This window comes from Plantactinospora sp. B5E13, assembly GCF_039871775.1.
Lineage (GTDB): Bacteria > Actinomycetota > Actinomycetes > Mycobacteriales > Micromonosporaceae > Plantactinospora.
Genome location: NZ_JBDPLT010000043.1, coordinates 1 through 57523 on the forward strand (window position 1 = coordinate 1; position 57523 = coordinate 57523).

Annotated in this window: 52 protein-coding genes; 29 read left to right on the forward strand and 23 right to left on the reverse strand. The window is 72.4% G+C overall.

Features of this window, described 5'->3' with window-relative positions; all coding sequences use genetic code 11:
• Nucleotides 1-2250: 2250 nt before the first annotated feature.
• Genes ABGB05_RS28485 through ABGB05_RS28495 form a run of 3 tightly spaced genes read left to right on the forward strand, consistent with a single transcriptional unit; the run spans nt 2251 to nt 4920 of the window.
• Entirely contained in the window at nt 2251-3105 is an 855-nt protein-coding gene (locus ABGB05_RS28485; RefSeq protein ID WP_347656998.1) for an ABC-2 family transporter protein, read from the forward strand.
• Nucleotides 3098-3910, forward strand: a complete 813-nt coding sequence (locus ABGB05_RS28490; RefSeq protein WP_347656999.1) for an ABC-2 family transporter protein — start codon at nt 3098-3100, stop codon at nt 3908-3910. The genes ABGB05_RS28485 and ABGB05_RS28490 overlap by 8 nt, the downstream gene beginning before the upstream one ends.
• Nucleotides 3907-4920: an ATP-binding cassette domain-containing protein gene (locus ABGB05_RS28495; RefSeq protein ID WP_347657000.1), complete on the forward strand. Its 1014-nt coding sequence runs from the start codon at nt 3907-3909 to the stop codon at nt 4918-4920. The genes ABGB05_RS28490 and ABGB05_RS28495 overlap by 4 nt, the downstream gene beginning before the upstream one ends.
• Nucleotides 4921-4959: 39 nt before the next feature.
• On the opposite strand, the gene ABGB05_RS28500 is transcribed toward ABGB05_RS28495, so the two are convergent.
• The 3 genes from ABGB05_RS28500 to nadA all read right to left on the reverse strand — a co-directional run bounded on the left by ABGB05_RS28500 (nt 4960) and on the right by nadA (nt 8462).
• Complete coding sequence (locus ABGB05_RS28500; RefSeq protein WP_347657001.1) at nt 4960-5562, reverse strand: DUF3043 domain-containing protein; 603 nt, start codon at nt 5560-5562, stop codon at nt 4960-4962.
• 124 nt (nt 5563-5686) lie between these two features.
• The gene (gene murA, locus ABGB05_RS28505; protein ID WP_347657002.1) at nt 5687-7042 is read right to left on the reverse strand and encodes a UDP-N-acetylglucosamine 1-carboxyvinyltransferase; all 1356 of its coding nucleotides are present in this window, start codon (nt 7040-7042) and stop codon (nt 5687-5689) included.
• 250 nt (nt 7043-7292) lie between these two features.
• On the reverse strand, nt 7293-8462 hold the full coding sequence (gene nadA / locus ABGB05_RS28510; RefSeq protein WP_347657003.1) for a quinolinate synthase NadA: 1170 nt from the start codon (nt 8460-8462) through the stop codon (nt 7293-7295).
• Nucleotides 8463-8531: 69 nt separating this feature from the next.
• On the opposite strand from nadA, the gene ABGB05_RS28515 reads away from it, so the two are divergent.
• On the forward strand, nt 8532-9674 hold the full coding sequence (locus ABGB05_RS28515) for a glycerate kinase (protein ID WP_347657004.1): 1143 nt from the start codon (nt 8532-8534) through the stop codon (nt 9672-9674).
• An 85-nt stretch (nt 9675-9759) separates the two neighbouring features.
• Here ABGB05_RS28515 and ABGB05_RS28520 read toward each other — a convergent pair whose 3' ends face one another.
• On the reverse strand, nt 9760-11220 hold the full coding sequence (locus ABGB05_RS28520; RefSeq protein ID WP_347657005.1) for an MFS transporter: 1461 nt from the start codon (nt 11218-11220) through the stop codon (nt 9760-9762).
• Between the two features lie 88 nt (nt 11221-11308).
• Here ABGB05_RS28520 and ABGB05_RS28525 point away from each other — a divergent pair, with 88 nt between their 5' ends.
• From ABGB05_RS28525 to ABGB05_RS28535, 3 genes are all read left to right on the forward strand, one after another.
• Nucleotides 11309-11704, forward strand: a complete 396-nt coding sequence (locus ABGB05_RS28525) for a MarR family transcriptional regulator (RefSeq protein WP_347657006.1) — start codon at nt 11309-11311, stop codon at nt 11702-11704.
• 130 nt (nt 11705-11834) lie between these two features.
• The gene (gene erpA / locus ABGB05_RS28530) at nt 11835-12203 is read left to right on the forward strand and encodes an iron-sulfur cluster insertion protein ErpA (RefSeq protein WP_347657007.1); all 369 of its coding nucleotides are present in this window, start codon (nt 11835-11837) and stop codon (nt 12201-12203) included.
• 293 nt (nt 12204-12496) lie between these two features.
• A complete protein-coding gene (locus tag ABGB05_RS28535; RefSeq protein ID WP_347657008.1) occupies nt 12497-13471 on the forward strand; it encodes a carbohydrate kinase family protein in 975 nt (324 codons plus the stop codon).
• Between the two features lie 31 nt (nt 13472-13502).
• Here the strand turns inward: ABGB05_RS28535 and ABGB05_RS28540 are convergent, their stop codons facing one another.
• Nucleotides 13503-13754, reverse strand: a complete 252-nt coding sequence (locus tag ABGB05_RS28540; protein ID WP_347657009.1) for a sulfurtransferase TusA family protein — start codon at nt 13752-13754, stop codon at nt 13503-13505.
• A 123-nt stretch (nt 13755-13877) separates the two neighbouring features.
• Nucleotides 13878-15029, reverse strand: coding sequence for an aminotransferase class V-fold PLP-dependent enzyme (locus tag ABGB05_RS28545; protein ID WP_347657010.1), 1152 nt, complete (start codon nt 15027-15029; stop codon nt 13878-13880).
• Nucleotides 15030-15203: 174 nt separating this feature from the next.
• On the opposite strand from ABGB05_RS28545, the gene coxB reads away from it, so the two are divergent.
• On the forward strand, nt 15204-16175 hold the full coding sequence (gene coxB, locus ABGB05_RS28550; RefSeq protein WP_347657011.1) for a cytochrome c oxidase subunit II: 972 nt from the start codon (nt 15204-15206) through the stop codon (nt 16173-16175).
• 11 nt (nt 16176-16186) lie between these two features.
• Complete coding sequence (locus ABGB05_RS28555; protein WP_347657012.1) at nt 16187-16612, forward strand: cytochrome c oxidase subunit 4; 426 nt, start codon at nt 16187-16189, stop codon at nt 16610-16612.
• A 69-nt stretch (nt 16613-16681) separates the two neighbouring features.
• On the opposite strand, the gene ABGB05_RS28560 is transcribed toward ABGB05_RS28555, so the two are convergent.
• A complete protein-coding gene (locus ABGB05_RS28560) occupies nt 16682-17317 on the reverse strand; it encodes a TetR family transcriptional regulator (RefSeq protein WP_347657013.1) in 636 nt (211 codons plus the stop codon).
• A 117-nt stretch (nt 17318-17434) separates the two neighbouring features.
• Here ABGB05_RS28560 and ABGB05_RS28565 point away from each other — a divergent pair, with 117 nt between their 5' ends.
• Complete coding sequence (locus ABGB05_RS28565; protein WP_347657014.1) at nt 17435-18091, forward strand: alpha/beta hydrolase; 657 nt, start codon at nt 17435-17437, stop codon at nt 18089-18091.
• 73 nt (nt 18092-18164) lie between these two features.
• Here the strand turns inward: ABGB05_RS28565 and ABGB05_RS28570 are convergent, their stop codons facing one another.
• From ABGB05_RS28570 to ABGB05_RS28585, 4 genes are all read right to left on the reverse strand, one after another.
• Nucleotides 18165-19784 carry a ubiquinol-cytochrome c reductase cytochrome b subunit gene (locus ABGB05_RS28570; RefSeq protein ID WP_347657015.1) on the reverse strand — a complete coding sequence of 540 codons (1620 nt, stop codon included), beginning with the start codon at nt 19782-19784 and terminating at the stop codon, nt 18165-18167.
• On the reverse strand, nt 19781-20881 hold the full coding sequence (locus tag ABGB05_RS28575; RefSeq protein WP_347657016.1) for a Rieske 2Fe-2S domain-containing protein: 1101 nt from the start codon (nt 20879-20881) through the stop codon (nt 19781-19783). The genes ABGB05_RS28570 and ABGB05_RS28575 overlap by 4 nt, the downstream gene beginning before the upstream one ends.
• On the reverse strand, nt 20878-21726 hold the full coding sequence (locus ABGB05_RS28580; RefSeq protein WP_347657017.1) for a c-type cytochrome: 849 nt from the start codon (nt 21724-21726) through the stop codon (nt 20878-20880). Before ABGB05_RS28580 ends, ABGB05_RS28575 begins: the two co-directional genes overlap by 4 nt.
• A gap of 75 nt (nt 21727-21801) precedes the next feature.
• Complete coding sequence (locus ABGB05_RS28585) at nt 21802-22401, reverse strand: heme-copper oxidase subunit III (RefSeq protein ID WP_347657018.1); 600 nt, start codon at nt 22399-22401, stop codon at nt 21802-21804.
• A 154-nt stretch (nt 22402-22555) separates the two neighbouring features.
• Here ABGB05_RS28585 and ABGB05_RS28590 point away from each other — a divergent pair, with 154 nt between their 5' ends.
• The 4 genes from ABGB05_RS28590 (at nt 22556) to ABGB05_RS28605 (ending at nt 26034) form a co-directional block, all read left to right on the forward strand.
• Nucleotides 22556-23485: a cytochrome c oxidase assembly protein gene (locus tag ABGB05_RS28590; RefSeq protein WP_347657055.1), complete on the forward strand. Its 930-nt coding sequence runs from the start codon at nt 22556-22558 to the stop codon at nt 23483-23485.
• A 124-nt stretch (nt 23486-23609) separates the two neighbouring features.
• Nucleotides 23610-24020, forward strand: a complete 411-nt coding sequence (locus ABGB05_RS28595) for a hypothetical protein (RefSeq protein WP_347657019.1) — start codon at nt 23610-23612, stop codon at nt 24018-24020.
• Between the two features lie 116 nt (nt 24021-24136).
• The gene (gene trpD, locus ABGB05_RS28600) at nt 24137-25195 is read left to right on the forward strand and encodes an anthranilate phosphoribosyltransferase (protein WP_347657020.1); all 1059 of its coding nucleotides are present in this window, start codon (nt 24137-24139) and stop codon (nt 25193-25195) included.
• A 176-nt stretch (nt 25196-25371) separates the two neighbouring features.
• Nucleotides 25372-26034, forward strand: coding sequence for a DUF4142 domain-containing protein (locus tag ABGB05_RS28605; RefSeq protein WP_347657021.1), 663 nt, complete (start codon nt 25372-25374; stop codon nt 26032-26034).
• Nucleotides 26035-26175: 141 nt separating this feature from the next.
• On the opposite strand, the gene ABGB05_RS28610 is transcribed toward ABGB05_RS28605, so the two are convergent.
• From ABGB05_RS28610 to ABGB05_RS28635, 6 genes are all read right to left on the reverse strand, one after another.
• Entirely contained in the window at nt 26176-27042 is an 867-nt protein-coding gene (locus tag ABGB05_RS28610) for an alpha/beta fold hydrolase (RefSeq protein WP_347657022.1), read from the reverse strand.
• Between the two features lie 70 nt (nt 27043-27112).
• On the reverse strand, nt 27113-27400 hold the full coding sequence (locus ABGB05_RS28615; protein WP_347657023.1) for an Lrp/AsnC ligand binding domain-containing protein: 288 nt from the start codon (nt 27398-27400) through the stop codon (nt 27113-27115).
• Nucleotides 27401-27556: 156 nt separating this feature from the next.
• On the reverse strand, nt 27557-28459 hold the full coding sequence (locus ABGB05_RS28620; protein ID WP_347657024.1) for an NTP transferase domain-containing protein: 903 nt from the start codon (nt 28457-28459) through the stop codon (nt 27557-27559).
• The gene (locus ABGB05_RS28625) at nt 28456-28992 is read right to left on the reverse strand and encodes an NUDIX domain-containing protein (RefSeq protein WP_347657056.1); all 537 of its coding nucleotides are present in this window, start codon (nt 28990-28992) and stop codon (nt 28456-28458) included. Before ABGB05_RS28625 ends, ABGB05_RS28620 begins: the two co-directional genes overlap by 4 nt.
• A gap of 58 nt (nt 28993-29050) precedes the next feature.
• Nucleotides 29051-30832, reverse strand: a complete 1782-nt coding sequence (locus tag ABGB05_RS28630; protein ID WP_347657025.1) for a RelA/SpoT family protein — start codon at nt 30830-30832, stop codon at nt 29051-29053.
• Nucleotides 30833-30985: 153 nt separating this feature from the next.
• The gene (locus tag ABGB05_RS28635) at nt 30986-32752 is read right to left on the reverse strand and encodes a DEDD exonuclease domain-containing protein (protein ID WP_347657026.1); all 1767 of its coding nucleotides are present in this window, start codon (nt 32750-32752) and stop codon (nt 30986-30988) included.
• A gap of 126 nt (nt 32753-32878) precedes the next feature.
• Here ABGB05_RS28635 and ABGB05_RS28640 point away from each other — a divergent pair, with 126 nt between their 5' ends.
• The 6 genes from ABGB05_RS28640 to ABGB05_RS28665 all read left to right on the forward strand — a co-directional run bounded on the left by ABGB05_RS28640 (nt 32879) and on the right by ABGB05_RS28665 (nt 38623).
• Nucleotides 32879-34432 carry an NYN domain-containing protein gene (locus ABGB05_RS28640; RefSeq protein ID WP_347657027.1) on the forward strand — a complete coding sequence of 518 codons (1554 nt, stop codon included), beginning with the start codon at nt 32879-32881 and terminating at the stop codon, nt 34430-34432.
• Nucleotides 34433-34597: 165 nt separating this feature from the next.
• Nucleotides 34598-34819, forward strand: coding sequence for a hypothetical protein (locus tag ABGB05_RS28645; protein ID WP_347657028.1), 222 nt, complete (start codon nt 34598-34600; stop codon nt 34817-34819).
• Nucleotides 34820-35039: 220 nt separating this feature from the next.
• Nucleotides 35040-36299: a M48 family metallopeptidase gene (locus ABGB05_RS28650; protein ID WP_347657029.1), complete on the forward strand. Its 1260-nt coding sequence runs from the start codon at nt 35040-35042 to the stop codon at nt 36297-36299.
• Entirely contained in the window at nt 36296-37420 is a 1125-nt protein-coding gene (locus ABGB05_RS28655; protein ID WP_347657030.1) for a glycosyltransferase family 4 protein, read from the forward strand. The genes ABGB05_RS28650 and ABGB05_RS28655 overlap by 4 nt, the downstream gene beginning before the upstream one ends.
• 142 nt (nt 37421-37562) lie before the next feature.
• Entirely contained in the window at nt 37563-38132 is a 570-nt protein-coding gene (locus tag ABGB05_RS28660; protein ID WP_347657031.1) for a thioredoxin family protein, read from the forward strand.
• A 50-nt stretch (nt 38133-38182) separates the two neighbouring features.
• Nucleotides 38183-38623: a DUF4395 domain-containing protein gene (locus ABGB05_RS28665; RefSeq protein ID WP_347657032.1), complete on the forward strand. Its 441-nt coding sequence runs from the start codon at nt 38183-38185 to the stop codon at nt 38621-38623.
• A 79-nt stretch (nt 38624-38702) separates the two neighbouring features.
• On the opposite strand, the gene ABGB05_RS28670 is transcribed toward ABGB05_RS28665, so the two are convergent.
• From ABGB05_RS28670 to ABGB05_RS28680, 3 genes are read right to left on the reverse strand one after another with little or no spacing between them, the layout of a single operon-like run.
• A complete protein-coding gene (locus tag ABGB05_RS28670) occupies nt 38703-39371 on the reverse strand; it encodes a response regulator transcription factor (RefSeq protein WP_130460771.1) in 669 nt (222 codons plus the stop codon).
• Between the two features lie 7 nt (nt 39372-39378).
• Complete coding sequence (locus ABGB05_RS28675; RefSeq protein ID WP_347657033.1) at nt 39379-41073, reverse strand: GAF domain-containing sensor histidine kinase; 1695 nt, start codon at nt 41071-41073, stop codon at nt 39379-39381.
• Between the two features lie 14 nt (nt 41074-41087).
• Nucleotides 41088-42956, reverse strand: a complete 1869-nt coding sequence (locus ABGB05_RS28680) for a long-chain fatty acid--CoA ligase (RefSeq protein WP_347657034.1) — start codon at nt 42954-42956, stop codon at nt 41088-41090.
• A gap of 218 nt (nt 42957-43174) precedes the next feature.
• On the opposite strand from ABGB05_RS28680, the gene ABGB05_RS28685 reads away from it, so the two are divergent.
• The 7 genes from ABGB05_RS28685 (at nt 43175) to ABGB05_RS28715 (ending at nt 49779) form a co-directional block, all read left to right on the forward strand.
• Nucleotides 43175-43630 (forward strand): SRPBCC family protein, encoded by a 456-nt coding sequence (locus ABGB05_RS28685; RefSeq protein ID WP_347657035.1) that lies wholly within the window; start codon nt 43175-43177, stop codon nt 43628-43630.
• A 39-nt stretch (nt 43631-43669) separates the two neighbouring features.
• The gene (locus tag ABGB05_RS28690; protein WP_347657036.1) at nt 43670-44605 is read left to right on the forward strand and encodes a hypothetical protein; all 936 of its coding nucleotides are present in this window, start codon (nt 43670-43672) and stop codon (nt 44603-44605) included.
• Nucleotides 44606-44721: 116 nt separating this feature from the next.
• A complete protein-coding gene (locus tag ABGB05_RS28695; RefSeq protein WP_347657037.1) occupies nt 44722-45669 on the forward strand; it encodes an ROK family glucokinase in 948 nt (315 codons plus the stop codon).
• 46 nt (nt 45670-45715) lie between these two features.
• A complete protein-coding gene (locus ABGB05_RS28700; RefSeq protein ID WP_347657038.1) occupies nt 45716-46429 on the forward strand; it encodes an endonuclease/exonuclease/phosphatase family protein in 714 nt (237 codons plus the stop codon).
• Between the two features lie 175 nt (nt 46430-46604).
• Entirely contained in the window at nt 46605-48005 is a 1401-nt protein-coding gene (locus tag ABGB05_RS28705) for an NAD(P)-binding domain-containing protein (protein ID WP_347657039.1), read from the forward strand.
• 17 nt (nt 48006-48022) lie between these two features.
• The gene (locus ABGB05_RS28710) at nt 48023-48823 is read left to right on the forward strand and encodes an alpha/beta fold hydrolase (protein ID WP_347657057.1); all 801 of its coding nucleotides are present in this window, start codon (nt 48023-48025) and stop codon (nt 48821-48823) included.
• A 59-nt stretch (nt 48824-48882) separates the two neighbouring features.
• Nucleotides 48883-49779, forward strand: coding sequence for a GNAT family N-acetyltransferase (locus tag ABGB05_RS28715; RefSeq protein ID WP_347657040.1), 897 nt, complete (start codon nt 48883-48885; stop codon nt 49777-49779).
• Nucleotides 49780-49876: 97 nt separating this feature from the next.
• On the opposite strand, the gene ABGB05_RS28720 is transcribed toward ABGB05_RS28715, so the two are convergent.
• Both ABGB05_RS28720 and ABGB05_RS28725 read right to left on the reverse strand, forming a co-directional pair.
• Entirely contained in the window at nt 49877-51289 is a 1413-nt protein-coding gene (locus ABGB05_RS28720; protein ID WP_347657041.1) for a trehalose-6-phosphate synthase, read from the reverse strand.
• Between the two features lie 210 nt (nt 51290-51499).
• Nucleotides 51500-52366 (reverse strand): DUF308 domain-containing protein, encoded by an 867-nt coding sequence (locus ABGB05_RS28725; protein WP_347657042.1) that lies wholly within the window; start codon nt 52364-52366, stop codon nt 51500-51502.
• 253 nt (nt 52367-52619) lie between these two features.
• On the opposite strand from ABGB05_RS28725, the gene ABGB05_RS28730 reads away from it, so the two are divergent.
• Nucleotides 52620-53351 (forward strand): lysophospholipid acyltransferase family protein, encoded by a 732-nt coding sequence (locus ABGB05_RS28730; protein WP_347657043.1) that lies wholly within the window; start codon nt 52620-52622, stop codon nt 53349-53351.
• A gap of 94 nt (nt 53352-53445) precedes the next feature.
• On the opposite strand, the gene ABGB05_RS28735 is transcribed toward ABGB05_RS28730, so the two are convergent.
• Nucleotides 53446-56973, reverse strand: coding sequence for an adenylate/guanylate cyclase domain-containing protein (locus ABGB05_RS28735; protein WP_347657058.1), 3528 nt, complete (start codon nt 56971-56973; stop codon nt 53446-53448).
• 251 nt (nt 56974-57224) lie between these two features.
• Between ABGB05_RS28735 and ABGB05_RS28740 the strand changes: the two genes are divergently transcribed.
• Nucleotides 57225-57416 (forward strand): hypothetical protein, encoded by a 192-nt coding sequence (locus ABGB05_RS28740; protein WP_347657044.1) that lies wholly within the window; start codon nt 57225-57227, stop codon nt 57414-57416.
• Nucleotides 57417-57523: the final 107 nt, after the last annotated feature.

Here is a 57523-nt window from a genome sequence, read left to right on the forward strand (position 1 = left end):
GGGGGGGGGGGGGGGGGGGGGGGGGGGGGGGGGGGGGGGGGGGGGGGGGGGGGGGGGGGGGGGGGGGGGGGGGGGCGTGCTCTCGGGCGGCGACGCCGGGGTCAACCAGCCGGTCGGCCGGTCGCGCGGCTGTTCGCCGGTACCGGTGTCCGCCCCGGCAGCCGCCGGTGAGACCGGACGGGCCGGGCCGGTGGGTTCGGTCGGGTAGGCCGGTGCCGGGCGCGGTGGTTCGGCCGGACGTGGTGGTTCGGCTGGCCGGGCGGGACCGGTGGCGGTCGGGCGGGCCGGGTCGGCCGGCGGGACCGACCAGGTCGGTTCCAGCGGCGGAGTCGGCCGGGGCGGTTGCCCGGCGCGGGCCGGGTCGACGGGACGGGCCTCCACCGGCCGGGACTGTTCGACCTTGCGGACCGGTTCGACCGGCCGACCCGGCTCGATCCGCCGGATCGGCTCGACCGGCCGTGGCGGGTCGGCCGCGCGAGGCGGCTCGGTGGGACGGGGCGGCTCGGTGGGACGGGGCGGCTCGGTGGGACGGGACTGCCCGGTGGGTGCGGGTATCCGCCCGCTTGGGACCGGGCCGGGCGCGAGCGGCTCCCGCCGACCGGCCAGCTCGTCGGGCTCCGCCGGACGCGGCGCGTTCCGTTCGGCACCCGGAGCGGGGATCCGATCCGGGCGGTTCGGTTCGGCCCGACGGCTCGGTGGCGGGACGTCGGCTCCCGGACGGTCGTACCCGAGTGGGCCCGGCCGTCCCGACCGCTCGACCGGCGGCATCGGGCCGGAACGGGCGGCCTGGTCCGGTGCGGTCCGCGGATCACGCCCGGGCGGTCGACCCGACCCGAGGTCCGGGAAACGGCGGCTTTCCCGGGGCGGCTCCTGACCGGGCACCGGGCCACGTGGCGCCGACCAGCCGGGGGTCGGTGGCGTCCCGGATCCGGGACGGCGGCCCGGCGGCGGCGGTGTGAAGTCCGAGCCGGTCCGGTCCGGCCTGGCCGGCGGTGGGATTCGACCGGGCGGTGGCTCGTGGGCCGGGCCACGCGAGGCGGTGCCGCCCGGGCGAGGGCCCCAACCGTCGGCGCGGTCCGGACCGGGCGGTCCGTCGAACGCCGCCGGCGCATGGGGTACGCCCCGACCACCCACACCGGGTCGACCGCGGCCGTCGGCCGGTCCGGGGCGGCGGTCGGCGGGGCCCGGTCGCCGGTCGGGCAGCGGCTGGGTCTCGTCCGACGGTGGCCCGGTCAGCCACCGTCCCCGCCGCTCCGGCGGAAGCCGGTCGGGGACCTCGGACGGCCCGGAGCGGGCCGCCCGGGGGCGTTCGTCCGGGTGGGGAGCACGCTCCGGCCGACCCCGTGGACGGTCGAAGCCGTCGACAGGCTCGCCACGACGCCCGGGCTCGACGCCACCGGGTGTCCGTCGCTCGTCCCGGCCGATCGGCACCGGCCCGTCGGCGCGGTGGTCGACCGGTGGGCGGCTCCGACCGTTCGACGGCCGGTCCCAGTCCGGGGCGTCGTCCCAGCCGTCCGGGTCGTCGCGCCAACCGTCCGGGCCGTCGTACCAGCCTTCCTGGGTGTCGTGGCGGCGGCTCGTCGAACCGGGCCGGCCGGTGGTGCCCCGGCCCTCGCCCAACCGGCCGTCCCGGTTCGGCGGCCCGTCCGGGCGCTGCGGCGGATAACTGTCGGAAGGCGTACCCGGGTGCCCACCCGGCGGTGGCACGCTCGCCCGGCCGGTCGGGACCGGGGCGCGCCCGCTCGGCCGGGGCGGCCGACGCCGCTGGTGCCCGATGTCCCCCGGATAGCGCTGCCCGGGGAACTGCGGACGCCACTCGGCGGTCGGTTCGACCACCCAGGACGGTTCGGCGGGCTCACCCCACCGATTGGGGTACCGCTCGCTCATGCCGCCACCTCGCTGCGCTCGGCGTCGTCATGAGCTGTGGTGCTGAGTTGGCTGATTCGCTCGCTGCGCTCGCTCATGGCGCCACCTCGCTGCGCTCGGCGTCGTCATGAGCTGTGGTGCTGAGTTGGCTGATTCGCTCGCTGCGCTCGCTCATGGCGCCACCTCGCTGCGCTCGGCGTCGTCATGAGCTGTCGGGTGGACCGCGGTGTCGACGTGGCGAGTCGCGCGCGACGCGGCCGGGTAGGCCGGCTCGCGTCGCTTACTCACGGGGTCACCTCGTCGTAAATCCTCGCTGGGCAGCCGGGTGCACCGGGTAAAGTCACCCGGCCCGAGGCAGCATGGTCGCGGAAGGAGGGTAACGGCGTGGGCTCAGTCACCGCCACTGTGCCACCACCCATCAGCCGAAACATCACGCCATGGTTCCGGACATTTACTGCCATAACCGGATCGGGGTTTCGTCGGTACTCTACCTACCGGCAAGCTACTCTTGCCGGCGCCTTCACCAACACCGTCTTCGGCTTTCTCCGGTGCTACGTGTTGCTCGCCGTCGCGGGCGGTGCCGGCGGGGTCGCGGCGGGCTACACCCCGGCCCAGTTGGCCACCTTCGTCTGGGTCGGACAGGGCCTGCTCGCCGTGGTGCTCCTCTGGGGATGGACCGATCTGGCGGACCGGATCCGGACCGGCGAGGTCGCCAGCGACCTGCTCCGCCCGGTCCACCCGGTGGTCAGTTACCTCGCCGTCGACCTGGGGCGGGCCGGGTACGCCCTACTGACCCGCTTCCTGCCGCCGGTGCTGGCCGGGCTGGTCTTCTTCGACCTCGCGTTGCCGACCCGGTGGCCGACCCTGCCGCTCGCCGTACTCTCGGTGCTTCTCGCGGTGGTGATCTGCTTCGGCTGCCGGTACCTGGTCAACGCGACGGCGTACTGGCTGCACGACGTACGGGGGCCGATGATCCTGTGGACGCTCGGTTCCGGAGTGTTGGCCGGCCTCTACTTCCCGCTACGCTTCCTGCCGGACTGGGTGACCGTGCCGCTCTGGCTGGCGACTCCGTTTCCCAGCCTGCTCCAGACACCGCTGGACGTGATCGTCGAGCGGGATCCGCAGCCGGTCCAGGTGGGCCTGGTCGCCGTGCAGCTGGTCTGGGCGGGACTGATCCTGTTGACCTGCCGGACCGTGCAGCGCCGGGCGGAGCGGCGGCTGGTGGTGCAGGGTGGCTGAGCGGGCCGGGGCGCCCTCGGCCTACCTGGCGCTGCTGCGCGGGCAGGCCCGCTCACAGGCGTCCTACCGTACGTCGTTCCTCGTCGACCTGGTCGGAAACGTCGGGGCCACGGTCTTCGACGTGGTCACCGTCCTGGTGCTGTTCCGGGTCACCGGGACGCTGGGCGGCTTCGACCGGACGGAGGCGATGATCATGGTTGGTCTCTCCTCGGCGGCCTTCGCCACCGCCGACCTGACCGTGGGCAACATCGAGCGGGTCCGGCAGTACGTCCGGACCGGCCTGCTGGACGCCGTACTCGTCCGGCCACTCGGTGCGCTGCCGCAACTGTTGCTGATGGACCTGCCGCTACGGAAGACCCTCCGGGCGTTGTTCGGTGTCGCCGTGCTGACCGTCGCGGTGGCGAGCGCCGGCATCGACTGGACCCCGGCCCGGGTCGCACTCCTGGTGGCCGCTCCGCTGGCCGGGGCGGTTTTCTTCGGCGCGATCTTCGTCGCCACCGCCAGCCTGGCCTTCTGGTGGATCGACTCCGGCGAGGTCGGCTCGGCCTTCACCTACGGGGGAAGGGACTTCACCATGTACCCGATGACTGTCTACGGTGGCTGGTTCCGAGCCGTTTTCACGTACGCGCTGGGGTTCGGTTTCGTGGCCTACTACCCGGCGCTGGCGCTGCTCGGCCGGACCGACCCGCTCGGTCTGCCGAACTGGGTGGGGTGGGCGGCGCCCGGCGTCGCGGTGCCGGCGGCGATCCTCGCCGGCCTGGTCTGGCGGACCGGCCTGCGGCGGTACGGAAGCGCCGGCTCATGACCGTGACCCCGCCGGCCGACCCGGTGATCGCGCTGCGTGACCTGCGCAAGGACTTCGTGGTACGGGTCCGGGCCGGGCGTTTCCGGCGCACCCGACGGATGGTGACCGCGGTCGACGGGATCGACCTGACCGTCCGGCGCGGTGAGATGGTCGGCTACATCGGACCGAACGGCGCCGGCAAGTCCACCACGCTGAAGATGCTGACCGGGGTGTTGACGCCCTCGTCCGGCGAGGTACGGGTATGCGGGCTGGCGCCGGTGGCCCAACGGACCCGGCTGGCGTTGCGGATCGGGGTCGTCTTCGGGCAGCGTTCACAACTCTGGTGGGATCTGCCGCTGCGGGACTCGTTCGACCTGCTCCGGCACATCTACCGGGTGCCGGCCGACGCGCACGCCGCCCGGCTGCGGCGCTGCCGCGACCTGCTCGACCTCGACGGTTTCCTCGACCTTCCGGTACGTCAGCTCTCCCTCGGCCAACGGATGCGGGGTGAACTGACCGCCGCGCTGCTGCACGGGCCGGAGGTGCTCTTCCTCGACGAGCCGACGATCGGGCTCGACGTGGTCAGCAGGCAGGCGGTCCGGGGCTTCCTCGCCGAACTCGGCCGGGCCGGTGACACCACGCTGGTGCTGACCACGCACGATCTCGCCGACATCGAACGGCTCTGTCGCCGGCTGGTGGTGATCGACCACGGTCGGGTGGTGCACGACGGTTCGATCGAGGCGCTGCACGCCCGCTACGGCTCCCGTCGGCAGGTGGTGGCGGACCTGGACGAGCCGATGGCGACGCCGCCGACGGTGGACGGCGCCCCGCTGGTGCGGACCGAGGCCGACGGGCGGCGGCTGGTCTTCGCGTGCGAGTCGGCGACCGCCTCCGAGGTGGTGGCCCGGCTCGCCGGCCAGGTCGCGCTCCGGGACATCGCCATCGTCGAGCCGGACATCGAGGACGTGGTCGCCCGGCTCTACCGGGAGGCGGTCGACGGCGCTCCCCTGGTGGCCGCGAATCCGGGCTGAGCTCCGCTCACCCGGCCCGCCCGACCGCCGTCGGTCGGCTCAGACCTTGTCGCCGAGGTTGACCCGGGGGGCGGGAGCGCGCATCCGGCGGAAGGTGATCGACCGCATGATCGCGTAGAGGTAGAGCGAGCCCATCCGCTGGTCGGTCTTGGGGAACCGTTGCCGGACCAGCTTCTTGATCTTTCGGGAGATCAGTACCGAGTCGATCACCAGGGCGATGGCCAGCGCACCCCAGAGCAGGTTGGAAACGAGCCGGACCACCGGCGGCATGGTGTTCGCCGAACCGATCAGCACGACCAGGGCGCCACCGAAGAACCAGGTGCCGACGGTACGGCGGGAGTCGACCACGTCCCGGGCCAGGCCACGTTCCGGGGCCCGGTCGCGGGGGCCACCCTCGCGCCGGAACTCGGCCGCGGCCTCGGCCCGCAGCTGCCGCCGCCGCTCCCGCTGCTCCTCCTTGCTGAGCGACTTGACGTCGACGGCGGGACGGCGCGCCGCGGTCGGCCGCTTCGGGGTCTCCTTCCCCAGCTCCTTCTTGCTGGGGGTGTAACCCTTGGGACGGTTGGCGGGCGTCTCGGGCGTCACCTCGGTGACGGCATCCTCGACGAGGTCGGCGGGCTTGCGGCGAAAGAGCGACGGCACGGGGTGAAGGGTAGCCAACCGGGGACGGCTCCCGCACCTCGCGGTACACCACCGCCCGACGGGACCGGCCCCCTCGCCACGCGACGGTGACGGAGGGGGCCGGCGGTGACCTACGTGACGGGTGTTACGGCCGCTCGACGTGCGCGCCGAGCGCGGAGAGCTTCGCCTCGAAGTCCTCGTAGCCCCGGTTGATCAGGTCCACCCCGTAGACCCGGGAGGTGCCCTCGGCGGCCAGTGCGGCGATCAGGTGGCTGAAACCGGCCCGCAGGTCCGGGATCACCAGGTCGGCGGCGTGCAGCTTGGCCGGACCGGCGATCACCGCCGAGTGCTTGAAGTTCCGCCGGCCGAACCGGCAGGGGGTGCCACCGAGGCAGTCCCGGTAGACCTGGATGGTCGCGCCCATCTTGTTCAGCGCCTCGGTGTAGCCGAGCCGCTGTTCGTACACCGTCTCGTGCACGATCGACAGGCCCCGGGCCTGGGTCAACGCCACCACCAGTGGCTGCTGCCAGTCGGTCATGAAACCCGGGTGTACGTCGGTCTCCAGCGCCACCGCCCGCAGCTCCTCGCCCGGGTGCCAGAACCGGATACCGCCCTCCTGACCCGGCTGACCCAGCCGCGGCGGCCGGGTGTCGGTGACCTCGTACGCCCCGCCGACCGAACGGAACACGTTCAGGAAGGTCATCATGTCGGCCTGCTCGGCGCCGAGCACCTCGACCCGACCCCCGGTGGCCAGCGCGGCGGCGGCCCAGCTCGCCGCCTCGATCCGGTCCGGGATCGGCCGGTGGGTGTAGCCGCTCAGCCGTGCCACGCCCTGGATCTCGATCACCCGGTCGGTGTGCACCTTGATGATCGCGCCCATCTTCTGCAGGACGCAGATCAGGTCGATGATCTCCGGCTCCACCGCCGCGTTGCGCAGCTCGGTGACCCCCTCGGCCAGCACCGCCGTCAGCAGCACCTGCTCGGTCGCGCCGACACTCGGGTACGGCAGCTCGAACTTCGTGCCGTGCAGCCCGGTCGGCGCGGTGAGGTGCATGCCCTCGGGGGTCTTGTCCACCACCGCACCGAACTGGCGCAGCGCCTGGATGTGGAAGTCGATCGGCCGGGGCCCGATGTGGCAGCCACCCAGATCCGGGATGAACGCGTGACCGAGCCGGTGCAGCAGCGGTCCGCAGAACAGGATCGGGATCCGGCTCGAACCCGCGTGCACGTTGATCTCGTCGGTGCTCGCGCTCTCCACGTTCGCCGGGTCGAAGACCAGCTCGCCGTCCTCGGCGCCGTCGCTGACCTTGACGCCGTGCAGCTCGAGCAGGCCCCGGACCACCTCGACGTCGCGGATCCGCGGCACGTCGAAGAGGCGGCTCGGACTGTCGCCGAGCAGGGCGGCGACCATCGCCTTGGAGACGAGATTCTTGGCGCCACGCACCCGGATCTGCCCGTTCAGGGGCGTACCTCCGTGTACGACCAGGACGTCGTCGGTCAACGCAACCTCCAGCGGGTCGATGCTGCTCTACGTCGAGCTGCCAGCGAGGGTGGGCCATCCGGTCAACACCGCCGTCGCGGCGCATGGCCGTACCGGCCCGGCAGGGCCCTGTCGCGGCATGGGTCTGTCGCGGCCCCGGCAGCATAGCGCTCGGTCACGAAGACGGCAGCGGTCACGGCGTACGGATGGCACGAAACGGGGACGGAGGCAGGAAACCGTACCCCGAATGTCACCGTGGGTAGTGGATCGGTCAGGGAAGCGCGAGCATCTGGTCCAGCGCCACCCGGGCGTGGTGCGCGGTGTCCGGATCGACGGTGATCTGGTTCGGCACCCGGCCGGCGACGAGTTCCTCCAGGGCCCAGACCAGGTGGGGCAGGTCGATCCGGTTCATCGTCGAGCAGTAGCAGACGGTCCGGTCCAGGAACATGATCTGCTTGTCCGGGTGGGCGTTGGCGAGCCGGCGTACCAGGTTGAGCTCGGTGCCGACCGCCCACGCGCTGCCGGCCGGCGCCGCCTCGATGGTCCGGATGATGTACTCGGTCGAGCCGACGTGGTCGGCGGCGGTCACGACGTCGTGGCGGCACTCCGGGTGGACCAGCACGTTCACCCCGGGCACCCGGGCCCGTACCTCGTCCACGCTGCTCCTGGTGAAGCGCCCGTGCACCGAGCAGTGCCCGCGCCACAGGATCATCTTCGCCTCGCGCAGCTGCTCGGCGGTCAGCCCACCACCCGGCTTGTGCGGGTCGTAGAGCACACAGTCGTCGAGGTCGAAGCCCATCTCCAGCACCGCCGTGTTCCGACCCAGGTGCTGGTCGGGCAGGAAGAGCACCCGCTGGCCGCGCTCGAACGCCCACCGCAGCGCCCGCTCGGCGTTCGACGAGGTGCAGACCACCCCGCGATTGCGGCCGACGAAACCCTTGATGTCCGCCGACGAGTTCATGTACGTCACCGGCACCGTCGAGTCGGCGACGCCCAGCTCCGCCAACGTCTCCCAGGCCGCCTCGACCTGCGACAGCACCGCCATGTCCGCCATCGAGCAGCCGGCGGCCAGGTCCGGCAGGACCACCCGCTGCGCGTCGGTGGTGAGGATGTCCGCACTCTCGGCCATGAAGTGCACGCCACAGAAGACGATGTACTCGGCGTCCGGCCGGGCCGCCGCCTCCCGGGCGAGCTTGAACGAGTCGCCGGTCACGTCGGCGAACTGGATCACCTCGTCCCGCTGGTAGTGGTGACCGAGGACAAACACCCGGTCACCCAGCGCCGCCTTCGCCGCCGCGGCCCGGGCGACCAGGTTCGGGTCACTGGGCGGGGGAAGCTCCCCCGGACAGTCCACGCCGCGCTCGCTGGACGGGTCGGCACCCCGGCCCAGGAGCAGCAGGGCGGTCGCGGTGCTGGACGGCTCTACCCACGTCGAAGTCACGATCTCCATGTTTCCACAGCGGGGCCCGCTTTCCGCCCGTACGGATGTGGGCTGCCACACTTGCCGACCATGCGGATCCTGATCTGTCCGGACAAGTTCGCCGGCACCCTCTCCGCCCCCGAGGTGGCCGCCGCGATCCTCGACGGGTGGCGGGAGGGCGCGCCGACGGACGAGATCGAGGTCCGGCCACTCGCCGACGGCGGACCCGGGTTCGTCGAGGTGCTCGCCGCCGCCGTACCCGGCCGCCGGGTGCCGGTGTCGACCGTCGACCCGCTCGGCCGCCCGGTCGACGGGGAGATCCTGGTCACCGCCGACGGCGGTACGGCGTACCTGGAGAGCGCCCAGGCGTGCGGCCTGCACCTGCTGGCCCTGGACGAGCGGGACCCGAAACGGACCACCTCGTACGGCCTCGGCGCGCTGGTCGCGACCGCCGCCGAGTGCGGGGTGCGGCGGGTGGTGATCGGGCTGGGCGGCTCGGCGGTCAACGACGGGGGAGCGGGGCTGCTGGCCGCGCTGAACGCCGTACCGGTCGACTCCGCCGGGATGGCCCTCCCGTACGGCGGCGCGGCGCTGGCCGCCGTCGCGGGACTGGCCGGTCGGCCGCAGACCCGGGGCGTGGAACTGGTCGCCGCCACCGACGTGGACAACCCGCTGACCGGGCTGACCGGCGCCTCGAACGTCTTCGGGCCGCAGAAGGGCGCCTCCCGGGAGGACGTGCTGCTGCTCGACGCCGCCCTGGAACGCTTCGCCGAGGTGCTGGAGCGGGATCTTCCAGGCTGTCCGGCCGGGCTGGCCCAACTGCCCGGCGCCGGCGCGGCCGGCGGGCTCGGCGCGGCGGTGCTGGCGCTCGGCGGGCGGTGTGCGTCCGGTATCGACCTGGTCACCCGGTTGACCGGTCTGGAGGCCGCGCTCGAGCAGGCCGACCTGGTGATCACCGGGGAGGGCTCGTTCGACCACCAGTCACTGCGCGGCAAGGTGGTGGCCGGGGTGGCGGCGGCGGCCCGGGACCGTGGCCTGCCCTGCGTGGTGGTCGCCGGCAGGGTCAGCGCCGGGCGTCGGGAGGCGGCCTCGGTCGGGGTGACCGAGACCCACAGCCTGGTCGAGCACTTCGGCGGCGAGCCGCACGGCGGCGTCGAACGGGCGATGAGCCGACCGGCGGAGGGGCTGCGGGCGATCGCCGCCCGGCTGGCCCGCCAGTGGAGCCGAGGGTGACCCGCCAGTGGAGCCGAGGGTGAGGAGGGGCCCTTCCTGTCGCTTTCTTTCGTCCAGGAAGGGCCCCTCCTGACCCCACGCCCGCTCAGCGGGTCCGGCGGGCGGTGGTGGCGGTGAGCGCCGTGACGAGCAGCCCGAGCAGGGCGACCCCGGTGACCAGGCCGAGCGCCGGATAGAACGAGTCGGGTACCCGGCCGGGCGCCGCCTGGTCGGTGGCGAGGATCGCGGTCACTCCGGCGAGCACGATCGCCCCGCCGATCTGGAACGCGGTCTGCACCAGTCCGGAGGCCAGACCCTGCTCGTGGTCGGCGACTCCGGCGGTGGCCTGGATGTTCAGCGACGGGAAGGCGAGGGCGAAGCCGAGGCCGACCAGCAGCATGGTGGGCAGGATCACGCCCAGGTAGCGCGGTTCGCCGTCGATCCGGAGGAAGAGCAGGTACGCGGCGACGAAGGCGAGGAAGCCGGCCGCCACCACCCGGGCGGTGCCGAACCGGTTGACCAGTGCCCCGACCCGTGGCCCGCCGAACGCCACCACCAGCCCGCCGGGCAGGAAGGCGAGCGCCATCTCCAGCGGGGACCACTGGAGCACGATCTGGGTGTAGAGCGTGCCGATGAACTGGAACCCGATGTAGGAGCCGGTCACCGCCAGCGCGGCGAGGTTGGCGCCGACCAGACTCCGCCGGCCCAGCACGCCGAGCGGGACCAGCGGGTGGGCCACCCGCCGCTCGATCACGACGAAGGCCGCGAGCAGGGCGGCGACCAGGGCGAAGGTGCCGAGCGTACGGGCCGAGAGCCAGCCGGCCGCCGGGGCGGAGACGACGGCGTACACCAGGAGCAGCAGGGCGCCGGTCGAGGTGGCGGCACCACCGAGGTCGTAGCCGCCGACGGGTCGCCGGTGACGTTCGGCCGGGATGAGTCGGCTGCCGGCGACCAGTACCGCGAGCGCGATCGGGGCGGGCAGCAGGAAGGTCCAGCGCCAGCCGGCCTCGGTGAGCAGCCCGCCGAAGACCAGGCCGAGGGAGAAGCCACTGGCGCCGCAGGCGGTGTAGAAGCTGAGCGCGCGGTTGCGGGCCGGCCCCTCGGGGAAGGTCGTGGTGATGATGGAGAGCCCGGCCGGGGCGGTGAAGGCGGCGGCCACGCCCTTGGCGAACCGGGTGGCGATGAGCAGGTTCGGGTCGTCGACCAGCCCGCCGAGCAGCGAGGCGACGCCGAAGACAGCGATCGCCCAGAGGAAGACCCGGCGTCGGCCGAGCAGGTCGGCGGTACGCCCACCGAGCAGCAGCAGGCCGCCGTACCCGAGGACGTAGCCGCTGACGATCCACTGCAGGGCCGAGTTGGACAGGCCCAGGTCCGCCTGGATCGAGGGGAGGGCCACGCCGACCATCGAGACGTCGAGCCCGTCGAGGAAGAGCGCGCCGCAGAGCACGATCAACGCGCCCCAGAGTCGGGCGGTCATCCGGGGACCGGCCGGGGCGTCGTACGTCGGGGCGGCGGCCCCTGGTCGGGGCGTTGCTGGATCGGTGACCGGTGGAGCGGAAAAAGCCATGCCGGCGAACTTACGTGCACGTGCATCTAATGTGCAAGCAACTAATGCTCGTGCAGCTATTTCCTGTGCATGTGGTAACATCCCGACCGTGTCCGAGGACCAGGTGCTCGCCACCGCCTGGCGGGAGTTGGCGAGCTGCTACGCGGCGACGTCCTGCGCGCTGGAGCGCGGCCTGCAGGAGCGACACGGGCTGGGCATGAGCGAGTTCGAGGTGATCGACCGGCTGGCCGACGTACCGGAGCAGAAGCTCCGGATGCAGGAGCTGGCCGAGGGGGTCCATCTCAGCCAGAGCGCGCTCAGTCGGGCGGTGGCCCGACTCGAACGCGACGGACTCGTCTGCCGGGCCCTGTGCGAGCAGGACCGGCGTGGGGTGTACGTCACGTTGACCGAGGCGGGTCGACAGCGGCATGCCGAGGCCCGGCCGACCCAGCGGGCGGTGCTGGCGGAGAGTCTCCGGCCGGTGGGCCTGACCACACCCGCCTAGTTGTCCGAGGCCGGGTGACCTGCCTCGCACCCGCCTACAATCAAAGAGAACCCGGAACGGGAATCATCGGCCATCCGACTAGCGTTGGCCTCTACGGACAATCATCGCACCGCGCAGGGGAGATTTTCACGTGACAACGCCAGCGCAGACCGAGTCGACCGCGGCAACCGCCCCGAGCACCGTCGTCCTCACCGACGTCGCGGCGCAGAAGGTGAAGGCCCTGATCGAGCAGGAGGGGCGGGACGACCTCCGGCTGCGGGTCGCCGTGCAGCCGGGCGGCTGCTCCGGCCTGCGTTACCAGCTCTTCTTCGACGAGCGTTCGCTCGACGGTGACATCGTCAACGACTTCGGCGGGGTCGAGGTTGTCGTCGACCGGATGAGCGCGCCCTACCTGACCGGTGCGACCATCGACTTCGCGGACCGGATCGACGCCCAGGGCTTCACCATCGACAACCCGAACGCGCAGAACTCCTGCGCGTGCGGCGACTCGTTCCACTGATCGGCGCCCGCACACCACAGCACCAACAGTTCTGCCCCAGCGGGCCGCCCCGCGCGGGTGACACGACGGACAGCCCCGTCACGTCACCGGCGTACGGGCGGCCCGTTGTCCGTGCCGGCGGCGGCACCCCGGGGCGGACGCCTTCGGCGTGCCGGACGGCAACCAGCGGTGATCTCCAGACCACGACGTGGTGACATGCCGGTGGCCGGAAGCCGATCGACCGGGGGCGTGGGGGAAACCGGACCGGTAGGCTGACCCGGCCGCGGTTCCATCTCCCGATCCTGAGGGCCGACATGAAGATCGCCGTTACCGGCTCGATCGCGACCGACCACCTGATGAGCTTTCCAGGTCGGTTCGCGGATCAGTTCATCGCCGACCAGTTGCACAAGGTCTCACTCTCCTTCCTCGTCGACGAGCTGGTGCTCCGGCGCGGCGGGGTGGCCGCCAACATCGCGTTCGGCATGGCCCAGCTCGGGCTGAGCCCCGTACTGCTCGGTGCCGTCGGCGCCGACTTCGACGACTACCGTTCGTGGCTGGAGCGGCACGGCGTCGACTGCGACTCGGTGCACGTCAGCGAGGTCGCGCACACCGCCCGGTTCGTCTGCACCACGGACACCGAGATGTGCCAGATCGCCTCCTTCTACGCCGGCGCGATGAGTGAGGCCCGCAACATCGAACTCGCCCCGGTCGCGAACCGGATCGGTGGGCTCGACCTCGTCCTGGTCAGCGCCAACGACCCGGCCGCGATGCTGCGACACTCCGAGGAGTGCCGCCAGCGCGGGTACGCCTTCGCCGCCGACCCGTCCCAGCAGCTCGCCCGGATGGACGGCAGCGACGTGATCGGCCTGATCGACGGTGCGGACTACCTGCTGACCAACGACTACGAGAAGTCCCTGCTGCAGAGCAAGGCCGGCCTGACCGACGAGCAGCTGCTGGACCGGGTCAAGATCCGGGTGACCACGCTCGGCAAGGACGGCGTCGAGATCGCCGGCCGGGACATCACCCCGTTCCGGGTACCGATCGCCCGCGAGCTGCACATCGCCGACCCGACCGGGGTCGGCGACGGGTTCCGGGCCGGCTTCTTCGCCGCCATCTCCTGGGGACTCGGCCTGGAACGGGCCGCCCAGGTCGGCTCGCTGCTCGCCACCCTGGTCCTGGAGACGGTCGGCACCCAGGAGTACGAGGTCCGTTCCGACCTGTTCGTGAAGCGCCTCGCCGAGTCGTACGGCGACGAGGCCGCCGAGGAGGTCCGGCCGTACCTCGGGTGACCGCGCGGGTGGTGGCGCGCCGGTCCGCGGTTCAGTGGACCCGGCGGACGTCGTAGGCCGGTGCGCCGTCCACCGTCGAGGCGCCGACGAACTCCTGCCCACGCATCCGGCACCAGGCCGGAATGTCGATCGCCGCCGCCGGGTCGTCGGCGAGTACCCGCAGGACCGTGCCGACCGGCAGCTCGGGCAGCCGCCGGGCCGCCGCGATCACCGGCAGCGGACAGCGCTTGCCGAGGCAGTCGATGACCTCGTCCGGGTTGTCCGCCGGCGCCGACTCGTCCACCCGGCGATTCTCCGTTGTCGGGTGCCGGGTCGCCAAACGCCACCCCGGACCGCCAGCGCCGGGTCGGGTCGCCGCAGGAGGCGGCGGCCCGACGGCTTCCCGGTCTGCCGGTCGACGGTCGGGCTACAGACCGACCGCACCGGCCTCGGCCCGCAGGTCGGCGACGATGCCCGGCAGCTCGGTCAGGAACCTCTCCACCTCGGCCGCGGTGCTGTCCCGGTGCAGGGAGATCCGGACGTTGCCGTGGGAGAGCACACCCATCGCCTCCAGCACGTGCGACGGACGCAGCGTCGAGGAGGTGCAGGAGGAGCCCGAGGAGACGGCGAAGCCCCGCCGGTCCAGGGCGTGCAGCAGCGCCTCGCCGTCGACGTACAGGCACGAGAAGGTGACCAGGTGGGGGAGCCGGTCGACGGGGTCACCGACCACCTCCACGTCGGGCACCGTGTCGGCCACGACGGCCCGGATCCGGTCCACCAGCGGGGCGAGCCGGGCGGCCTCGGCGGCGGCCTCGGCGTCCACCGCCCGCAACGCGGCCGCCGCCGCGACGACCGCCGGCAGGTTCGGCATCCCGGGGGTACGGCCCGACTCCCGGTCGTCCGCCGGATACGGCGACTCCCACCGGGTGCCCTTGCGCACCACCAGGAGCCCGACGCCGGGTGGCCCACCCCACTTGTGTGCGCTGGCCGACAGGATCGACCAGCCCGCCGGCACCGGTACCCGGCCGACCGACTGCGCGGCGTCGACGTGGAGCGGCACCCCGGCCGTGGCGCAGGACCGGGCCGCCTCGGCGACCGGCTGGGTGGTGCCCACCTCGTGACTGGCACTGATCAGCGCGGCCAGCGCCACCCCGGGTGCGGTGACCGCCGCCGACCAGGCGTCGAGGTCGAGTCGACCCGACCGGTCCACCGGCACCGGGGCGGCCATCCCGCCCTGGGCCACGTGCCGTTCCGCGGCGTGCAGCACCGCGGAGTGTTCGATCGCCGAGTGCACCAGGGTGTTTCCGGCCCGCCGACGCCCGGCCAGACCGCCCAGTACGGCGGCGTGCGCGGCGGCCGTACCGCTGGGGGTGAAGGAGAGCTCGTCGGGGCGTACCCGGAGCACCTCGGCGGTCGCCGCCCGCGCCGCGTCGAGCAGCTGGCGGGCCCGGCGGGCCTGCGTGTAGAGCTTCGCCGGATCCGCCCAACCGTCCTCCAGAGCCGCCAGCATCGCCTGGCGGGCTACCGGGTGTAACGGTGCGGCGGCCGCCGCGTCGAAGTACGCCGGAGGCACGTTCACCAGGGAACGGTAACCCGGGGTGCGGATCAGGCAAGATCCCCCGGCGGAGTGGGGACGCGGACCCCAAGGCCGTCCAGCCGTCGCAGGTCGAGTAATCTGCGACCGTCGGTGACGCCTTTGCCGCCGGTGTCGACAAAGCGGACAGCGAGCGGCGCGCTAGGGAGGCAGGACCAGGTGGTCGCAAGGGGTTCGGAGGTACCGCCGTCGGTCGTACGGCAGAGCAGTCCCCGGGGTTCCCGGGGACACGGCCAGCGTCGCTCGCTGGGCCGGCTGGCCGGGCTCGGAGCCGGCGGTGCCGTGCTGCTCGCCATGCTGACCGGCTGTGACGTCGGACAGACGTTCGACGGTTTCGGCTGGCCCCAGGGTGGCATCAGCCCGGAGGCCCACCGGATGTACGACCTGTGGATCGCGTCGGTGATCGCCGCGCTCGCGGTCGGCGTCTTCGTCTGGGGTCTGATCTTCTGGTGCATCATCCGCTACCGGAAGCGGGGCGAGGCGCTGCCGGTGCAGACCCGGTTCAACATGCCGATGGAGTTCCTCTACACCATCGCGCCGATCCTGGTCGTCTCCGTGCTCTTCTACTACACGGCGATCGTCCAGACCGGGGTCAACAAGGTCACGGACGACCCCGACGTCACCGTCGAGGTGGTCGGCTTCAAGTGGAACTGGCAGTTCAACTACCGGGACCGGCCGGGCGAGGACGCGACCACGGTCGCCTCGACGCTGGGCACCACCGAGGTGATCCCGATCCTGGTCCTGCCGACCGGGCGGAGCATCCGGATCGAGGAGACCAGCCGGGACGTCATCCACTCGTTCTGGGTGCCGGAGCTGCTCTTCAAGCGCGACGTCTTCCCGGGCAACGTCCGTAACGTCTTCCAGATCAGCAGCCTCGACCAGGAGGGTGCGTTCGTCGGCCGCTGCGCCGAACTGTGCGGCACGTACCACTCGATGATGAACTTCGAGCTGCGGGTGGTGTCGCCGGACGAGTACGACCGGTTCATCGCCGCGAAGCGGGCCGGGCAGTCGACGCAGGACGCGTTGACCTCGATCGGCGAGGCTCCGCTGGCGACGACGACCAAGCCGTTCGACACCCGGCGCGACGTCAACAACTTCGGTAACGCGAGCGCCGCGGGCGCGGGAAGCTGAGGGCGGCGAAAATGAAGTCTGAGTGGCGCCTGTTCGGCATCGTGTCGTTCTTCCTGGCAATCGCCGCCGTTGTCTACGGGCTCTGGACGCACGGCGCGGACGGTCGGGTCGAGTGGATCGGGCTCGTCGCGCTGATTCTGTCCTGCCTGCTCACCGCGATGTGCGGCGGCTTCTTCTGGTTCGTGTCGCGCCGGATCGACCCGCGTCCGGAGGACCGGCCGGACGGCGAGATCGCCGACGGCGCCGGTGAGGTCGGGTTCTTCAGCCCGGGCAGCTACTGGCCGTTCGGCATCGCCGTGGCCGCCAGCGTCGCCGGGCTGGGCCTGGTCTTCTGGCAGTGGTGGCTGATCGCCACCGGCCTGGTCGCGGTGGTCTTCGCCGCCTGCGGTCTGCTCTTCGAGTACTACAGCGGCACCCGGCGTACCGCCGAGCACTGATCAGGGCAGCACACCTGTCGAAGGCCCGCCACCCCTCCGGGTGGCGGGCCTTCGGCTTTCCGGGTCGGCTCAGCCGACCGGGGCAGTGGTGCCGAATACCTGGTCCAGCTGGTGCCGTAGCAGCCTCAGCGCGGCCTCCGCGTCGCGTAGGCCGGCCATCACGCTGTCCGCCAGGCCGGTCGCCAGGGCGAGCAGGTTGGCGGCCTCCGCGTCGACGTCCCGGTCGTCGGCGACCTCGCCGGTACGTCGGGCCCGGTCGAGCAGGTCGCGAAGGCCGCTCTCGAGGTCCTGTGAGTTGCGGGCGTACGGCAACGCGGCCAGGTGCGGGTCGGTCAGCGCGAGGGCGTGGTAGGCGGCGAAGACCGTGTACGCGGCCCGCTGCTCGGCGTCGGCGGGGATGAGTTGGCCGAGCCACTCCTCGAGCACCGGCCGCAGAGGTCCGCTGGCTCCGGTCGAGTCGTTTCTTGTCGAGTTGGCGCGCCGGGCGGCCACCCGCCGGCCCACCGCCTCGGAGAGCTGTTGCAGTGCGGCGAAGAGCAGCTGTTCCTTGCTGTGGAAGTAGTACTGCACCGTGCTGACCGTGACTCCGGCCTCTGCCGCGACGGTTCGCATGGTGGCGGCGTGCAGCCCGCGGTCAGCGGCGATCCGCAGCAGGGCATCGATGATCTGCGTCCGCCGTTGTTCGTGATCGGCCAGTCTCGGCACCCGCTGGTCTCCCGTCCCGTGTCGGAGGTGACCCTCGATTGTGCGGGTCGCCGTCCGTTCTTTTCTGGTACGAGCGTACTATACAGTCGTACTGCCAACGAGAGGGAGGGGCGGACGGTGGCGGGGACTGGACAACGGATCGGACGGTTCCAGCGGCAGGTTCTGCACGGGTCCGCCGACAACGCGGCCTGGCTCGACGCGGTGTTGGCCGGGCTCGGACTTCACGACGTACACCTGGTGGGCCTCTCGTACGGCGGCTGGCTCGCCCTCAACCAGGCCGTGTACGGGCCGGCCCGGTTGGCCTCGGTGACGCTGCTCGACCCCGGGGGCCTGGAGAAGGTGCCGATCCGGTTCTACGCCAACCTCCTGCTCGGCGTGCTCGCGACCCTGGCCCCGCGCCGGACCCGTGCCCGGCTGTCCCGGCTGTTGGCCAACCATGCCCTGATCGAGTCGCCCGAACAGTTGGCCCCCATCATGATCGCCGCCCGTAGTTGGCGTACCAACCGGCCGGCAGCCCGGCGGCTCGACGACGACGAACTCCGCGCGGTCCAGGTACCGATGCAGGTGCTGTTCGGTGGTCGTAGCTCGTTGCTGCGGCCCGCTCGGGCGGCGTCCCGGGTCCGGGAACTGGTCGCCGGGGTCCGGACCGAGATCGTGCCCGGCGCCGGCCACGGGCTTCCGCTCGAAGAGCCGGAGCTGGTGAACCGGCGGATCCTCGACTTCGTCGACCTCGTGGACGCCGCCGATGTCGGCGGGGCGCGCACGGGGGGGTAGGGGCGTAGAGAAGGGCCCCTTCCTGACCGCCGGCGGCAGCCGGCGACAAGAAGGGGCCCTGCTTACTGACAGCTCAGTGCTTGCCGCTGCCGATCTCCTGCTGCTCGGAGCGGGGCTCGACCGGCGGGTGGCCGGGCGAGACCGGTGCTTCGACCGGCTTCTCGATCGGGTAGAAGAAGCCCTTGATGGCCGGGCCCAGCGCGCCGAGCCGGTTCATCTTCTTCGGCACCACCCAGCCGACGTACTCCAGCTCGGTGTGGCCGTGCTCGTCCGCCGGGGCGAGCGGCTGGTGCACCTCGACGAACTGCCCGTTCGGCAGTCGCCGGATGATGCCGGTCTCGACACCGTGCGCCAGCACCTCCCGGTCGTGCTGCTGGAGACCCAGGCAGATCCGGTAGGTGACGTAGTAGGCCAGCGGCGGCAGGATGATCAGACCGATCCGGCCCGCCCAGGTCATCGCGTTCAGGCTGATGAAGAACTTGTCCGCGATCACGTCGTTGGCGCCGGAGAGCGTCAGCACCACCCAGAACGTCACCGCCATCGCGCCGAGGGCGGTCCGGCCGGGTACGTCGCGCGGGCGCTGCAGCAGGTTGTGGATCCGCCGGTCCTTGTTGATCCGCGCCTCGATGAACGGGTAGAGCAGCGGGAGCACGGTCAGGATGCCGGGCAGCACCACGGTCGGCCAGAACAGCGGCGGGATGACGTAACCGTTGCCGATCGGGATGTTGATCTCCCACGGCGGCATCAGCCGGGTCGAGCCGTCCAGGAACATGACGTACCAGTCGGGCTGACTGGCGGCGGAGACCACGCCCGCCTCGTACGGGCCGAAGAGCCAGATCGGGTTGATCTGCACCAGACCGCCGAGCAGCGCGATCACGCCGAAGACGATCATGAAGAAGCCACCCTGCTTGATCGCGTAGCGCGGGAACATCCGTTCGCCGACCACGTTCGAGTTGGTCCGGCCGGGGCCGGGCCACTGGGTGTGCTTCTGCTTGAAGACCAGTCCGAGGTGCACGCTGATCAGGGCGACGAGCAGGCCCGGGATCAGCAGCACGTGGGCGATGAAGAACCGGCTGATGATGATGTCGCCCGGGAACTCCCCGGCGAAGATCGACGAGGTCAGCCAGGAACCCACCACCGGGATGGAGAGCATGATCGCCGAGGCGATCCGCAGGCCGGTGCCGGAGAGCCCGTCGTCCGGGAGCGAGTATCCGGTGAAGCCGGCCAGGAAGCCGACCCAGAACAGCAGGTAGCCGATCATCCAGTTCAGCTCACGCGGCTTGCGGAACGCGCCGGTGAAGAAGATCCGGAGCATGTGCACCACGATCGCCGCCATGAACAGCAGCGCGGCCCAGTGGTGCATCTGCCGCATGATCAGGCCGCCGCGGATATCGAACGAGATGTCCAGGCTCGAGGCGTACGCCGCGGACATGTGGGTGCCCTGCAGCGGACGGTAACTGCCGTCGTAGGTCACCTCGGTCAGCGACGGCTCGAAGAACAGGGTCAGGTAGACACCGGTCAGCAGCAGCACGATGAACGAGAAGAGCGCGATCTCACCGAGCAGGAACGACCAGTGGTCCGGGAAGACCTTGTTGAGCAGGGAACGCAGCGGGGTGTTCACCTGGAGCCGGTCGTCGACCTCACGGGCCGCCTTGCCCGGCACCGCCGCTATGTCGAACCTTCGACGCTTCACGGCCGCTCCCAGAAGTCGGGCCCGACGGTCTCGGTGAAGTCGGACTTCGCCGCGAAGAAGCCACCCTCAACGGTCAGCGGCAGCTGAGGGAGTCGCCGGCTCGCGGGTCCGAAGACCGGACGGGCGTTGTCGGTGATGAGGAACTGCGACTGGTGGCAGGGGCAGAGCAGCCGGTTGGTCTGCTGCTCGTAGAGGCTGGCCGGGCAACCGGCGTGCGTACAGATCTTGGAGTACGCGATGTAGTTGCCCCACATGTAGTCGCCGTGGCCGGCCCGCTGGTTCGCCGCCCGCGCCTCCTCGGCGTCGGTCGGACGGAGGTGGATCAGCAGCACGGGGGAGTCCGCGTGCTTGTTGGTCGCACCGTCCGGGATGCCGGGGAAGACCGTGATCTGACCACCGGGGCTGACATCCTCGGGACGTACCGGGGTGCCGTCGTGGTGGGTCAGCTTGACCAGCTCGGTGGTGTTCCCGTGGGCGATCGGCTTCCAGCCCGTGGTGAACATCTGGTTGTTCTTGTGCGGCTGCTCGATCAGACCGCCGATGAGCGGCGCGGCGGCGACCGCACCGACCGGGGCGAGGCCCGCGAGCAGCGAGACGCCCAGCAGCGGGCGACGCCGTACGCCGAGTTCGTCGACCATGTAGAGCAGCGTGCTGCCGGTGAGGGCGCGTTCCTCGTCCGAGGCCGGCTCGATGTGCCGGTCCTGGATCGAGACCTCCTTCGGGAGCAGCTTCTTGCCCCAGATCAGGATGCCGAAGCCGATGCCGAGCAGCGCCAGACCGAGGGTCAGGCCGAGGAACGGGGTGTAGAACTTGGTCATCCCGGTGCCGTGCTCGTACTTCCACGGCCACCAGACGTACGCCACCACGAAGGCGGTCGAGAAGAGCCCGACCAGCAGGAAGAGCCAGGTGACGAACCGGGTCAGCCGGCGTTCCGCCTTGGTGCCCGGTACCGGGAACTGGGACTCGTAGTGGACGATCTCGATGTCGTCGCGCCGGGCCCCCTCCCGCACGATGTCGAAGCGGGACACTTCCGGGTCGTTCACGTCGAACGGCTCGCGGGTGGCCCCGTGGGTCTGTTCGTCGGTACGCGTGCTCATGACTTACCCGCAATCCACAGCGAGGCGAAGACCAGCGCCACGATGCCGACCAGGAAGATCGCCACGCCCTCGGTGGAGGGGCCGAGGCGACCGAGGTTCAGCCCGCCCGGGTCGCGGTCCTTGGCCAGGGTCTCCTGGACGTACGCGATGATGTCGGCCTTCTGGTCCGGGCGCAGCTGGTTGTCGCCGAAGACCGGCATGTTCTGCGGGCCGGTCAGCATCGCGGCGTAGATCTGCCGGTCGTTCGCCGGCCGCAGGTTCGGGGCGAACTTGCCGGACGAGAGGGCGCCACCGCCACCGCCGAAGCTGTGGCAGGAGGAGCAGTTGAGCCGGAACAGCCGGCCACCCTCGGCGACGTCGGCACCCCGGTGCAGGTTCTCGCCCTCGGGCAGCTGCGGCCCGCCGCCAAGCTCCTGCACGTACTGCGCGAGCTGCTGGATCTCGTCGTTGTTGAAGACCGGGGGCTTCCGCTCCGCCTGGGCCTCCTGGCGCGCCAGCGGCATCCGGCCGCTGCCGACCTGGAACTCCACCGAGGCGGCACCGACGCCGATCAGGCTCGGGCCGCGGCCCTCGATGCCCTGGGCGTTGCGCCCGTGGCAGGTCACGCAGCTGGTGTCGAAGAGCGCCTTGCCCTCCTGGGCGGCCGTGGTCAGCTGCGGGGTGTCCTGCGCCTGCAGGCCCGGCGCGAAGACGGTGTAGGCGCCGCCGGCCAGGGTCAGTGCGGCCAGTAGCCGGACTGCGGCGCCCAGCCGCCGGCGGGCCTTGCTACGCGGACTGGACCGCGCACGGCGCAGCCGCGAGAGCAGCCCGCGGGAGCGGGCGCCGCCGGGGGTGTCAGAAGTCATGGCCTGTGTCCTTAACGGTTTTCTCGACCTTGTCTCAGGGACGGAGCATCGTGGCGGAACGTGACAGCACCAAGATCACTGGAGCCAGTAGATCATGCCGTACAGCGCGATCCAGACCACATCGACGAAGTGCCAGTAGTAGGACACGACGATCGCCGAGGTGGCCTGCGCGGGGGTGAACCGGCCCATGGTGGTCCGGATCATGAAGATGATGAAGGCCACGAGACCGCCGGTCACGTGCAGCGCGTGGAAGCCGGTGGTCAGGTAGAACGTCGACCCGTACCCGTCAGCGTTGATCTTCACCCCTTCGTGTACCAGCTCCCGGTACTCGTTCAACTGACCGAGCACGAAGATCAGGCCCATCACGAAGGTGACGGTGAACCAGCGGCGCAGCGCGTGCACATCACCCCGCTCCGCGGCGAACACGCCGAGCTGACAGGTGATCGAGGAAAGCACCAGGATCACCGTGAACGTCGTCGCGTACGGGATGTTGAGCGCTTCGGTGTGCTTCTCCCACAACTCCGGCGCCGCCGCGCGGATGGAGAAGTACATCGCGAACAACGCCGCGAAGAACATGAGTTCGCTAGAGAGCCACACGATCGTCCCGACGCTGACCATGTTCGGTCGGGTCAGTGAGTGGATCCGGCTCTTGTCAATGGCTGAGGCCGCAGTCACGCGGTCATTATTGCCCCTGATCGGCATCGGCGATCGTCGGGGTGGCCTAACTCCCTCGTCGGATGGGGTGACGCACCCCGCCCGGTTCGTCTGGCCTAGCCTGAAAAACGTGCTGCACGTCGATCCCGACCCCGTGACCGCCGTACCCGTCGCCCTGCCGACTCCGGACGTCCTCGCCGGTGGGAGCGCCGAGACGGCGCCGTTCACCGTCTCCTCGATCCTCACCGAGAGCACGTTGAACAGTTGGCTCGCGGTCGGCCTGGTGCTCGCCGCCGCCCTGTACCTCTACGGGGTGTACCGGCTGCGGATCCGGGGCGACCGGTGGCCCGTCGCGCGTACCGTGCTGTTCCTGGGCCCCGGTCTCGGCGGCATCGCGGCGGTGACGCTGAGCGGGCTCGGCGCGTACGACACCACGCTGCTCTCGGTGCACATGGTCCAGCACATGGTGCTCTCCATGGTGGCGCCGATCTTCCTGGCGCTCGGCGCGCCGATCACCCTGGCCCTGCGTACGCTCACCGGCGCGCCCCGGCGGCGGCTGCTCGCCGTACTGCACAGCCGGGTGGCGAGGGTCCTGTCGTTCCCGCTCCTCGCGTACGCGCTCTTCGTGGTCAACCCGTTCGTGCTGTACTTCACCGGGCTCTACCGGGTGACGTTGGAACATCCGCTGGCCCACGAGTGGGTCCACGCGCACTTCATCGTCACCGGCTGCCTCTTCTTCTGGCCGCTGGTCGGGTTGGATCCGCTGCCCGGCCGTTGGCCGTACCCGGCCCGGGCCCTGCTGATGGTGCTCTCGGTGCCGTTCCACACTGTGCTCGGGCTCACCGTCATGCAGAGCACCACCCTGTTCGGCGGCGACTGGTACCCGTCGCTGGCGCTCGGCTGGGCCGACCCGTTCGCCGACCAGAAGGTCGCCGGCGGCATCCTCTGGGCCGGGGGCGAGTTCGTCAGCGTCACCATGATCGCCGTACTGGTGGTGCAGTGGATCCGGCAGTCCGAGCGGGAGGCCCGGCGGATCGACCGTGAGCTGGACCGGCAGGAGGCCCGGGACCAGGCGGCCCGGAACTCGGCCGGTACGTCCGGCTGACCGTCGGACCGTTCCACGTCCCGGGATTCGGGCGGCGCCCACCCCCGGGCCGGGCGGGCCGGTCGGCGTCGGGGCGGGACCGGTACGATCGGCGGGCAGCTACGAGGTGGGAGCCTGGCAACCGATGAGCGATCGTCTATACACCGTCCTGCTCTACAGCGACGACCCGGAGGTCCGGGACCGGATGCGGCTCGCCGTGGGCACCCGACCGGCCGCCGACCTGACCGTCGAGTTCGTCGACGCGGACAGCTACGAGAAGTGCATCCGGCTGGTCGACGACTACGAGATCGACCTGCTGCTGCTCGACGGCGAGGCGACGCCGGCCGGTGGCCTCGGCATCGCCCGGCAGATCAAGGACGACCGGGACGACGCGCCGCCGACCTGCGTGGTGATCGCCCGTGCGGCGGACCGGTGGCTCGCCGCCTACGCGCAGGTCGACGCGACCCTGGTCCACCCGCTCGACCCGGTGACCACCGGCCAGACCGTCGCCGGGCTGCTGCGGGCCCGGGCCGACGGGGCACCCGCCCGCTCCTGACCGACCGCGCCCCCGACGCCGCGCCCGCCGAGGGACCGCCGGCCCGGGATGACGGCGCCCGGTCAGACCGCCACACGCGACACTCGCCAACCACCCGCTCCGCTCGGGAGGCCCGCATGGGGGAACGGACCTGGCCCAACCTCCTCGCCGCGCTGTTGCGCGGTGAGGAACTCTCCACCGCCGACACCGCGTGGGCGATGGGCGAGATCATGGCAGGGTCGGCGACCCCGGTGCAGATCGCCGGGTTCGCCACCGCGCTGCGTGCCAAGGGGGAGACCCCGGCCGAGTTGGCCGGCCTGGTCGAGGCCATGCTGACCCGGGCCACCCTGGTGGAACTGCCGGAGGCGCTGCGGTCCGGCGCCGTGGACGTGGTCGGCACCGGCGGGGACCGGGCCCACACGGTCAACATCTCCACGATGACGGCGATGGTGCTGGCCGGGGCCGGGGTGCCGGTGGTCAAGCACGGCAACCGGGCGGCCTCCTCGTCCTGCGGTGCGGCCGACCTGCTGGAACATCTCGGCGTACCGCTCGACCTGGGACCGGTCGGGGTGGCCAGGTGCGTCACCGAGGTCGGGATCGGATTCTGCTTCGCCGCCCGGTTCCATCCTGGGATGCGGCACACCGCCGTGCCCCGGCGGGAGATGGGTGTGCCGACAGTCTTCAACTTCCTCGGTCCGCTGACCAACCCGGCGCGGCCCGGGGCCGGCGCGGTCGGTTGCTTCGACCCCCGGATGGCGTCGGTGGTGGCCGAGGTCTTCGCCCGCCGGGGTGACTCGGTCCTGGTGATGCGGGGTGAGGACGGGCTGGACGAGTTCAGCACCGCCGCGCCGACCCGGCTGTGGATCGCGACACAGGGCCGGGTCGAGGAGACCGTGGTCGACGCGGTGGACCTCGGCCTGCCCCGGTCGGCCCCCGGTGACCTGCGCGGTGGCGACGCTTCCTTCAACGCCGACGTGACCCGCCGACTGCTCACCGGTGAGCCGGGTCCGGTTCGGGACGCGGTCCTGCTCAACACCGCGGCGGCGCTGGTCGCGCACAGCGGCTTCGAGGGCGACCTGCTGCCGGCGCTGCGCGCCGGACTCGACCGCGCGGCGGCGTCCATCGACTCCGGTGCCGCCGCCCGCACGCTCGACCAGTGGATCGACGTCGCCAAGGTGGCGAAGGCCGCCGAGTGACCAACCGGTCGCCTTCCCCGGAGACCGCCGGCTGAACCCGCCGACCGGCGGCGGAACCAGTGTTTCCCAGCGTGAACCGGCCCGGACGCTGCGGGTTCGTGCCGGGCTCGATCCGTCCGCGTGTCCGGCGGACAACCGGGTACCCCTCAGGTTCAACGACGGAGGGGGGAACAACCATGTTGGTAACCAAACGCTTGGGCGTGCTCGTCTCGATGGTGTTGCTCGGCCTGGTGCCGGCCGGAGCCGCGTACAGCGCCGCCGTGCAACAGACGGCGACGCCGTCCGCGACGCCGTCCAGCACGTTGTCCGCGCAGGACAAGCAGTTCCTGACGGCGATCCACCAGGTGAACCTCGCGGAGATCGCCACCGGCAACCTCGCCCAGCAGAAGGGGACCAACCAGGAGGTGAAGACGCTCGGGGCGCGGTTCGTGACCGACCACACCCAGTTGGACCAGAAGGTGCAGAGCGTCGCCTCCGCGGGGAAGTTGACGCTGCCGAACAAGGTGACCAGCGAGCAGCAGGCGGTCGTGAACCAGTTGCAGAACGTCAGCGGGGCGGATTTTGACGCGCAGTGGGTCACCGCCCAGTTGACCGCGCACAGCCAGGCCATGCAGCTGGTGCAGGCCGAGCTGACGCAGGGCTCCGACCCGGCGGCCAAGCAGGTGGCGCAGCAGGCGGCCCCGGTGCTGCAGGCGCACCACAACGCGCTGGTCTCACTGGCCCAGAGCCTGGGGGTGCCGATCCCGGGTGGGCTCACCGTGGCACCCAGCCCGGGTGTGAGCTCCGGGACGCCGTCGCGGGGTGGTACGCCGGGCACGCCGGGTCCGACGACCAGCTGACCGGGTCCGGTCCGACACTGACCCGCTGGTCAGAGGGTTCGACCCTGATCCGCTGGTTGGGAAGCACAGGGTGACGGGTCCGCTGGCCGATCGGCCGGTGGACCCGTCGCGTCGTCCCGCTGTCTGCGGCTCCGCCTGCTGCTACCGGGAGACGGGCAGGTCAGCGGCGAACGCGGCCACCCGGGCGGCGATCCGGGTGGAGGCCCGGACCCAGGTGAAATGGTTCAGCGGGCCGTCCGCCTCCGCGCCGACGTACCGCTCACGCCGCACCGGCGCGGCGGTCAGTTTGGCGCAGAGTTCGTCGAGCGTCTCGTGCGGGGTCAGCGGGTCACCCTCGACGCTGATCGCCAGCACCGGGGTACGTACGGTTCGGACGGCCGCCTCGGCGTCGACCCCGTCGAGTCGGGGGAACCGTCCGGTCCGGACGGTGTGGGCCCAGTCCCGGATCACGCCCCGGGCCTGCCGGCCACCGAACCCCCAACCGGGCCAGCTGCCGAGCATCCCGGCGACCGTGTTGATCAGTTGGGCGCCGGGCAGCACCAGGAGGCGGCGGTGCCCCGGGTAGCGTCGCCAGTACGGCACGCCGGCGGCCACCAGGGCCAGCCCGTCGACCTGCCCGCCGCCGGTGCGGGCGAGGTGCAGCAGCGCCGCCTGACCACCGAGTGAGTGACCGAGCAGCAGGCGGGTACGCCCGTCCAGCCGTGACTTCAGACTCTCCAGTACGGCGCCGACGTCCTCGACCAGCTCCGGATAGCCGTACCGGGAGGCGCGGCTCGGTGCCGGGGTGCTGTCGCCGGTGCCACGCAGATCGGTCACCACCACCGCCAGCCCGGCGGCCCGCAGCGCGGCGACGAACGGGGTGTAGTAGCTGGCCCGGACCCCCATCGCGGGCCAGAGCAGCACGACCGGAGCGTCCGGGCGGCCCGCGGGCTCCGGGTAGACCCGCACCGCGAGCCGGTCCGTCCCCCGATCGACGAAAACCTGTTCGTAGCCGGGCTGTGGGGTCATCCGAGGATCGTACCGGGCGTAGTTACCGGCGGGTACACATCTCCGGTCGCTCCCTGCGAAGGCCGCCGGGTCAGTCCGCGTCCGGCAGGCCGATCGCGAACGCCTCCTCCAGGTCGTGCTGGGAGTAGGCGCGGAAGGCGATGTGCGACTCGGTGTTGAGCACGCCCGGCACCTTCGAGATCCGGCCGGCGATCACCTCGGCGATCTGGTCGAACTCGCGTACCCGGACCACGGCGATCAGGTCGACGTGACCGGCGACCGAGTAGACCTCGCTGACGCCGGGCAGGGCGGCGAGCGACTCGGCCACCTCGGGGATCGAATCGGTGGCGCAGTCGATCAGCACGATCGCGGTGATCACCGGTGGGACTCCTCTCGTCGACAGGCCGGCGCGGCCGACGGTCCCGGGGAACGGGATCCGCGGTCGGCGTCGCGTTGCGGGTGCCCGCCCATGCTAAGGGGTCAACCCCGGCGGGACCCGGTCACGGTGTGCCGGGTGGCCCCGGCGGGACCCGGGTCACGGTGTGCCGGGTGGCTCCGGCTCGGCACCGGCCGGCACCGTCAGGTCCGTGCCGACACGTACCGCCTCGTGCAGCCGCTCGCCGGCGTGCACCACGCCGCCCGGCCAGACCACGCAGCGGTCGACCGTACCGTGCACGGTCGCCTCGGCCCCGACCACCGCGCGGTGCGCCCGGCCGGTCACCGTGGCGGTGGCATCGACCAGGCAGCCGTCACCCGCCGCGTGCAGGTTCGCGGCCAGGTAGTCGGCGGGCGTGCCGGTGTCGAGGTACGTGCCGGCGAACTCGACCACCTCCAGCTCGCCGGCCGCCTCCGCCGGCCGCCACACGGTCCGGACCAGTTCGGCCGGTTCGGCCGGCAGGTCCCTGACCCGGGACCACGGCAACAGCGAGAACCCGGCGAACCGGTGTTGACCGAAGTCGCCGGGGCGGGCCGGGCCGGCGACCCGCTGACCCAGCAGACGTACGGTCCGGCCGTCCCAGCCGGCCAGCAGGGCGGCGATGTCCGGTCCGGGCGGGCTGTCCGGCGCGGCGAGGTAGGCGTCGGCGTTGCCGACCAGGACACCCCGACCGGCGATCCAGTCCCGCAGCCTCGCCACCCCACCGGAGGTGCCCAGCGGGTCACCCGGCTCCACCGAGAGCCATGCCCGGCCACCCACGTGCCGGACCACCTGGTCGCCGAGGTAGCAGGCGTTCACCGCGACGGTCTCCGGACCGGTGAGACCGAGCCCCGCCACCCGGTGCAGGGCCCGGTCCAGCAGTGGCACGTTTCCCACCGGACAGAGGGCCTTCGGACGGTGTTCGGTGAGCGGGCGCAGCCGACGCCCCTCACCGGCGGCCAGGACGACCGCGCAGAGCCCGTCCGGTGCGACGGGTTGTGCTGCTGCGCCGGCTCGGTTCACGACGGTGGACGTGCCTCGGCGGCCGGGTCGGAGTCGGCGAGCGGACCGATCCCGTAGTGGGCGAGCAGCCGGGCGGTCGCCACGGTCAGTTTGGGCAGGTCGTCGAGGGGGTGCCAGGCTGCCTCGTACACCTCGGCGCCGTCGACCACGAGTGGTGTGGTGGAGGCCGGGACCCGGGCCTCGAAGACCATGTCCACCCAGCCCTTGGCGTGCACGACGGCGTTCGGCACCGCCGGCCGGAGCTGCTCCGGCGCCAGGTCGATGCCGCTCTCCTCGTGCAGCTCCCGGGCCGCGCCGATCACCGGGGCCTCGCGGCGCTGGAGCAGGCCGGCCGGGAGCGACCAGCCTTTCCCGGGTGGCTGACGGAGCAGCAGCAGCCGGCCGGGTTCCGCCGCCTCGGCGTCTGTGACCAGGGTGACCGCGCCGACGATGTACTTCGGAACGGCCAGCCGGACCAGCCGGCGACGGACCCCGATGGGCAGGCGGTAGAAGACCTTGTAGCCGATGGCACGCGTCGGCGAGCGGCGGGTGATCACGAATCCAGGCTAGAGGGCGTACCCGGACCACGGGTGACCCGGGGCACAGCGGACCTCATTCCTGATGGTCGACCATGGCGATGAGCTGCTCGACCACGGTGTCCGGTTCGATCGTCCGGTCCACCACCGCGACCAGCAGGGTCTCCAGGTCGGGATACCCCTGCTGCTCGGCGAGCTGGCGCAACGGCAGGTCGCTGGCGAGTCCCCGGTTGTGCTTGCGCAGGGTGAGACCGATGGTGGCACGGCCCAGCTTGACCTTGTCCGAGATGGAGATCCCCGGTTCCTGGTGATCGGCGAACCAGCGGTTGATCTGCATCTGGGCGTGCGGGGACTTGACGAAGCCGAGCCACTCCCGGCGGGGGCCGGGTGGGGCCACCGCGAGGTCGAGTTCGCTCTGCGCGTCGGTCTCGGTGAAGATCTCCACCACGTCGCCCTCCTCCAGTTCGGAGGAGAGCGGCGCCAGCCGACCGTTGATCTTGGCGGCGAGACAGTGGTCGCCCCGGTCCGGGCCGAGCTCGTACGCCAGGTCCACCGGGCTGGAACCGGCCGGCAGCACGATCTGCCGGCCTTCGGCGAAGACCTGGATCTGGGTCTCGGCGAGGTCGCAGCGCAGCGACTGGAGGAACTGCGCCGGGTCGGCGGTCTCCCGTTCCCAGTTGAGCACCCGCTGCAGCCAGTCAAGCTGCTCGGCGCTGTTGGCGCCGTCGACGCCGGGACGGGGGTAGCGGAAGTCGGCCGCGATGCCGTACTCGGCGGACCGGTCCATCGCCCGGGTCCGGATCAGCACCTCGACGATGCGTTCGGCCGGGCCGATGACGGTGGTGTGCAGCGAGCGGTAGAGGTTGTTCTTCGGGGCGGCGATGTAGTCCTTGAACCGGCCGGCGACCGGGCGCCAGAGGCCGTGGATCGAACCGAGGGCGGCGTAACAGTCGGTGTCCGGGCCGTCGACCACGACCACGATCCGGGGCAGGTCGAACGGGGTCGTCTGGTCCCGGGCGACGGTGTCCTTCCAGATCGAGTAGTAGTGCCGGGGACGGGGTTTCACCACCGCCACGATCTTGTCCCGCCGGAGCACCACCCGGGCCTGGTTGACCACGTCGTCGAGGTAGGCCCCCCAGTGCGGCCGGTTCTTGACGTGTTCGTCGATCCGCTCGTACGCCTCGGGCTCCAGGTGTTGCAGCACCACGTCGTCGAGGTCGCGCTTGAGTGCCTGGATGCCGAGCCGGTCGCAGAGCGGGACCAGCACCTCCTGGGTCGCCCCCGCGATCCGGGCCCGGGAGGCGGGCGAACGGACCCCGAGGGTGCGCATGTTGTGCAGCCGGTCGGCGAGCTTGATGATCAGCACCCGGACGTCCTTGCCGGCCGCGATGATCATCTTTCGGATCGTCTCCGCCTCGGCGGCCTTGCCGTAGAACGCCTTGTCGAACTTGGTCACCCCGTCGACAAGGTGCGCCACCTCGGACCCGAAGTCCCCGGTCAACGCCTGCAACGTGTAGCGGGTGTCCTCGACCGTGTCGTGCAGCAGGGCCGCGACCAGGGTGACCGTGTCCATGCCGAGTTCGGCGCAGATCTGCGCGACCGCCAACGGGTGGGTGATGTACGGCTCACCGCTCTTGCGGAACTGCCCCCGGTGCATGCTCTCGGCAATGGCGTAACTGCGGCGCAGCACCCCGACGTCGGCGTTCGGGTGGACCGCACGGTGGGCCCGGGCCAGCTGGGTGACCGGATCATCCTCACCGGACGGCCAGGAGAGCAGCGAGCGTAGCCGTTTGCTCAGCGTGATCTCGGTCGCGCGGGCGCCCCCGAGGGCGGCGCCGTGCCCGGCGTCGAGGTCCACGCGGAGCCACCTCCTCGCTCACCGCCCGCCTCCCGGTGATCGCTCCAGTGTGACCGCCGTGGGGCGCGGTCGGGGAAGCAAACCCCGAAATCGGGCAGGACTGCACTTCTCTAACAGCCTAAGGGAGCGAAGGTCGTCCGATCGGTCACTTGCTCATGTGCGTTTGGTCGGGAGTTGTCCGGACGACGCGGCCTCGGCCCGGGCGAGCAGGTCACGGAACCGTTCCGCACCTCTGGCCGGAGAGGACCAACCGGTCGACGTCTCGACCAACCGCGTGTCGGGTCGTTCCAACCAGGACAGGATCCGTTCCGACTCCTCGGCCGAGGCGTTGGGAATCGGCCCGTGACCCGGCAGGACCGTCTCGGCGGTGGCCCGGACCAGGTCGAGCAGCGGTCGGGGCGGTGCACCGGGCGCGGCGGTGGCGGCACCGGCGAGCCGGCCGTGCCGGACCACGGCGATCTCCCACCCGCCGTCGGCGGTCCGCCGGGCGGCGGCCAGCTCGGCGATTCGGGTCAGCCCGACCAGGCGCTGCATCCGTACGGTGGCCCGCAGCACCGCGGCCAACCGACTCCGGACCACCGCCGCCTCCTCGTAGCGGTGGGCTCCGGCCAGCGCCTCGATCCGGCCCAGCAGAGCGTCGACCAGCACCTGTGGATCGTCCACCATGGCGGTCCGGACCGGGGCGACCGCACGTTGTTCGTACTCGGTGACCGAGATCCGGTGCTCGCACGGTGCCGGGCAGCGGCCCAGCTCGGCCAGCGCGCAGGCCGGCGTGGTGCTCCGGACCGACAGCCGGTGCGTGCACTGGCGCAGCGGCACCGCGTCGTGCACCGCCGCGGCGGCGAGTTCGGCCGCCCGCCGGGAGCCGAACGGGCCCAGGTACGCCTCGTCGTCCGGCCCGAGACCGCGGACCACCGACAACCGGGGGTACGGCTCGGCGGTCAACTTCAGCCACAGCACCCGCTCCGGAAACTTCGACCGGCGGTTGTACGGCGGGGCGTGCGCGCCGATCAGCCGCAGCTCGCGTACCTCGGCCTCCAGCGGGTGGGCACACTCGATCGCCTCCACCCGGACCGCCGCGGCCAGCATCTCCGAGATCCGCGCCCGTTTCTCGGCCGCGGTGAAGTAGCTGCGGACCCGGGTGGCGATGTCACCCGAGGTGCCCACGTAGAGCGGCCGGTCGTCGGCGGCCCGGAAGATGTAGACCCCCGGCACCCGGGGCAGCCCGTCGGCCAGGTGTCGCTTGCGCCGCTGGGTCGGGGTGACCGCCCGGGCGAACTCGATCGCCTCGCCCAGCGTTTCCACCCGGTGCCCGCCGAGCCGGGCGATCAGCCCGTGCAGTACGTCCACCGTCGCCTTGGCGTCGTCCAGTGCCCGGTGGTTCGGCTGGTGCGGGGTACGGAAGTACGCGGCCAGGGTGCCGAGTTTGCGGTTGGGTACCTCGTCCCGGGTCAGCACCCGACGGGCCAGCGCGGCGGTGTCCAGGACCCGGGGGTTCGGCCAGACGTACCCGTGCCGGGCGCAGGCCGCCTTGAGGAAACCCACGTCGTACGGGGCGTTGTGGGCGACCAGTACGGCGCCCCGGAGGAACTCGAGGAGGCTCGGGAGCACCTGTTCGATCGGCGGCGCCGGGGCCAGCATCGCCTGGGTGATCCCGGTCAGCACGGTGATGAACGGCGGTATCGGCTCGCCCGGATTGACCAGGGTCGCCAGCACGCCGAGCTGCTCGCCGCCCCGGACTTTCACCGCGCCGATCTCGGTGATGCCTCCGCCGTCCGGCGCTCCTCCGGTCGTCTCCAGGTCCACCACCACAAACGTGCAGTCGCGCAGTGACAGCGTGTCACCGGGTCGGTCGCCCGTCGCCGGGTCGTCGTCCGGCAGGCCGTCCAGCGTGCCCTGCACGTATCGGGGTTGCACCACGGCGGGCAGGTTAGGCGCCCCGTACGACACTCCGGCCACCCGGGTCCCACTGGTCACAGCGGTCGACCCGAAGAGATCATCTGAGGTGAAGGGCGGTGGGTGGGGAGTCGGTGGGAGACTGGCGGCATGCCTCGCGCCGAATCGTTCGACGACCGCCTCCCCGAGGAGGCGGCGGAGACCACGCGCGCCGAGGCGGGCGACCGGCGCTCGGAGCCGGACACGCCCCGACCGGAACAGCAGGCGGACACCCCGGCCGGGCCCGGCCCGGACCTGTCCCGCGACGCCGCCGGGTCGGCGACCGAACGGGACCCGGACGTGGTCGGCGAGGTCCCGGAACTGGGGCCCGAGCCGGGCGGCGCCGTGGAGCCGGACGACGGCGCCGAGCCGGAACCCACCCTGCCGGAGCCGGTCCGGCAACGGATCATCAGCCTGGCCGCCGCGGCGCTACCGACCCTGCCCGGCGACGAGCTGCCGGCCCCGCTCCGTCGGGTCGCGAAGTTCGCCCCCAACCGGCGGGCCCGACTGGGCGGGGCGCCGATCGCCACCCAGTTGGCGGGCGACCCGCTGTTCCGGCAGCGGGTGGCCAGCCGGGTGCTGGCCGACGCCGGTGCCCTCGGCGTGGCGGTCGTCTCGGGCGGCAGCCCGGCCGCCGCCGACCCGGTCGAGGTGGCGGCCCTCGCCTATCTGGCCCGGCCGACCGGCTGGCGTGCCCTGGTCGAGAACGCCGGGGCGGCGGTCCGGGCCGAGGTGGACAGCGCGGCCGTGGCCGAGCTGGTCCGGGAGGCCGAACAGCGGGCCACCCGCGCCGAGCACGACCGGGCGGTGGCCAAGGTCGAGGCGGACAAACTTCGCGACGAGGTCGCCCGGCTCCGCGAGGAGCTCGGTCAACTGCGGGAAGAGACCCGGGTGCTGGGCCGATCACTACGGGAGACCCAGGCCCGGGAGCGCCGCGCGAGCGAGTTGCTGGCCACCGAGAAGGGCCGGGCCACCCGGGCCGCCGCCGACCACGAGGCGGAGCTGCGCCGGATGCGGGCCCGACTGGCCGAGGCCGAGGCGGCCGCCGGCGCGGTCCGGCAGACCGCCAAGGAGGCCAGGTCGGTCGACGACGCCCGGCTCTGGCTGCTGCTGGAGACCATCGGCCGGGCCGCCGTCGGGTTGCGTCGGGAACTGGCCCTCGACCCCGCCGACCGGCTGCCCGCCGACTACGTGGCCGAGGCGTTCGCCGACAACCCGACGGCGGCGAACTCGGCCCGCGGACTGGGCACCGACGACCCGGCCCGACTCGACCAGCTGCTCGCGCTGCCCCGGGCGCACCTGATCGTGGACGGCTACAACGTCACCAAGCGCGGCTTCGGTGAGATGTCCCTGGAACAGCAGCGTAAACGGCTGATCACCGGACTCGGCGGGATCGCCGCGCAGACCGGTGACGAGGTGACCGTCGTCTTCGACGGTGCCGAGCGGATGCACGGCCTGCCGCCCGCGCCGCGCGGCGTACGGGTGCTCTTCTCCCGCAAGGGAGAGACCGCCGACGACCTGATCCGCCGACTGGTCCGGGCCGAACCGGCCGGGCGTCCGATCGTCGTCGTCTCGTCCGACCGTGAGGTCGCCGACGGGGTACGCCGGCACGGCGCCTACCCGCTCGGGGCCGACTCCCTGCTCCGCCGGCTCGCCCGGGCGTAGCGGCGACAGGACGGATCCCTTCCTCCCGCTTTTGGTAGCGGAAGGCCCCAAGCTGACCACCTGGGCAGTTCTTGTCGTACCCCTGTCCTAGCGTCGATGTAACCGATCGTGGTCGGTGCGCGACGAGAGCGCCGCGACGCCGGCCCGCCCGTCGAGGAGGGACCGATGCTCATCGACTGCGACAACTGCCCCCGGCCGGAGGCGGACTGTCCCGGATGCCTGGTCAAGGCGCTGGACCGACCACCCGACCAGGGCAACCTCACCGCCGAGGAGCAGTACGCCATCGAGGTGTTCGCCCGGGCCGGCTTCGACGTCGAGGTGCTCGACGTGCCGACCACCCCGCCGCTCCGGCTGACCTCCCGGCGCCGGCGCCGCCGCGTGGCATAACCCGGCGGGCGCGGAGCCGCCGGGCCGGGGGGCCGCCGGCTGCGGACCCGCCGGTGGGGCCCGGTGCCGCCGCCACGTCACCGGGTCGGCACAAGGCGGTCCGGGGGCGGCATAGGATGGCCGCGCGGACGCCGCTGGCGGGAGGACAAAAGATGACCGTGCGACGTGACGGCGTCGCCCGGGCCGGGGACCGGGTCTGGGACCGGGCACGGGGCACGACATGACGCCGCGCGCCTGGGCGGGCCTGACGCTCGCGGTCCTCGTTGTACTGCTGGTCGCGGCGACGGTGGCGTTGGTGCCGTGGCATCGTCCCCCCGCACCCCGCTCCGACCAGTTGGCGGCCCTGGACGAACTGCACCCGGCGGAGGTGGCCCGGGGACGGGCCTTCCATGCCGCGTTGCGCCCCGGGACGTACGGCGGAATGCTGGTCGGCCTGCTCGTGGCGCTGCTGCTCGGCCTGACCCCGCTGGGCGCGAAACTCGTCTCCCTGGTCGGCCGCCCGTTCGGCGACAACTGGATCGCCCAGGCGGTGCTCGGCGGCCTGGCCGTGGTGCTGGCGGCGGACCTGCTGACGCTGCCGTTCGCCGCCTGGCGGCACGCGGTCGTGGCCCGCTACGGCCTCTCCACCCAGGGCTGGGGCGGCTGGACGGTCGACCTGCTCAAGTCGTACGCGGTCAGCGCGGTGATCGGCGCGGTGGCGCTGCTCGGCTTCTACGCGGTGACCCGGTACGCCCCCCGCTGGTGGTGGGCGGTCGGCGCGGTGGGCGCGGCGGGCCTGGTCACGCTGCTCTCGTTCGTCCTGCCGGTGCTGGTGGAACCGATCTTCAACCGGTTCACCCCGATGGAGCCGGGGCCGCTGCGTACCGAACTGCTGGCGCTCGCCGAGACCGATGGCGTACCGGTGAAGGACGTGCTGGTCGCCGATGCCTCGCGGCGGACCCGGGCGGTCAACGCGTACGTCTCCGGCTTCGGCCCGACCCGGCGGATCGTCGTCTACGACACCCTGCTGCGCGAGGCGCCGCCCGAGGAGGTGGCCAGCGTCGTCGCGCACGAGTTGGGGCACGCGAAGGACCGGGACGTGCTGACTGGCACCCTCACCGGGGCGCTCGGCGCGGCCGCCGCGGTGGTGGCGCTCTATCTCCTCGGTTCGTCGGGGGCACTGTTGCGGGCCGCCGGGGTCGGCTCGGTCGCCGAGCCGGCCGCGTTTCCGCTGCTGATCGCGCTGGTGACCCTGGCCGGTCTGGTTGCCGCGCCGGCCCAGGCCTGGATCTCCCGGCAGGTCGAGGCCCGGGCGGACGCGCACGCGCTGGCGCTGACCGGTGACCCGATCGCCTTCGAGGCGATGCAACGCCGGTTGTCCAGCGTCAACCTGGCCGACCCCGACCCGCCCCGCTGGGTGTACCTCTACTCGGCGAGCCACCCGTCCACAGTGGAGCGCATGGCCGCGGCCCGCGCGTACGCCCGAGGAGCCGGCGGTTGACCAGGACCCTGCTCGTCACCAACGACTTCCCGCCGCGACCCGGCGGGATCCAGTCCTTCGTACACGGGCTCGCGGTCCGGCAGCCGCCCGGCTCGGTGGTGGTCTACGCCTCGACCTGGCGGGGCGCCGACAAGTTCGACGCCGACCAGCCGTTCGAGGTGGTCCGGGAGTCGACCGGGGTGCTGCTGCCGACCACGCGGATCGCCCGGCGGGCCGCCGAGCTGGCCCGGACGTACGACTGTGACACGGTCTGGTTCGGTGCCGCCGCGCCGCTCGGGCTGCTCGCCGCCGGGCTGCGTCGCCGGGCCGGGATCCGGCGGGCGGTGGCCCAGACCCACGGACACGAGGTCGGTTGGGCGGCACTGCCCGGAGCCCGGTCGGCGCTGCGCCGGATCGGGGACGGTGTCGACGTCACCACCTACCTCGGCGAGTACACCCGGGTACGGCTGGCCCGGGTGCTGGACGGACACACCGAACTGCGCCGGCTCGCCCCCGGGGTCGACGTCGACGTCTACCACCCGGACGTCGACGGCAGCCAGGTCCGGGCCCGACACCGGCTCTCCGACCGGCCGGTGGTGGTCTGCGTCTCCCGACTGGTGCCCCGCAAGGGCCAGGACGCCCTGATCCGCGCGCTGCCGGAGATCCGGCGCCGGGTCCCGGGAGCGGCCCTGCTCGTGGTCGGCGGTGGCCCGTACCGGGACTCGCTGCGCAAGCTCGCCCGACAGGTCGGGGTCGCCGGCGACGTGGTCTTCACCGGCAGTGTGCCGACCGCCGAACTTCCGGCCCACTACGCGGCCGGCGACGTCTACGCGATGCCGTGCCGGACCCGCAACCGCGGGCTCGACGTCGAGGGCCTGGGCATCGTCTACCTGGAGGCGTCCGCGACCGGACTGCCGGTGGTCGCCGGTGACTCCGGGGGTGCACCGGACGCGGTCCGCGAGGGCGAGACCGGGTACGTCGTCGACGGCCGCGACGTCCGGCAGCTCGCCGACCGGGTCGCCACCCTGCTCGCCGACCCGGATCTGGCCCGACGCATGGGCGCGGCCGGACGGACCTGGGTCGAACGGGAATGGCGCTGGGAGAAACAGGCCCGGCGGATGACCGAACTGCTCGGCGGCTGAGCGGTCGACGGCACGGCGGAATGTGACGTGCCACCCGCCCGGGGTGGGCTTGCCCACCGGCGGACGACGGACGATGGATATCGATGATCGGGCGTGGCAGTCTGTCCTCGTGCGAGATGTCGCGTTCACAGGATCGGTCGCGGTGGTGGCCACACTGGTGGCAGCCACCGGATTCGGACTCTGGCATCGCAGACGGGACGGCGTGCTCCGGCCGGTGGCCTCCGCCACCGCCGTCTCCGGCGGCATCGCCTCGGCCGCCGCGACTACCTCCGGCACCGCCTCGTCCGTCACCGCCACCGCCGTCTCCGGCGGCACTGTCCCGGCCGACGGGGTTGGCGGGCCGGCGGTCGACCGGGGAGGAGCGGGTGGCGAACCACCGGACGATCCCGACCTGCGGGCCATGCTCACCGCGCTCGGCGTACGGCTGGGCACCCCCGCCACGCTGCTGCAGTTCTCGTCGGCGTTCTGCGCCCCGTGCCGGACCACGCGCCGGGTGCTGAGCGATGTCGTGGAACTGCTTGACGGCGTACGCCACGTCGAGGTCGACGCGGAGAGCGAACTGGCCGCCGTCCGGACCCTCGCGATCTGGCGTACGCCGACCGTGCTGGTGATCGACGCCGAGGGACGGGTGGTCCGGCGGGCGACCGGGGTGCCGAGCAAGGCCCAGGTGATCGCCACCGTCGCTCCGCTGCTCGACAAGACCACACCATGACCTGACCGCACCGACTCGACCGAGCCCGGCTCCCCACCCCGGAGGTGGACATGTTGCTCGATCCCCGTGCCCCGCGGTTCGCCGCGGCGCTCACCGCGCTTGTCCTGGTTGTTGTCCTGGTCACCGGTTCCGGCTGGCTGGCCCTGGCCCAGGCGGCCGTGTTCGGCGTCGCCGCCCTGGATCCGCGACGGAACCCGTACGCCCTCGTCTTCCGGTTCCTGGTGGCGCCCCGGCTGCCCCGCCCCACCGAACTGGAGCCGGCGGCGCCGGTCCGGTTCGCCCAGCTGGTCGGTCTGGTGTTCCTGCTGGTCGGTGCCGCCGGCTATCTGGGTGGCGCGCCGGCACTCGGCCTGGTCATGGGGTGTCTGGCCCTGGCGGCGGCCTTTCTCAACGCGGCCTTCGGACTCTGTCTGGGCTGCGAGACCTACCTGGCGTTCCGCCGGCTGACCGGTCGCCCGGTACCGACCCGGGTCGCCAACCCCGCGCCCTGAGCCGCCGCGTCGCCCACGCCGGCACCACGAGGCGGCCGACGACGGGATCCGTCGACAGCCCCGTGGTCGCAGACGCGGGTCAGAACTTGGGGGCGTCGGGCGCTTCGAGCAGACCGAGCCGCAGCGCGGTCATCAGCGCCTGGGCCCGGTTGGCCGCACCGAGCTTCTCGTAGAGCTTCGAGATGTGTGTCTTGGCCGTCGACTCGCTGACGAAGAGCTGCTTCGCGATGCCGGCGACGCTCATCCCGTCGGCGAGCAGTCGCAGCACCTGCCCCTCCCGGGGGGAGAGTTGCGGGCCGGAGGGGGCCAACCGGCGCTTCATCGCCTCGGCGAGGTCGGCGGCGGTGAACGCGCTCGGCGAGGAGGCGGCGTGCCGGGCCGCGGCCACCACCTCGTCGGCCGGGGCGGTCTTCGGTACGAAGGCGCTCGCGCCGGCCTCGAGGGCACCGAAGAGCTGGTCGTCGCCCGCGTACATGGTCAGCACGACGATGCCCATGGTGGCGCTGGACTTGCGGAGTGCACGGGTGGCTTCGAGCCCGCTGCCGTCGGGAAGGCGGAGGTCCATGATCACGACGTCGGGCTGTAGCGCGCCGGCCTGTCGGACCCCCTCCGCGGCGGTGGCGGCCTCGCCGACGACCTCGAACTGCCGGTCCCGCTCAAAGGCGTGCCGCAGTCCCTTGCGGATCAGGTCATGATCGTCGACGAGCAGGACCTTGGTCCGAGTGGTCGGCGTGGGGCTGGTGGTCATGCTCGGGTTACTCCCCTTCTGATGCGGTGACGCTATCGCGCACGTTATCGCGCCGGGGCGAGGTTCCGAGCACCACTGCCACCGTCGTGCCGCTGGGGTGTCGCGGACTGATCTCTAGCCGGCCCCGGATACGTTCCGCCCTCTCCGTCATGATCGCAAGACCGTACCTGCCATCAGGACGCTGGTCAGCGATGCCCTGACCATCATCCGACACTTCAATCTGGGCGAATGGGGGATCCACGGCACAGGTCACCCAGAGATTCGCGGCCCCGGCGTGCTTCCGGGCGTTCGTGATCGCCTCCTGCGCGATGCGGAGCAGCTCCGCCTCGGTGGCGGCCGGCAGTCGGGCGGTCGACTCGTCGAGCGTGTAGTGCACCCGCAGCCCGGCGGAGGCGCCGACGGTACGGGCGTACTCGGCGATGGCGGCGGCCAGCCCACCGTGCCGGTCCACCTCGCTGCGCAGCTCGAAGAGGCTGAGCCGCAACTCGGTGATGACCCGGGTCACCTCGGCCCGCAGCGCCCGCAACTCCTCGGCGGTCTCCTTCGCCCCGTCCGGCAGGGTGGCCATCGCGTTGTCGATGCCGTACCCGACCATCACCAGTTCCTGGGCGACCCCGTCATGGATCTCCCGGGCCAGTCGCTGCCGCTCCTCGTTGGTGGCCAGCGAACGGACCTCGTCGAAGAGCAGCGCGGCCTCCAGCCGCAGCGCCGCCGGCCCGGTCAGCGCGGTCACCTGGGCCACCACCGGGGACGGGTACGCGTTCGCGACGTCGGCCTCCAGGGCGACCAGACCGACCGTCCGTACCCCGGCGACCAGCGGTACGACCAGCGACGACACCTCACCGCCCCGGTGCGACCGGGCCTGCGACCGGTTGGCGGTCTGTGGCTGCTGGCTGGCCCAGGCGTCGGCGATCGCCGAGTCCGCGTCGAGCGTCGTCTCCCAGTCGACCCGGTCCACCCCGACCTGGGCGAGGACCACCAGCCGGCCCCCGCCGCTGGCGGAGAGCACGGCCGCCCGGTCGGCCCGGGCCACGCCGCGTAGCTCCTCCAACAGGTGCTCGGAGATGCCACCCGGGTCGAGGGTCGCCCCGGGCAGCTGCCGGGCGACACTGCGTAGCTGGGTCAGCAGTCGGGTCGCCTCGGCGTACGGCTGCGGCCGGCTCTCTCCCCGGGCCTGCAGGATGCGTTGCAGCGTGCCCGCGGCGGAGAGGCCGAGTCCGGCGAGGATCAGCCACTGGACCGCCGAGGCGAGGTAGCCGGGTTGGCCGATCTGTCGGCCGCCGTCGCCGGTGCTCAGCGCCCCGCCGAGGGCGAGGCTGACCGCGGCCAGCACGGCCAGGGCGATGCCCTCCCGGGACCGGCGTTGCAACGCGGTGGCGGTGAGCGGCACCGCGAGGTAGGGCAGGATCGCGGAGGCGCCCAGCCCGGGCATCGGGCCGTTGATGGTCGCCGCGGCGGCGACCTGGGCGGCGGCCAGGCCGACCAGGACCACCTCGGCGGCCCGGCCGAGCGGCGCCAGTACGCGGTGCCTGGGGGCGATCACCCCGGGGATGCCGGCGAAGGCGAGCAGAGCGACCCAGCGGAGCTGGCCCGGGTCCCGGGTGGCGATCAGCGTGAGGACCGCGACGAGGGCGAGCATGACGAGGCGCGCCGCCGTCGCGAGCGGATGCGGGTGCGGTGGACCGGAGGTCGAGGCGGGCACCTGACGGATGGTAGTCAGTCGCCGTATATCTCGGCGATGTCCGCCGAGTAGGTTTTCGCGACGATGTTCCGTTTGACCTTGAGTGACGGGGTGAGTTCACCGCTGGCCTCGGTGAAGTCTCGGGGCAGGATCCGGAACTGCCGGACCGACTCGGCCCGGCTGACCGCCTGGTTGGCCTCGTCCACCGCCTTCTGGATCTCGGCCCGCAGTTCCGGATCGTCACGCAGCTGGTCGACCGGGGTCTCCTCGGGCCGGCCGTGTTCCCGCAGCCAGGCCGGCAGCGCCTCCTCGTCGATGGTGACCAGCGCGGCGACGAACGGGCGCCGGTCGCCGACCACCATGCACTGGCTGACCAGCCGGTGGGCCCGGACCCGGTCCTCGAGTACGGCGGGCGCGACGTTCTTGCCACTCGCGGTGACGATGATCTCCTTCTTCCGGCCCGTGATGGTCAGATATCCGTCATCGTCGAGCTTGCCAAGGTCGCCGCTGTGGAACCAGCCGTCCGGGGTGAGCACCTCGGCGGTGGCCTCCGGGTTGTTCCAGTACCCCTGGAACACCACGTCGCCCTTGATCAGGATCTCGTCGTCGTCGGCGATCCGGATGGTCACCCCCGGCAGCGGCCGGCCGACCGTACCGATCCGGGTCGCGCTGGGCAGGTTCACCGCGACCGCCGGCGAGGTCTCGGTGAGGCCGTACCCCTCGTAGACCCGGACCCCGACGCCGCGGAAGAAGTGTCCGAGCCGGGCGCCGAGCGGAGCCCCGCCGGAGACCGCGTTCTCGCAGCGGCCGCCGAGCGCGGCGCGGAGCTTGCGGTAGACCAGCCGGTCGAAGACGAGGTGTCGCAGCCGCAGTCCGAGGCCCGGTCCGGAGCGGGTGTCCAGCGCCTCGCTGTAGCTGATGGCCACCCCTTCGGCGGCCGCGAAGATCTTGCCCTTGCCCTCGTCGTTCGCCTTCTGGACCGCTCCGGTGTAGACCTTCTCGAAGACCCGGGGCACCGAGAGCACAAAGCTGGGCCGGATCTCCTTCAGGTCGTTGACCAGGTTCTTCGTGTCGGCGGCGTGCGCCACGGTGGCCCGGGCCCGGACCGTGCCGATCTGGATCAGCCGGGCGAACGAGTGGGCCAGCGGCAGGAAGAGCAGGGTCGACGCCCCCTCGTTGAAGAGGTTGGGCAGCACCGGGATGGCGTTGCAGATGTCGGAGAGCAGGTTCCGGTGGGTCAGCGTGCAGCCCTTGGGGCGTCCGGTGGTGCCGCTGGTGTAGATGATCGTGGCGAGATCGCCGGCCCGGACCGCCCGACGGCGCAGGTCCACCTCGGTCGGATCGATTCGTTCCCCGAGGGCGACCAGGTCGGCGATACCGCCGACGTCGAGCTGCCAGACCTGCTCCAACTTCGGCAGCTGGTCGCGGACGCCGGACAGGGTCAGCGCGTGGGCGTTCGTCTCCACCACGCAGGCCACCGCGCCCGAGTCGGCCAGGATCCAGGCCACCTGTTCGGCGCTGGAGGTGTCGTAGATCGGCACCGTCACCCCGCCGGCGGCCCAGATGGCGTAGTCGACCAGGGTCCACTCGTACCGGGTCCGGCTCATCAGCCCGACGCGGGAGCCAGGGGTGATGCCGGCGGCGATCAGACCGCGGGTCAGCGCGAGGACCTCGTCGCGGAACTGGCGGCAGGTGACCTCGGTCCACCCGCCCTCCGAGCCGTTCGCGCCGTCCGAGCCGTTCGCGCCGTCCGACCCGCTCGTGCCGTCCGACCCGGCCGGTCCCGTGGTGCGTCGGAGGAACTGCACACTGTCCGGCGCCTCCTCGGCGTTGTCCCAGACCGGGTCGGTGAGGTTGGCCGCGTCGCCGATCGTGACCACCGGCGGGACCGAGAACTCGCGCACCTGCACTCCCTCGTGCTCGTATCGACCCGGTCCGCCGACGGCCGACCGGTCCGGTTACCTCCGCAACCTACCTGGCTGCCGGTTCCGTCCGCCTCGGCAGGCTCGTCGGCGGTGGGTGGCGGCCGGCCGGTGGACGGCTGCCGGCGACCGGCCGGGACCGGCGCGACGGGGTGAGGCGGTCGGCCCGGCTCGCGTTGTTGCCAGGTAGCCTGCCGGGCATGGCGGATTCCTCCACGCAGTCGATCGTCATCGCCGCTCCGCCGGCCCGGGTGACCTCGGTGATCTGTGACTTCCCGCGTTACCCGGAGTGGGCCGAGGCCGTGAAGCGGGTCGAGGTGGTGGAGGAGTACGAGGACGGCTACGCCGCCCAGGTCCGGTTCGTGCTCGACGCCGGGGTGATGACCGACGAGTACACCCTGGTGTACGAGTACGCCGAGGACATCTCACGGATCGAGTGGCATCTGGTGCAGCCGTCCCGGATGCAGCGGGTGCAGAACGGGTCGTACGACATCACGGACAACGGGGACGGCACCTCGTCCGTGACGTACACGCTTGAGGTCGAGTTGTCGGTGGGCATGCTGGGAATGTTTCGACGCAAGGCCGAAAAGATGATCATGGACGCCGCGTTGACCCAGCTCAAGCGGCGGGTGGAAAGCTTGGATACGGCGTCTTGACCCACCGTCCGGCGCCCGTTCCGGCGTGAGGAGCCGATCATGAGAACAGGCGGTACGCCCGAGCCGGGTTCCGCGCGGGAGGAGGCCGAACGTCTGGTCGCCGCCGCGCTCGCGATGGCCCAGACGGCCGTTACCGGGGCCCGCTACGGTGCCGGGGCGCGTGACCTGGTCGGGACGGTGGGCCAGGTGATCTCCGACGTCCTGGACCAGGTGGTGCCGTCCCCGACCGCCGCCCCGGGGCCGTCCCCGACCGCCGACCCGCCGGGGGAGCCTCAGGCCGCCGGCCCGGCAGGAGAGCCTCGGGCCGCCGGCCCCGGAGAGAGGACAACCGGGGCGACGGCAACGGAAACGGCCGGCGCGGCCGGTGACGACCCGAGCCGGCACGGTTTCGCCACCGGCGGTCCGGCATGCTGCGTCTGCCCGGTATGTCGAGCGATCGGCGCGTTGCGGGATCCGAGTCCGGAACTGGTCGAGCGACTGGCCACCGGTGCCGGCGACCTCGCCGCCGGGGTGGCCAGCCTGCTGCGGGCCTTCTCCACCGTGGCCAACCCCACGGCAGCCCGCCACACCGACGAGAACCCGACCGAGAACCCGACCGGGCCCCAGGACCGGGCACCGGCTACCGAACCGGACAGCCGCCCGTCGTCGCCACGTGTCGTACGCGACGTTCCGGGCGGGGTGGGAGAAGGTCACGCCGACGCGGTGTGGCGGGAGGCCACCCGGACCGGGCATGATTCGGGGCCGGCAGTCGAGTCGGACGTCTGGGCAGCGGCGACCCGGGCCGCGGGTACAGCACCCGCGACCGGGCAATTCTCCGAGCCGGACAGGCGATCGACGGCCTCCGGAACCGAACCGACGGACCGGACCGGACCGGCGGGGCCGGCCGGTCGACGTCCGTCGGTGCCGGCCTCCCGGGCGCCCGAGGGACCGGTGGACGCCGCGGCGGAGCCGGGGACGTCCGACGGCGGCGCCTGACGCCGAGCCGCCCGCCGGGCGGCCGGAGCGGGCCGCCGGTGCCGGCGACCGCGGGTACGGCGGCAGTGGCGGGGAAACAACCGCGTGGAGCGGTACGGCAGAGGGGAGCGGCAGCGGTGACGCTGACCATCGGAGTCGACGTCGGGGGTACCAAGGTGGCCGCCGGCGTCGTCGACGCGGCGGGTGAGGTCGTTGCGCGGGTACGCCGGGACACCCCGGCCGACGACGTTGCCAAGACCCGGGACGTCATCGTCGAGGTGGTCTCCGAGTTGGCGGCCGAGCACGAGGTGACGGCGGTGGGGATCGGTGCCGCCGGCTGGATCGACGCGGCCCGCTCCACGGTGCTTTTCGCCCCCAACATCGCCTGGCGTAACGAGCCGCTGCGCGACTACGTCAGCTCGGCCGTCGGACTGCCGGTGATCGTCGAGAACGACGCCAACGTGGCGGCCTGGGGAGAGTTCCGGTACGGCGCGGCCCGGGATGCGGAGAACTCGATGGTGCTCTTCACCATCGGCACCGGCGTCGGCGGCGGCATCGTGCTCGGCGGTGAGCTGCTCCGCGGTGCGCACGGTATCGCCGCCGAGCTCGGGCACATGCTCTCGGTGCCGGACGGCCACCTCTGCGGGTGCGGCCGGCACGGCTGCATCGAGCAGTACGCCAGCGGCAACGCCCTGGTCCGGTTCGCCCGGGCCGGCGCCCGGCAGGAGCCGACCCGGGCCACCGTCCTGCTCGAACTGGCCGGCGGTGACGTCGACGCGGTCACCGGGCCGATGGTGACGGCGGCGGCCCGCTCCGGTGACCCGGTCTCCTGCGCCGCGTTCGCCCAGATCGGCCGGTGGCTCGGCATGGGCCTGGCCGACATGGCGCAGATCCTCGACCCGGAGGTGCTGGTGGTCGGGGGCGGTGTGGTGGAGGCGGGTGACCTGCTGATGGGGCCGACCCGACGGGCCTACACCGAGGCGCTCTCGGCGCGGGCCTCGATCCCGGTGGCGGAGATCCGGCCGGCGGAACTGGGTAACACGGCGGGTCTGATCGGCGCCGCCGACCTGGCGCGGCGGCGCTAGCGGGCGACGCGAGCCCCGGCATCCGGCAGAAACTGGGGGTGGCCCGATGACATCGCTCCGGTCCTCCGGCGAGGGCGCGTCCGGCGTGCGTCTGCGGGTGCTCTCGTACAACGTGCACGGCCAGCGGGACGACGTGGACGCGCTGGCCGCCGCGGTCCGGGACGCCGCGCCGGACGTGGTGGTCGTGCAGGAGGCGCCCCGGCGGTTCCGGTGGCGGCACAGGTGCGCCGCCCTGGCCGACCGGCTCGGGCTGGTGGTCGCGGCGGGTGGTCTGCCGTCCCTGGGCAACCTGGTGCTGACCAGCCTGCGGGTCCGGGTCCACGACACCTGGTGCCTGCGGTATCCGCTGACCCCGGGCCGGCACCTGCGCGGGGCGGTCTTCGCCGAGTGTGCGGTCGGCGGCGCCCGGTTCACCGTCGTCGGGTCGCACCTGTCGACCGATCCGGCCGAGCGTCCCGGCCAGGCGTTGCTGCTGGGCCGGGAACTGACGGCGGCCCGGCATCCGGTGGTGGTCGGCGCCGACCTGAACGAGAACTCCGGGGGCGCCGCCTGGCGTACCGTCGCGGACGGTCTCACCGACGCCGCGGTCGCCGGCGGCGGCGCGGAACGGGCCACGTTCTCCTGCGCCGACCCGCGGGACCGGATCGACGCCATTTTCGTGGATCCCCGGATCAGCGTGCTCCGGTACGCGGTGCTGGACACCGAGCAGACCCGTCGGGCCAGCGACCACTTCCCGGTCCTCGCCGATCTCCGCCTGTAGGCCGGCGGACCAGGAGCTTGTCCTGCCGGACGGGTGGCGGGACCGGCGGACGTCACCGCGCCGTACGCCGCTGTCGACCCCGCGGCGTCGCGCGGCGGGCTGGACAAAAGGTCACGGAAGCCGGGAGGATTCCCCCGCACGTCGGCACTCGTGCCGGACAAAAGGAGATCTCTCGGTGTCCACCCTCAGCGAGCAGGAGAGCCACGAACCGGTCGCGACCCTGTGGCGGGACGGGCGCCCGGTCTACGACCGGGGCGGCACGGTCTGCGTGATCGGCGCCGGCGCCAGCGGGCTCACCGCCATCAAGAACCTCAAGGAGTACGGCTTCGGCGTCGACTGCTACGAGCGGGAGACCGGCGTCGGCGGCGCGTGGAACTGGCGCCACGACCGCAGTCCGGTCTACGCCAGCACCCACGTCATCTCGTCCCGGCCGTTGACCGAGTTCCCCGACTTCCCGATGCCGGACAGTTGGCCCGACTACCCCCACCACGGTCAGCTGCTGTCCTATCTGGAGCGGTACGCCGACCACTTCGACCTGCGCCCGCACATCTGGTTCGGCACCGAGGTGGTCCGGGTCGAACCGGCCGAGGGGGACCGCTGGGACGTGACCACCCGCAGCACCGGCGGTTACGGTGCCGAACGCACCTCCCGGTACGCCGCCGTCGTGGTCGCCAACGGTCACAACTGGGCACCGAAGATGCCGGCGTACGAGGGCCTGGACGAGTTTCGTGGCCAGGTCATCCACGCCTCGGCGTACAAGGACGCCACCCAGGTGCGCGGCAAGCGGGTGCTGGTGATCGGCGCCGGCAACAGCGGCTGTGACATCGCCGTGGAGGCCGGCCAGCAGGCTACCCGGTGCTGGCACTCCACCCGACGCGGCTACTGGTACGTCCCCAAGTACTCCCTCGGCCGCCCCGCCGACCAGGTCGGCCACGCGACGGCGGCGCTGCGGCTGCCGTTGTGGTTGCGGCAGTGGCTGTTCCACCGGACGTTGAAGCTGACCGTGGGTGACCTGACCCGGTTCGGCCTGCCCCGCCCCGACCACAAGGTCTTCGAGACCCACCCGCTGGTGAACAGCCAGCTCGTGCACTACATCGGGCACGGCGCGATCACCCCGGTACCGGAGGTGGCCCGGTTCCACCGCACGGGCGTGACGCTGACCGACGGGCGGGAGATCGAGCCGGACCTGGTGGTGCTGGCGACCGGCTACCTGCCGCAGTTCGAGTTCCTCGCCCCGGAGATCCTCGGCACCGACCCCGCCGGTCGGCCCTCGCTGCACCTCAACGCCTTCGCCCGCCGGCATCCGACGCTGGCCGTCGCCGGCCTGCTGCAGCCCGACTCCGGCCTGTTCACCCTGGTGCACTGGCAGAGCGTGGTGATCGCCCGGTGGCTGCGCCTGCGGGAGACCGCCCCGGACCGGGCCCGGACCCTCGCCGCCGGATTCGCCGCCGACAGCCACGAGCGGTGGCACTCCGCCCGGGTCAAGGACAGCACCCGGCACTGGTTCGAGGTCGGCCACATCGAGTATCTGCGCGCGTTGCAGCGCACGTTGGGCGAACTGGAGGTGGCGGCGTGACCGCGCGCAGCGGACGGATGCGGCTCATCCGTACCCCGGAGTGGACCCGTCCGGTGCCGGCGGTCCACCGGGAGGTGCTCTCCGCCGTTCCGGAGGCGGACGAGGGCAAGCCGCCGCTGCTGTTCGTACCGGGGTTCGGGCACGGTGCCTGGATCTTCGCGGAGAACTGGCTCGAGCACGCCGCGTCGCGGGGATTCCCGGCGTACGCGGTCAGCCCGCGCGGGCACGGCGGCAGCGGGCCGGACCCGAGGGCGACGCTGCGGGCGTACGCCCACGACGTGGTCCAGGTGGCGGCCAGCCTGCCCCGGCGGGCGGTGCTGGTGGGGCACGGCGCCGGCGCGCTCGTGACGGCGTACGCGCTGGCCCGCTATCCGGCCCGGGCCGGGGTGCTGGTCGCGCCGGTCTTCGGCGGCTGGTCCACCCTCGGTGCGGCGGTGCGCCGCAACCCCGGCGGTACGCTGCCGGCGGTTGTCGGCGGTCCGCTGCGGCTGAGCCGTCGGCAGCTGTTCAGCCGGGAGGTGCCGGAGGCGACGGCCCGCGGCTACACCGAGCGGCTCGGCCGGGCGTCGGCCCGGGCGCAGTGGCAGCTGCTCGCCCACCCGGCTCCGGAGCCACCCGTCGGCGATCCGCCGATCCTGGTGCTGGGCAGCCCGGACGACCGGGTGGTGCCGGCCGGCGAGCTGACCCGGGCCGCCCGGCGGTACGGGGCCGCGCCGCTGCTCTTTCCGGGGATGGGGCACGACGTGATGCTCGACGCCCGCTGGCGGGAGCCGATCGACGCGATCCTGGACTGGCTCGACAAGGACCTCGTCGGGTAGACAGCCAGGGTTGTCCGTCCACCCTCGTACCCGGAGGCGTCTTCCGTGCTGAGCCGTCCGTGTTGATCCGTCCTGCCACGCCCGGGGACGCCCCGGCTGTCGTCGCGCTGCGCGCGATCGTCTATCCCTACCTGGTACGCGGCGTCGAGTCGACCCGGAGGACGATCGCCGGGCCACCGTCGGGCGAGGGGTGGGCCGGGTACGTCGCCGAGGAGCACGGACGCCTGGTCGGCTGGGCATCGGCGTCCCGGATCGTCACCACCTCCGTACCGGACTTCGGGCAGATCTCCCTGCTGCACGTACATCCGGAACACCGGCGGCGCGGCATCGGCAGCGCCCTGCTCGACGCGACCCGGCAGCATCTGCGGGGACTCGGGGTGCGCCGGGTCCGGTCCTTTGTCGTGCCGGACTCGGTGGACTTCGCCCGCCGACACGGCTTCGAGCCGGGCCGGGAGGCCCGCTACTCGGCGCTCGACCTGACGCCGCCACCGCCGGTACCGCCGACGCCGGAGGGGCTGCGGCTGCTCCCGGTGGCGGACCTGGACGCCCGGCAGGTGTACGAGGCCGACGTCGCGGCCGCCGCCGACGAGCCGGGTGACGTCCCGGTCGACCAGGTGTCGTACGACTACTGGCGGTACGACGTCTGGGACAACCCGGGGTTGGACCGGGCCGCCAGTACGGCGGCGGTGGCCGGTCCGACCGTTGTCGCGTTCTCCCTGGTCGCCCGGGACGGCGGGCGGGCCTGGTCCGACATGACGGCGACCCGGCCGGAACACCGCGGGCGGGGACTGGCCCTGCTGGTGAAGTCGGCGGCGCTGCGGCGGGCCGCCGCCACCGGCGCGACCGTCGCGTACACCGCCAACGACGGGGCGAACGCGCCGATGCTCGCGGTGAACACCCGGCTCGGCTACCGTCCGGTCGCCTCGCAGTTCTCCTGCCTGGCCACGCTCGACTGAGCGGCCCGCCGGGGGTACGGCGCGCCCTGCGGCCGGGGTGTTAGGAAGGGCCTCTAGAAACCGCCCCCTGTACAAAAAGCGATATGGCCCTTCCTTTTCAGGTGGTCAGGCGGGTGACCAGCGAACCGTTCTGATCCAGGGCGGTCAGATAGGAGCGCGCCCAGGCCCGGATGTCGTGCACCCGCAGGTGGTCCCGCATCGCCCGCATCCGCTCGGTCCGGTCCGCCTCGCTAACCTGCAGGGCCTGGACCAGGATCGCCTTGAGCCCCTCCAGGTCGTGCGGGTTGACCAGGAACGCCTGGCCGAACTCCGCCGCGGTGCCGGCGAACTCGCTGAGCAGGAGCGCGCCGCCGCCGTCGACCCGGGCCGCCACGTACTCCTTGGCGACCAGGTTCATCCCGTCCCGCAGCGGGGTCACCGCCATGATGTCGGCGGCCCGGTAGAGGGCGGCGAGTTCCGCCCGGTCGAACGGCTGGGTGAGGTAGTGGATCGCCGGCTCGCCGACCCGGCCGAACTCCCCGTTGATCCGCCCGACCTCGCGTTCCACCCGTTCCCGCAGGATCTGGTACTGCTCCACCCGTTCCCGGCTGGGGACGGCGACCTGGACCAGCACGGTGTCCCGGACCTTGACGTGCCCGGTGGCGAGGAGCTCGCTGTAGGCCTTGAGTCGTTGCTCGATCCCCTTGGTGTAGTCCATCCGGTCCACGCTGAGGATCACCTGCTGTGGGTCGCCGAGGTCCCGCCGGATCTGGGCGGCCCGCCGGAGCACGTCGGGTCGGCCGGCCAGCGCCTCCATCTCCGTCATGTCGATGGAGACCGGGAAGGCGCCGATCCGGACCACCCGGTCGTCGACCGCGATCCGTCGGTCGGTGGCGGGCAGCCCGAGCACCTTCGTGGCGAGCTGTGCGAAGTTGTGCGCCGCCTGGGGGCGTTGGAAACCGACCAGGTCGGCGCCGAGCATGCCGAGCAGCAGTTCGGCCCGGCGGGGCAGTTGCATGAACAGTTCCGGCGGCGGGAACGGCACGTGCATGAAAAAGCCGATCCGCAGGTCGGGCCGGAGCGTACGGAGCAGCCCGGGGACGAGCTGCAGGTGGTAGTCCTGGACCCAGACCACCGCCCCGGGTTCGGCCGCCTCGGCCGCCGCCTCGGCGAACCGCCGGTTGACCCGCTGGTACGCCTCCCACCAGCGACGGTGGTAGACGGGCTGCTCCACCGCGTCGTGGTAGAGCGGCCAGAGGGTCGAGTTGGCGAAACCTTCGTAGTGGTCGCGGACGTCGTCCTGGGCCAGGGCGACGGTGTGCATCCGTACCCCGTCGATGTCGGCCAGGTGTGGGGCCGGACCGGTGCCGCCGGCCCAGCCGACCCAGGTCGCCGGGGTGTGCTGGAGGAGGGGGTGAAGGGCGCTGACCAGGCCGCCGGGGCTACGACGCCATTCGCAGGCGCCATCCGGCGCCACGCTGTCGTCGACCGGCAGCCGGTTGGCCACCACCACGAGGGAACTCTGTCGCATTCGGGCACCTCGTTCCGGGCGAGGCGACCACCGCGAATGACGAGCGATCGGGTAGTCGTGAGGGGAAGGTGACGTACAGCAGTATTCCTACTGATGCGAAATTACGCGATGGTTACGTGCCAACACCACAGGGCGATGAATCTCGCGATCTGGACGGTACGGGGCAGAAAGCCGCGGTGGTGGCGGGCGCCGACGGATCTGTCGTCCGGCTCACACCACGGCGCCGTCGTCCGGGTCGTCATCGTCGTCGTCGCCGGGCCGCAGCCGCCAGATCAGCGTCACGAAGCCGCCGAGGATCCCGGCGAAGCCGAACAGGGTGGTGACTCCGCGGCCGAGCGGGAGCAGCGACGGGAAGAGGAAGAGCGCGAAGCCGGCGGCGATCGCCAGGACCCCGATCACCGCGTACTTCGACAGCCGGGGCAGCGGAGGCGGCGGTGGTGGGACGTACCGCTCCTCCTCGGCCTCGTCGGGCAGGTCCGTGCCGAAGGTGTCGAGGCCGTCGAGCAGCGACGGCTCGTCGCGGCCGACCGAGATGCCGGAGATGTCGGCGGCCGAGGGGAGCCGGCGGCCACCCGGACCGGCCGGTAGCGGCGCGTCGGGCCCGGGACGCGGTGCCGTCGCGACGCCTCCCGGTTCGGCCGCCCCGGTTTCGGCGACGTCCTCTGCGGCCGGCCACGAGCGGGCGTCGGCGGCGACCTCGGTGTGGTAGCCGGCGACGATCCGGGCCCACTCGGCCTCCACGTCCGGGTCGGCGGCCGGCGACGACGGCTGGCCGGGCAGCGGCGCGGACGACCGGCCCGTCGGCTCCTCGTCGGTCAGCTGGGTCAGGTAGTCCCGGGCGGTCGCCAGGTGGCTGCGGTCGACGTACAGCCGGTCGACGGGCCGGGGCGGCATCGTGGTGGTCCGGGTCACCGGGTTGAGGTCGGCGGAGGGTTGCAGGTAGGCGGCGATGCCCCCGGCGGCGAGCACGTCGAGCAGGTGTTCGCCGAGCCGCGGGTCCACGTCGCCGGCGATCGCGTACTCCGTCGCCTCCAGGCCATTGTCCCGTCGTCCCCGACGGGCCCCTCCCGCTGTCACTCCGACACCCTCCCTACCGGCCCGTGGCACCCACGGTGCTCCTGCCGCCCGTTGGCCCCACATGCCGTGCACTGAATCGTGACACGGCGGGCACTGGTTCCGGGAGTGCGTTGTGGCGTGCCGTACCCGCTTCGTAGGCTCATGACCGACAGATCCCGCCACGGCCGACGGCCGGGCGCGGCGACGTTCCGGCGGTCTGCCGGGCGGTCGCCCGGCAGGTGGGGACCCGCGGAGACGCTCGGGAAGGACAGCGGTGCTGTACGGGCTGATGAAGTACGTCATCCTCGGGCCCTGGCTGAGGCTGATCTTCCGGCCGCTGGTGGAGGGCAGGGAGAACGTGCCCGACACGGGGCCGGCGATCCTGGCCAGCAACCATCTGTCGTTCTCCGACTCGATCTTCATGCCGTTGATGGTCAAGCGAAAAGTGACCTTCGTGGCGAAGGCCGAATACTTCACCGGCCGGGGGCTGAAGGGTGCCCTGATCCGGATGTTCTTCGTCGGCACCGGCACCATCCCGGTGGACCGGTCCGGTGGGCGGGCCGCCCAGGCGGCGCTGGACACCCAGCTCGCGGTGCTGCGGGCCGGCAACCTGGCCGGAATCTACCCCGAGGGGACCCGTTCGCCGGACGGTCGGCTGTACCGGGGCAAGACCGGGGTGGCCCGGCTGGCGCTGGAGAGCGGCGCCCCGGTCATTCCGGTGGTGATGCTCAACGCCGACGAGATCCAGCCGCCGGGCAAGCTGATCCCGAAGATCAAGCGGGTGCGGATCCGGTTCGGGCGTCCCCTCGACTTCTCCCGCTATGCCGGGATGGCCGGCGACCGGTTCGTGGAGCGGGCCATCACCGACGAGATCATGTACGAGCTGATGGAACTTTCCGGGCGCGAGTACGTCGACATCTACGCGCAGAAGATCAAGAACCAGCCGCTGGCCACGGCGGCGAGCGGATCGTCCGTCGAGTCGACGGGCGGTTCGATCGCCGCCTGAGCCCCCCGGTACACCGTCCGGTGCGGCGGCCGGTGGTCGAGCCGGGCGGGTCCGCGGCCTGGGCCGGTCGGCAGTCTGGGTCCGGCCGGACCGGTCAGGAGGCGAGTACCGGCGTGCTGCCGGGCGCGGTCGGGCCCGGCCCGAGCCGGAGCAGACCGGGCGCCCGGTTCCGCAGCGCGAAGGCGCGTACCTCGGCGAGCGCCATCTCCGCCTCCGCGGGCCGGTCGGCCAGCCGCAGCTCACCGGCGGCGAGCGCCAGGGCGAGCATCCGGTCGGTCACGTCCGGGATTCCCGCGTAGATCTCCGCCGCCGCGAGGTACAGCTGCCCCGCCCGACCGTGCTCGCCGTCCGCGCTCGCCGACGCCGCCGTGACGGTACGCAGCGCCGCCTCCACCCACGGCGTGTGGTGGGTGACCCGGTCGAGCATGCCCCGGACCCGTACCGCCGATCCGCGGCCGGCCAGCGCGGCGGCGTACGCGGCGGCGGGCATCCACTCCCCGCTGGCCAGGGCGGGCACCGCCGACCACGACCCGGCGAGTTCGTCGAGCAGGTCGGCGGCCTCCTGCCGGCGTTCCTGCAGGGCCCGGCAGAGCGCGCCGAGCCCGAGTACCGTCCAGTGCAGCCGGTGGAAGCCACTGCGCCGGGCGGTCTCCAGGGCGTCGGTGACGTCGTCGATTGCCGCCTCGCCGGGCACCGGCTCGTCGCGGAGCACCCGCAGACAGGCGCGCACCCCACGTACCTGCATGTCCCACCGACCGGCCGGGGTGTCGACGAACGCGTCGGCGACGGTCAGCAGCCGGCCGAACTCACCCTCGCAGTACGCCCGCATGGCGTCGCCGGAGCCACCGGTGGCGAGCGTCTCGCCCCGGGTGAGGGCGGGACAGGCGGCGACGAGTTCGCCGGACCGGATCCAGTCGCCCTCCTCCCGGACCGCGTACGCGAGGTTCTGTACCGCCCGGGGCCAGGCGAGGAGCTGGTGGGTCTGGCAGAGCCGGTGGATCTCGTACAGTTCGTCCAGGCCGGCCGGGTCACCGGCCTGGTAGCGGGCGGTCGCCACGGTGATCCGGGCGTTGGCCTGGGTCTCCACCAGTCCGAGCCGTTCGGCGATGTCGGCCGCCGCGCCGGCCGCCGCGATCGCCGGATCGCGCTCGTAGTTGAGCATGTGCAGCCGGCCCAGTTCGGCGTAGGCGTCCGCCTTCTGCGCGGTGTCCGGCAACGCGTCGAAGAGCTCGACGGCCCGGTCCAGACAGGACAGTGCGCCGGACCGGTCGGCTCGCAGCCAGGCGGCCTGCCCGAGCAGTGTCCAGGCCCGGGCCGCGTCGCCGTTCTCGCCGTACGCGAAGAGCCGCTCCGCCAGGGTGTGCAACTGCTCGGTGCCGCCGCCGGCGAGGAAGTTGTTGCCGTCCCGGAAGTACGAGATCTCGGTGCTCAGCAGCTCCAGCCGCAGCCGGCCGACCGGATCGGTGTCGTCGGCCAGCCCGAGTGCCCGGGCCGCGTGGTTGGCCGCCACGTCCAGCGCGTGCAACGCGTACGCCCGGCGGGCCGCCCGGTGCAGCGCGTCCCGGGCCGGCGGGGCGTACCGGTCGGTCGCCACGCCCAGGGTGTGCGCGATCTCGTGCGCCGCCCAGCGGTGGTGCGCCAGCACCTCGGCCAGGTCGGTGTCCCGGCCCCGGGACATGCTGTCCAACCACTCGGCGGTGCGTTCGTGCCGGGCCACCCGTTCGGTACGCGGCAGCCGCTGGTAGCAGACGTCCCGGACCAGGACGTGCCGGAACCGGAACTCCGGTTGTCCGGCCATCGTGGACGACGGCTGTTCGTGGACGAAGTCCCGCTGCTCCAGCTGGCGCAGCGCCCGGTCGACCGCCTCGACCGGCTGCCCCAGCGCGGCCGCGACCGCACCCGGCCAGAACTGCATGCCGACCACCGAGGCGGCCAGCAGCACCGCGCGGTCCGGGCCGTCGAGCAGGTCCACCCGGTTGGCGATGACCGCGTGCACGCTTTCCGGCATCGGCAGGTCGTGCCGCTTCTCGAGCGACCAGCCCCGACCGGACTGGCGCAGCGCCCCCTGCTCCATCAGCATCCGGACGTACTCGTGGGCGTAGAGCGGGTTGCCGTCCGCGACCTCGACCAGCGGGTTGAGCATGTCGGTCGAGAACGCCGCCTGGCCGAAGATGTGGCCGTAGAGCGAGGCGATGGCGGTGTCCCGAAGCGGCGGCAGGCTGATGGTCAGCGAGGCGGTGATCGTCCCCGCCCAGCTCGGCTCCCGCTTGACCAGCTCCGGCCGGGAGGTGCAGAGCAGCAGCAACGGCACGTTCTGGGCGTACGCCCCGAGCAGCTCCACGAAGTTGAGCATCGCCTCGTCCGCCCAGTGCAGGTCCTCGAAGACCAGCACCGTCGGCTGTCGGGCGGCGAGCGCGACCAGGAAGCGGCGCCAGGCCGACTCGGACTCCTCGGCCGGCAGGGTGGGACCGGGCAGACCGACCACCGGGCGGAGCGCGTCGACCAGCCGGCCCGCCTCGCCGGGTCCGACCAGTTCGTCGAGGGTCGCCTCCAGGCGTCGGGCCGCCACCGAGGCCGGGTCGGTGTCCAGGATCCCCGCCTCGGCCTTTACGATGTCGGCCAGCGCGGCGAAGGTGACGTTCTCGCCGAACGGCGGACACCGGCCCGTCCGCCAGGTGACCGGCTGGTCGGTGAGCCGTTCGGTGTGCCGGAACAGTTCCCGGACCAGCCGGCTCTTGCCGATCCCGGCGTGCCCGAGCACCGTGACCAGTTGGGGCAGCTGGTCCCGGATGGACCGGTGCAGGGCGTTGACCAGCAGGCCCAGTTCGTGTTCGCGGTCGATCAGCGGGGTGGTGTCTGACTCGCGGTCCGGCGGCTGCCGCAGTACGGCGGCGAGCGCCAGCCAGACCTCGGTCGGCGTGGACCGGCCACGCAGGAGCACCGGGTCCTGCGCGTCGTACCGGATCGCGTCCCGGGTCAACGCGTACGTGTTGCCGCAGACCAGCACTCCGCCGGGCGGGGCCACCGACTGCATCCGGGACGCGGTGTTGACCACGTCCCCGGCGACGATCGCCTGCCCGCCGTCCCGGGCGGCGGCCACGTCGACCAGCGCCTCACCGGTGGCCACCCCGACCCGGAACCGCAGGTGGTCGGCGCCGGTCGGGGTGAGCCGGGTCAGCACCCGCTGCAGCTCCAGACCGGCGCGTACGCAGCGCAGTGCGTCCGTCTCGGTCGCCACCGGGGCGCCGAACAGCGCCATCACCGCGTCGCCGATGTACTTCTCCACCACCCCGCCGTAGTGGCCGATGACCCGCCGGGCCGCCGAGAAGAACGAGGTCTGCATCTTCCGGACCAGTTCCGGATCGGCGCGTTCGACGTACGGGGTGAAGTCGATCAGGTCGACGAAGAGCACACTGACCCGTCGGCGGTCCTCCTGGCCCACCGTCGACCGACGCACCGGCTGACCGGGGCGGGGGGTGCCGCAGGCCGTACAGAAGGCCGCGTCCCGGGCGAGCGGCCGGTCGCACTGGGTGCAGGCCGGGGCGAGTTCGGTCCCGCAGCCGCCGCAGAAGCGGTCGCCGGCTGCGGCGGTCCGGCCGCATGTCGTACAGGGAGCGGAGATGCCGTCCTCCTACAGCCTCGAAGTGGAGTGTGTACTGCCGGGGTGGCGGGCTCCGGTCGGGACGGGCCGGTCGACCGCCGCCGGTCGGTCCCCAGTGTCGGGCCGGAGCCGGCGGAATCGCCCCGCCGAGTATCACCGCCCGACGCCGCTGTCGGGAACCGGGCTGTTGGCTAGCGGACAGTCCACCACTGGAGATCCACGATACAGTCATTGGCGCCGACCGATCGGTGAATATCAGGGAGAGATGGACAATGGTGTACGTCCGACTGGAAAAGGAATGGACCGACGGCGATGGTGTCGGTCACGCCTCGGGAGACATGATCGACGTGGACGCCGCCACCCTGGCGAAGCTTCAGGCGGCGGGCATCGTCGGCGGCGAGAGTGCCGATTCGGGCTCGACGGGCGGTGGCAAGGAGGGGACGGACTGGCTGGGTCCGACCTGATCCCGGTCGCCGAACGCGTCGGAGGACGTTCCGGAGGCCGGGGCGACGACCGGGCGTGCCGGGGACGGGTCGACCGTTCACGGGGCGTCCGGTCGGGCACGTCCGAA

What these genes read in the sequence shown, in the direction of transcription:
- ABGB05_RS28605 (WP_347657021.1), top strand. Translation starts at nt 25,372, where the DNA reads ATGTTGGTAACCAAACGCTTGGGCGTGCTCGTCTCGATGGTGTTGCTC.
- ABGB05_RS28575 (WP_347657016.1), bottom strand. Translation starts at nt 20,881, where the DNA reads ATGAGCACGCGTACCGACGAACAGACCCACGGGGCCACCCGCGAGCCG.
- ABGB05_RS28595 (WP_347657019.1), top strand. Translation starts at nt 23,610, where the DNA reads ATGAGCGATCGTCTATACACCGTCCTGCTCTACAGCGACGACCCGGAG.
- ABGB05_RS28665 (WP_347657032.1), top strand. Translation starts at nt 38,183, where the DNA reads ATGTTGCTCGATCCCCGTGCCCCGCGGTTCGCCGCGGCGCTCACCGCG.
- ABGB05_RS28700 (WP_347657038.1), top strand. Translation starts at nt 45,716, where the DNA reads ATGACATCGCTCCGGTCCTCCGGCGAGGGCGCGTCCGGCGTGCGTCTG.
- trpD (WP_347657020.1), top strand. Translation starts at nt 24,137, where the DNA reads ATGGGGGAACGGACCTGGCCCAACCTCCTCGCCGCGCTGTTGCGCGGT.
- ABGB05_RS28685 (WP_347657035.1), top strand. Translation starts at nt 43,175, where the DNA reads ATGGCGGATTCCTCCACGCAGTCGATCGTCATCGCCGCTCCGCCGGCC.
- ABGB05_RS28640 (WP_347657027.1), top strand. Translation starts at nt 32,879, where the DNA reads ATGCCTCGCGCCGAATCGTTCGACGACCGCCTCCCCGAGGAGGCGGCG.
- ABGB05_RS28495 (WP_347657000.1), top strand. Translation starts at nt 3,907, where the DNA reads ATGACCGTGACCCCGCCGGCCGACCCGGTGATCGCGCTGCGTGACCTG.
- ABGB05_RS28520 (WP_347657005.1), bottom strand. Translation starts at nt 11,220, where the DNA reads ATGGCTTTTTCCGCTCCACCGGTCACCGATCCAGCAACGCCCCGACCA.
- ABGB05_RS28535 (WP_347657008.1), top strand. Translation starts at nt 12,497, where the DNA reads ATGAAGATCGCCGTTACCGGCTCGATCGCGACCGACCACCTGATGAGC.
- ABGB05_RS28645 (WP_347657028.1), top strand. Translation starts at nt 34,598, where the DNA reads ATGCTCATCGACTGCGACAACTGCCCCCGGCCGGAGGCGGACTGTCCC.
- ABGB05_RS28515 (WP_347657004.1), top strand. Translation starts at nt 8,532, where the DNA reads ATGCGGATCCTGATCTGTCCGGACAAGTTCGCCGGCACCCTCTCCGCC.
- ABGB05_RS28690 (WP_347657036.1), top strand. Translation starts at nt 43,670, where the DNA reads ATGAGAACAGGCGGTACGCCCGAGCCGGGTTCCGCGCGGGAGGAGGCC.
- ABGB05_RS28650 (WP_347657029.1), top strand. Translation starts at nt 35,040, where the DNA reads ATGACGCCGCGCGCCTGGGCGGGCCTGACGCTCGCGGTCCTCGTTGTA.
- ABGB05_RS28555 (WP_347657012.1), top strand. Translation starts at nt 16,187, where the DNA reads ATGAAGTCTGAGTGGCGCCTGTTCGGCATCGTGTCGTTCTTCCTGGCA.
- ABGB05_RS28670 (WP_130460771.1), bottom strand. Translation starts at nt 39,371, where the DNA reads ATGACCACCAGCCCCACGCCGACCACTCGGACCAAGGTCCTGCTCGTC.
- ABGB05_RS28720 (WP_347657041.1), bottom strand. Translation starts at nt 51,289, where the DNA reads ATGCGACAGAGTTCCCTCGTGGTGGTGGCCAACCGGCTGCCGGTCGAC.
- ABGB05_RS28610 (WP_347657022.1), bottom strand. Translation starts at nt 27,042, where the DNA reads ATGACCCCACAGCCCGGCTACGAACAGGTTTTCGTCGATCGGGGGACG.
- ABGB05_RS28740 (WP_347657044.1), top strand. Translation starts at nt 57,225, where the DNA reads ATGGTGTACGTCCGACTGGAAAAGGAATGGACCGACGGCGATGGTGTC.
- ABGB05_RS28710 (WP_347657057.1), top strand. Translation starts at nt 48,023, where the DNA reads ATGCGGCTCATCCGTACCCCGGAGTGGACCCGTCCGGTGCCGGCGGTC.
- ABGB05_RS28580 (WP_347657017.1), bottom strand. Translation starts at nt 21,726, where the DNA reads ATGACTTCTGACACCCCCGGCGGCGCCCGCTCCCGCGGGCTGCTCTCG.